Raw genomic sequence first — 57,671 nt, 5'->3', positions numbered from 1 at the left:
TAATGGAACTTATGCAAAGAGGAACATGTAATGTAACACAACTACAGGAAGTATTAGAAATTCCGCAATCAACGGTTTCACAACATTTAACGAAGTTAAAGCAAAATAAAGTAGTGCGCTTTGAAAGACGAGGATTAGAAGTGTATTATCAAATCCATAATGATAAAGTAAGTGCGGTAGTAAAAACATTATTTTCTTAAAATTTGAATATTATGGAAAAAGACGTATGGAATATACGTCTTTTTTTATTTGTCAGAAAGGTAGCGAGAGAGTAAATATTAGCATGTGAGGAAGAAATGACTATCAATCAACATGCTGCCTTACGGAATATATTCTAAAAGGAAAAGAAAAAATAGAAAGGAGTGTAGTAAGCAAAAGGAGGGACAGTAGTATGGATGTGAAACGTGTGAAACAAATTTTATCTTCTTTAAGTAGAATTGACGTTACATATGAGGGCGTACCAGTATGGATTGAGAGCTGTGATGAGCAGAAGGGGAGTGCTCAAGTGTATGATGTATCTAATCCTGGTGAGAGCGTTCATGTGGACGTGACAGCTTTAGAGGAGAAATAATAAAAAAGACGCTTCTCAATTGAGAAGCGTCTTTTTGTTATTCCATCATATGTGCAATTTTCTTAGAGAACATAAGAAGTACTAATCCCAGTACAATTACGATAATACCGATACTTGCGAATACTTCTAAATATCCTAAAGATTGAGTGAAAGCAGCTAATTGTCCTGCTAATAAGTTTGCGCAGCCAGTACCAGCTAACCATACACCCATTAATAATGATGCTAATTTAACAGGAGCGATTGCACTTACCATAGATAATCCGATAGGTGATAAGAATAACTCACCGATTGTATGGAACATGTAAGTGAATACAATGAATAGTAAGTTTGCCTTTATTGTAATATTACTTTCATCGCTACCAGTTTTTAATACAGCTAAAGTTAGAACTAGATATCCAATTCCTAGTAAAATCATACCTAATGCCATTTTTGTTGGGATTTTCAAATCACCATTTTTTGTTTTCGAAAGTTTAATCCATAATGCAGAAACTGGTAATGCTAATAAGATAATGAATAGTGGGTTTACAGATTGGAACCAAGGTGTTGGAATTGTAAATCCACCGATTGTACGATCTACGAACTTATCTGTGTAAAGTGTTAAAGAACTACCAGCTTGTTCAAATCCTGCCCAGAAGAATACTACGAAACAAGTTAAAATTAAAATTGCAGCAGTGCGTTTTTTCTCTTGTGTTGTTAAAGGTTTTTTCTCAATTACTTTTGCATTTTTTTCTTTAGATTTTTTCCCTACAACAGTTGTTCCGATAGATCCTAAGTAACGAGGTGCTAATAAGTTAAAGGCAATCTGACCAATGATCATACCGATACAAGCTGTTAAGAATCCATATTTATAATCTGCGAAATAACCGCAAATGAATGGAGCAACAAAAGCCCCTAAGTTAATTCCCATGTAGAAGATAGTGAAGGCACTATCACGACGAGAATCGTTTTCGCTATATAATTGACCTAATAAAGTCGAAATATTTGGTTTGAAGAATCCATTACCAATAACTAATAATCCTAATCCTAAAAATAGTCCGGTTTTTGTGTTCATTGAAAATAGTACAAAGTTACCAAGTGCCATGATGATACCACCAATAGTAATGGCATGTCGCTTCGTAATGAAATGGTCAGTTAACCAACCACCGATAATCGGTGTGAAGTATACTAACATTGTGAAAATACCGTAAATTTGAACTGCAACTGCTTTATCAAATCCTAAACCGCCGCTTACTAAGCTCGTTGTTAAATAAAGAACTAATAAGCCACGCATTCCGTAATAACTAAATCTTTCCCATGCTTCTGTAAAGAACAACAAGTATAACCCTGGTGGATGTTTTTTTGGTGATTGTTGCTCTCCAGCTTTGTCTAATTTTAAAGCTGCATCCATTTTGTTTCCCCCTAATCCTGTATAACGGATATTTATGTAATCATTTTAATTTACAAAATATTTAGAAGTCAATAGAATTATATGGAAATAGAAAGAAAATTTCTAAAAAAGTTCTATTTTTCTTCAACCGTTATTGTATTTTGCCCTGAAAACGAGATGATAAGCGTTTTCAAATGTAATAATTGAATTCTAAAAGAAAATAAAATAGTGATTAATCAGAAAATTTAGATTAAAATATTTATTCTGATATAGAGAAAATATATTCTATTTACTTTTATAATATAACATATTGGGAATAAAAATACAAAATGAAATAATGTGACACTTCAGTGAAATAGAAAATAGCCAGCACCATAGGAGGGTGCTGACTAGAGGTGTATTATTTAACAAAGCGCTTTTCGATGTCATCTAGTAATAGGTTAGCAGCAATTACACCGCCAGCTGTATTCCAAATAACATCGTCGACTTTGTATGCTTTACCATTCTTTACGGCATTTAAATTTTTAAATAGAGGATCGTTTATATATTCTTTTTCTAGTTCAGATCCTTTTTTCTCATTTCCTTTATCGAATGTGAAGTAGAATAATACGTCACCATCCATAGCAGAAATACGCTCTTTAGATACGTTACGCTCTGCAAAATCATCTTTGTTTTGATCTCCAGGACGTTTAAATCCAAGTTCTTTTAAAATAACACCAGAGAATGTATCGCCATGATAAATACGAACATCACCAGGCATGAAACGAACCATAGAGATTTCTTGATTTACTTTATCGCCAAGTTTGCCTTTTAAATCTTTCATACGTGATTCGTAATCAGCTACAACTTTTTGACCTTCTTTTTCTTTATTTAATGCTTTTGCATAAAATTTGAAGTTATCTTTCCATTCACCACGTAATGTTTCTGAGAACACAGTAGGTGCAATTGCTTTTAATTGTTCGTACACTTTTTCGTGGCGCATTTTGTTACCGATAATTAAGTCTGGTTTTAAAGAAGCGATTGTTTCAACGTTAACTTGTCCTTCATCACCAACAACTTTTACATCTTTCATTTTATCCTTAATATGTGGATACCATGGGTCACCAGTCCAAGACTTTACAGCACCAACTGGTTTCACACCTAATTCAAGTAAAGCTTCAGTTCCTTCATTTGTTAAGATAACTACACGTTTTGGATTAGCAGGAACTTCTGTTTTACCCATTGCATGTTCTACAGTAACCACTTCTTTTTTATTATCTTCTTTTGTAGATTCTTCTTTGTTATTTGATTTTCCACAAGCGCTTAAAAGCATTGAAAATGCTAGTAAAAATACAAATACTGTAAACGATTTCTTCCGCATGAAATTCATTATGTACCCCCTATATGTTGAGAATATTTTTCAATAGCAAGCATGATATTAAGCCTTTATCTTTTGATTGTCAATACATATGGGTGAAAATAATTCTCATTTCCGTTGACAATGAGAATTAAGTTGAAATACACTAACAACGTATCATTATACATTGAAGGGGAAACGCTGCATGTTATTAAAAACAAATCGAGCAAAATGGATTGGATTATTTGTTGGAATCATTGCAGTCGTTATTTGTATTTGGGGAAGTATTATTTTCGGATATACAAATACGAGTTGGAAACTAGCATTGGATGCTTTTTTCCATTTTAACGGTTCCAATGAACATATTATTATTCAAAATGTACGTCTGCCTAGGGCGTTAATTGCAGCTAGTGTTGGTGCTAGTTTAGCCATTGCTGGTTGTCTTATGCAAACTTTAACTAAGAATCCACTTGCTTCTCCAGATTTTATTGGATTAAATTCAGGTGCTGCGTTCTTTATAGTTGTAGCAATTGTAATCTTTTCAGTAACATCATTATCAGCTTTCACATGGATTGCCTTTTTAGGAGCGGCGGTTGCAGCTGTACTTGTATTTGCTTCTAGTTCTTTAGGAAAAGAAGGGACTACTCCTCTTAAGTTAACGTTAGCAGGGGTCGCAATTAGTGCATTATTTTCATCATTAACACAAGGATTACTTGTGTTAAATGAAAAAGCACTTGAAGAGGTATTATTTTGGCTTGCTGGATCTGTGCAAGGGAGAAAGTTAGAAATTTTACAATCTGTATTCCCATATTTATTAATAGGATGGATTGCATCTCTTATGATGGCAGGGAAAGTAAATACATTGATGATGGGAGAAGACGTCGCGAAAGGACTTGGACAACGAACAATTTTAATGAAATCATTCGTGTTACTTATTATTGTACTGTTGTCTGGTGGTTCAGTTGCGGTTGCTGGCCCAATTGGATTTATTGGAATTATTACTCCGCATTTTGCGAGATTTCTTGTTGGAGTTGACCACAGATGGAGAGTACCTTATAGCGGATTGTTAGGTGCAATACTACTAATATTGGCTGATATAGCAGCAAGATATGTCATTATGCCACAAGAAGTACCAGTAGGAGTTATGACAGCATTTATTGGAGCTCCATTCTTTATTTATATTGCACGTAAGAGAGGGCTTAGCAAATGAAGAAATATATTCCGTTTCGTATAGGAAAAGGTGAGCTCTCGTTTTTAATGTATAAACGAGCTTGTCTCGTCTTGTTAAGTTTACTAGTTGTTTTAGTAGGATTATTCTTTGCGAGCGCAGGTATGGGGGACATGAAAATTGCTCCTTATGACGTATGGCAAGCAATTACTGGAAATGGCGATGCGATGTCAAATATGGTTGTAAATAAGTTTCGTATGCCACGTATTTTAATTGCTATCCTCGTAGGAATTGCGCTTGCAGTAGCGGGCTGTATTTTACAAGGGCTCGTTCGAAATCCACTTGCTTCTCCTGATATCATCGGGATTACGGGCGGGGCAAGTGTTGCAGTTGTATTATTTTTAGCGCTATTTAGTGATAAAAATAATGCGCTAACTGTAAGCATTCATTATATGCCGTTAGCAGCTTTTGCAGGAGCAACGATTGTAGCGGTTTTTGTATACTTATTTGCATGGAAAAATGATGGATTATCACCAATTATTCTCGTTTTAATTGGTGTTGGATTTTGGGCATTAACGAAGGCGGCAACAACATTATTCATGTTGTTAGCACCAATTTATCAAGCGAGCCAAGCGAATGTATGGATTACGGGTACCGTTTATGGCTCTTCTTGGCAAAATGTTATGGTACTTGCACCGTGGGTTCTCATTTTAACGGTAATATCATTTATAGCTGCTAGACATTTAAATGCGCAAGAGCTAGGGGATGATATTGCGGTAGGACTTGGTGTTCCTTTAACGAAGTCACGCGTATTCATGTTATTACTTAGTACGGCTTTAATTGGGGGAGCAGTTGCCTTCGCCGGAGGGATTGGATTTGTCGGTTTAATGGCACCTCATATTTCACGAAGGCTAGTTGGTTCTTTATACGGTGCATTGCTCCCAGTTGCAGCTATTGTCGGTGCAATTCTAGTACTTGCTGCAGATTTAATAGGGCGTACAATTTTCACACCACTTGAAATTCCAGCAGGGGTATTTACATCAGCAATTGGTGCACCTTATTTTATTTATTTACTTTATAAAAGTCGGAATTCATAAAGGGAGATGAATATGCAAAAAGCATTGGAGACGAAACGCTTGACGTTGTCTTATGGTGAAACAATTATTATTGATGAGTTGAATTTAGAAATTCCAAAAGGTGAAATTACAATCTTTATCGGTTCCAACGGTTGCGGGAAATCAACTTTATTACGTTCACTAGCTAGATTATTAAAGCCAACAACTGGTGACATTTTGTTAGATAATCAAGCTATTCAAAGTATGCAAACGAAGCAAATTGCTCGTCAAATGGCAATTTTACCGCAAGGACCGCAAGCACCAGAAGGGCTTACAGTATTGCAACTTGTAAAACAAGGACGCTATCCATATCAAACATGGCTGAAACAGTGGTCAGAAAAAGATGAGGAAATGGTACAGAAGGCACTTGCAGCAACAGGTATGACAGAATTTGCTGAGCGTGATGTGCATGCTCTTTCAGGTGGGCAGCGTCAACGTGCTTGGATCGCAATGACACTTGCACAAGATACAGATATCATTTTACTGGATGAGCCAACTACATACTTAGATATGACTCACCAAATTGAAGTGCTAGATTTATTATTCGAATTAAATGAAACAGAACAAAGAACAATTGTTATGGTATTACATGATCTGAATTTAGCATGCCGCTATGCAGATAACATTGTAGCAATTCAAGATAAACAAATATATGCACAAGGTAAACCTGAAGAAGTGGTAGATGAGAAACTAGTACGTGATGTATTCCGAATGGAGTGTCAAATTAGTACGGATCCGTTGTTTGGAACACCGCTTTGTATCCCTCACGGAAGAGGAAGACGTGTAGTTAAAGAAGTTGCTCAGGCAATGAGATAAAAAAACGATGAGTGATTCATCGTTTTTTTTATTTGGTACAAGAAAATAAGAGGAAGAGAGGAATACGTAAGCGACGTTTATACTCTTCTTCATCTTGAAAATAGGTTGGATTTGGTGTAGCTTCTTTTAATGATGTAATGGTAAATCCGGCTTGCTGTAATAATGTGAAATACTCTTCCGTTGTACGATGATATTTAATAACTTCTTGGTCAATCCATGGTTCAACCCGTTTGCCTAGTTTAAAATAATCATCGACGAGCCAACTCGTTCTTTTACCACTTGTTTGTAAGCTTTCAAATGAAGAAGTAATAACGGGATGTTGAACGCTAAAGGTAAAGGTACCATTTGTTTTTAAAGTTTGAAACACATTTTGAAAAATGATATCAAGATGTTCAATATAATGTAAGGCGAGTCTAGAGGTTACTAAATCAAAAGTGGAAGAGGGATAGGTATAATCTTTGAGGCTTAAAAAATGAACAGATCCATTTTTATTTTCTAGTTGTTTTTTAGCTTTTCCATACATAAGCTCGGAGCCTTCAATGCCGGTGTAAGAGTAGCATCCCTTTTCTAATAATTCTGCACCAAACTTAGCATCACCACAGCCTAAATCGAGAATTTGTTTTCCTTGCACATGACCAATGAGCTGAAAGAATACTGGTTTTTCAATGGATTCATTTGGGCTATTTTCTCGGTATCTTCGTTTCATATATTGTTCGAAAAATGCTGTGTTATTGTATACATCAGATTCTGTAAATGCCATGTTTGAAACCTCCCGAAATATTTTTTTAATTCTATCAAATATGAAAAGTAAATGATAGATTTATTGTAATGAATCATATATAATCTAGAATTGTAAGCGGTTACTTTAAACTATTTTTCTATAATAAATTCTGAAAACGTGTTAAGCTAGTAGAGGGATTATTAGAACTATTAAGACAATAATCCGCTTACATGAACGATGGGAGGCTTCACGATGTCTAGTAAAACACTTGCGAAATTTTTAGAAGAAAATTTAGAGGATTTAAAATCAAAGGGGCTTTATAACGTAATTGATCCGCTTGAGAGTTCAAATGGACCGATCATTACAATTGGCGGAAAAGAATATATTAACTTATCTTCAAACAACTATCTGGGATTAGCAACAGATAGCCGTTTGCAAGAAGCAGCAATTGGTGCTATTCATAAGTACGGTGTTGGAGCAGGGGCTGTTCGTACAATTAACGGTACTTTAGATTTGCATATTAAGTTAGAAGAAACAATTGCAAAGTTTAAACATACAGAAGCAGCAATTGCTTATCAATCAGGATTTAACTGTAATATGGCAGCGATTTCAGCTGTTATGGATAAAAATGATGCGATTCTTTCAGACGAATTAAATCATGCATCTATTATTGACGGTAGTCGTCTATCAAAAGCAAAAATTATTGTTTATAAACATTCTGATATGGAAGATTTACGCCAAAAAGCAATCGCGGCGAAAGAATCAGGTCTTTACAATAAATTAATGGTAATTACAGACGGTGTTTTCTCAATGGATGGAGATGTTGCAAAACTACCAGAAATTGTTGAGATTGCAGAAGAGTTAGATTTAATGACATACGTAGATGATGCACACGGTTCAGGTGTACTTGGAAAAGGTGCAGGAACTGTAAAGCACTTCGGTCTTTCTGATAAAGTTGATTTCCAAATTGGTACATTATCAAAAGCAATTGGGGTAATTGGTGGATATGTAGCAGGGAAACAAAACTTAATTGACTGGTTAAAAGTTCGTTCACGTCCATTCTTATTCTCTACAGCATTAACACCAGCTGATGCGGCAGCTTGCATGAGATCAATTGAAATCTTAATGGAAAGCACAGAGTTACATGATCGTCTATGGGAAAACGGTCGCTATTTAAAACAAGGGTTAAAAGAACTTGGCTTTAACATTGGGGAAAGTGAAACGCCAATTACACCTTGTATTATTGGGGACGAAGTATTAACACAAGAATTTAGTAAACGTCTAAATGAAGAAGGCGTATACGCAAAATCTATCGTGTTCCCAACTGTAGCAAAAGGAACAGGTCGTGTTCGTAATATGCCTACAGCAGCTCATACGAAAGAAATGTTAGATGAAGCAATTCTTAAGTATGAAAAAGTAGGAAAAGAAATGGGCATCATTTAAGTAACGACATCTTTTGAATAGCTTGCAAATGAGGAGTGGGGAAAATGAAAAAAATTCTAGTAACCGGTTCTTTAGGGCAAATTGGTTCTGAACTAGTAATGAAACTTCGTGATGTATACGGCGCATCAAATGTTATTGCAACAGATATTCGTGAAACAGATAGTGAAGTAGTAACGTCTGGTCCATTTGAAACGTTAGATGTAACAGATGGACAAAAACTACATGATATCGCAAAGCGTAATGAAGTAGATACAATTATTCATTTAGCAGCTTTACTTTCAGCAACAGCAGAAAAAAATCCGTTATTTGCATGGAATTTAAATATGGGTGGACTTGTAAATGCTCTAGAAGCAGCTCGTGAATTAAACTGTAAGTTCTTCACGCCAAGTTCTATCGGTGCATTTGGTCCATCAACGCCAAAAGATAATACACCGCAAGATACAATTCAGCGTCCTACTACGATGTATGGGGTAAACAAAGTGGCAGGAGAATTACTGTGTGATTATTATTATCAAAAATTTGGCGTAGATACGCGCGGTGTCCGTTTCCCAGGTTTAATTTCTTACGTAGCGCCTCCAGGAGGCGGAACAACTGATTATGCAGTTGAAATTTATTATGAGGCGATTAAAAAAGGTGCATACACCTCATACATTGCTGAAGGAACATATATGGACATGATGTATATGCCTGATGCTTTACAAGCGATCATTTCATTAATGGAAGCTGATCCAAGTAAGCTAGTGCATAGAAATGCATTTAACATTACAGCAATGAGCTTCGAGCCAGAGCAAATTGCAGCGTCAATTCGTAAACACATTCCGACGTTTACAATGGATTATGCAGTAGATCCAGCTCGTCAAACAATCGCTGATAGCTGGCCAAACTCTATTGATGCAACAGCAGCAATGAAAGAGTGGGGCTTTAAAGCAGAATACGATTTAGACAAAATGACAACTGACATGCTGGCTAAGTTAAAAAAAAAGCTCACAGCTGAGTTAGTGATGAATTAATAGGAAGAGTCGATTCTTAGGAATCGGCTCTTCCTCATTTTTGGAAGGAGAGAAGTCTTATGCAAAGAGTTGATGTCGTATATGCACTAATACATGATGAAGAAACAGATAAAATATTAATGGTACATAATGTAGAACAAAACGTTTGGTCATTGCCAGGTGGGGCTGTGGAAAAAGGTGAAATATTAGAGGAAGCACTAATAAGAGAAGTGAAAGAAGAGACAGGTTTAACTGCTACGTTAGGTGGACTTGTTGCGATCAATGAAAAATTCTTTGAAGAATCAGGGAATCATGCGCTATTTTTTACATTCCGAGCGAATGTAGAAAAAGGTGAACTTATTGCGGAAGATGAAGGTGAAATTTCTGCAGTAGAGTGGGTGGATCGAACAATTGCGAATGAGCGCTTCCCATACTATGACGGAGGATTTGAATATTTGTTAGAAGTAGCCATTCCATACAAGTTTCAACCAGAAACAAAGTAATTGAACGAAAAAACAGGAGCCACAAGGCTCCTATTTTCTATTCAATCGTCTTCAGTAATAATTTTTTCAGTAATGGTTTAATCTTCAGTCGTAAATCTTCAGCGTGATTTGCAACTAAGAAGTGATGGTTATAAATGTTTTTCATCAATTGATAAGTTGCTTCTTTCGCTTCGCCTTCTTCGATGAAGATACCGATTACTTCCATACCACTTTTACGCGCGAGTTTAACAGCTTCATGCGTATCTAAAATTCCGTCTTGTTGATAGTCTAGCGCAGAAGGCTCACCGTCTGTGAAGACTAGTAAGAATTTATGTTTCTCAGGTCTTTTGGCAAGCTTTTCAGAAACGATACGAATAATATATCCGTCGCGGTTATCTTCTTCTTCACGAAGTTGCATAATTTCTGGACCAACGTTTGGTAACGTTGAGTTTTTATAATTTACAACTTCATGGATAACGTTCGGCTTATCTTCAGGTTTAGCGCTAGAGGCATCTTCCCAAAATCCGCTAATAGCGTGCGGGATTTTTAAAGATTTTAAAGCTTCATGGAATAGTACAACACTCTTCTTCGTTTCTTCCATTTTGTTATACATAGAACCAGAACAGTCAACTAACAGTTGGAATGCAACGTCGAGCTCTTGTGATTCTTGCCCTTTTTTATAAAACATGCGAGGCTGCTTTTCAGTATAAATACGAAGGAATTTCTTACGAAGTCTTCCGTAATATTTATCACTATTTGCATTCGTTTTATTTTCAATCGTTTTTTCGATAATTTTCTTTAATTCTTTTACATCTTTATTAACGACTGATTTGATAGCTTGGTAATCCTTTTTCTCATCAGGATTTGGTTTACGTGCTTCTTTAAATGTATGAGAAGCGCCAGTGTTATATTTACCATATGCACCATCATTTTGACTAGAAGCGTGTGAAGCCCTTGCTTCTTCTGTATCAGCGCCATCAAAGTTGGATTGTGTACTTTTTTGAGAAGTACCTTGTACAGAACCAAGTGCTTGGTCGCCATCTTCTGATTCACGAGCAGTATCGCCCATCATGTTTGTTTTTGTTCCGCTTTCTAATTCAAAGCGTAAAAAGTTCTCGTTTTCGTTATTTTTATTTTCACGATGCCATGTGGAGAAACTTTCATCCATTTTGTTTTTATTTTCATCGTCATCTATAAGCTGCGTATCATCATTTGCTAAATCTTCGACGCGACAGTTCTTTTCGTCTGCAAGAACAGATAAATAAAGCGGTGCATGTCCGAAATAGTTGTTAAGCATATCACTTTCAAGAAGCTCCTCTAAGCGGTAGCGAATTTTCTCAACGATATACATAATATCTTCCGTATTACGAGCTTGGAATGTTTCATGCAAAATAGCTTCAATTTGTTCGAAATATTCATTATTAAACATTTCATATTTATCGCTCGTTAATGAAAGATAGCATAGGCAAAATAGACGATCACCGTGATAGTTACGAACGCGATTGATTTCATTTTGTGAGCTAAAGTAATTGCGATACATTTCTTTTCTTCTTTTAAAAACATGCTTCGTGCCAGGACGTAAGTTCTTTACAATTTCCTCAACGCGTAAATCTTCTAATAGAACAAATAATTGTGTTAAAAACTTTTTTAGGGGCGATTCTTGCAATTCAATCGCATAAGAACGAATTAAAGTCATGTCCGAGTAATGTTTATTACCAAGTGCTTTTAAGAACACTTCGCTTTTTAATCCGATTACTGTATCTTCTTCTTTTCGATCATCCCAAAAGTGACTAATGACAACTTTCTTTTCAATTTCGTCGTAGTATGCTTTATAGCCATATTCAAGATAGGCATCGTCTTCTTTTAGAAGGGCATACATTAAGTTTTCCATTTGTAGAAACAGCGACGCATCAATTTTTTTGTCACTAAAAATTTGTCTCATAAATTATCCCTCAAAGAAATAACTTTCTGCTAATTCACGGACAGTCATTTGTTCTGTTTCATCATTAAGTTTTGCAATTATGCTTCGTTCAATCGCTCGCATAACAGGAATATATACACCTAAATCACATGCGTCGATAATGCCACGAATACTTGCCGCTTCTTCACTTACACGTCCATCGCGAGCTAAAGGCATAAGGTCGCTTGCAAAGGCAACGAACTTTTCAATTGTTGCAACATCTTTTAATTTTGATTCTGCTAATAATAATTCTTTTAATGTATCACCTTGAATGTAAGGAACTTCAATAATAACGAAACGGTTTTTTAACGCTTCGTTTAGTTCACTTGTTCCAACGTAACCTTCGTTAATCGCAGCAATTACACGGTATTCGTCATCACCGTATACAACCTCTTGTGTAAATGGGTTTGTGATCATTTTACGGTAATCTAATGCGCCGTGAAGAAGTGGTAACGTTTCAGGTTTTGCCATATTGATTTCGTCAATATATAGGAAGTGACCGTTCTTCATTGCTTTCATAAGAGGACCGTTAACGAATGAAACTTCAGATGCACCATCTTTCGTTTGTAGTGTGTTGTATCCTAAAATACCCTCTACATCTAAGTCGACAGAGCAGTTAATGCTATGCATTGGTTTTTGGAATAAAGAAGAAAGAGTTTCCGCTAGTACTGTTTTACCACTACCAGTCGGTCCTTTTAATAGAATGTTCTTGCCAAGAAGAAGTGCTGTAATCGCATCTTCAATAATGCTATTATCAGACGCTTTATATATTTTCGTTCCGATTAAATGTGCATTTTCACCAGCTTCTTGCTTATTCTTTTCATGAATCGTAGAAAGCTGTTGTTTTAAATCAGCATGTATATGAAATTGTTCTAACATGTATTTCCCACCTAACATTATTTTCATAAAGTAATACATCTTATGATAACTTGTTTTAATATGGTATGCAAAGAAAAGGAAGGGGGATAAAGGGAAAAGAAAAAGCAATCAAGATGAAGTTGATTGCCTACAGTAAAGGAGAAATAAGCCTCATGAAAGACTCCAATATGCGTTTTTTTATACTTCTTTTTTGGAAAGAGTTCCATTTAATTTCAGTTGAATGTTTAAAATCTTCTTCAAAATCACGTTTAATATCGTGAACTGTTTTTGATTCATAAAGTACACTAATAATTTCGTAATTCAATTCAAAGCTACGTACATCCATGTTCGCTGTTCCAATAGTTGCAATTGTATCATCAACGAGTACAATTTTTGCATGCATAAAACCATCTTTATAACTGTAAATAGAAGCACCAGCTTTTAAAAGCGGAGTGAAATAGGATTGAGATGCTTGATCACTAATGATGCTATCACTTTTACCTGGATATAAAATCCGTACATCTATTCCGGCAATTGCACTTAAGCGTAATAATGTTAAAGTTTCTTGATCTGGAATAAAGTAGGGTGTAGCGATCCAAATGGATTTTTTTGCAGAGCCCATAACAGCTAATAATGTATTACGAATACTTTTATCATCGGAGCTTGGTCCGCTTGCTACGATTTGAACAGCACCTTCTGCATTTGAAATCTCTTTACCTGGGAAGTATTGTCTATTCATGAATTGATCCCAGGAATAAGTATTTAAACCACTAGAGGCATAGAGCCAGTCTTCTAGAAAGATTGCTTGTAATTTATATAATGCTTTTCCTTCTATTTTTAAATGACTATCACGCCAAACAGGAAATTTCTTGGAACGGCCAAGATATTCATCACCGACATTGAGTCCTCCGGTAAAACCAATTTCGCCATCTACAATAACAATTTTTCGATGGTTACGATAATTGACAGTTTCAAGTAACCAAGCTGAAAAAATAGGATCAAATTCTACAATTTCAATCCCAGCTTCTTTCATAGGGTGCAAAAATCGTCGTCTTAACGTATTACTTCCAAGGCCATCATAAAGGAAGCGTACAATAACACCATCTTTTGCTTTTTGTATTAAAGCATCTCGAACTTTTGTACCAATTTCATCAGATTTATAAATGTAGTATTGAATATGTATATGATGTTTTGCTTGCTCTATAGCTCGCAAAATTTCTGAAAATGTTTGATCTCCGTTTGTTAAAAGTTTTGTAGTTGTTTTATCTGCGGCAGGACCGCCTCCAAATTTTTGTATGACTTCTGTTAAATGTATGGAACGTTCATTTAGTGGGACTGTGAGTAATAACTCTAGTCTTCTTCCTTCTAATATTTCACGGAATAATTTTCTTTGTTCTTCTGAACGATGGAGATGTTTTTTTCTTCTCCAGCGGCTGCGCCCGAAAATAGCGTATAATAGCACACCTATAATAGGAAGAAGTGCTAATACTAAAAACCATGCTAATGTACTTTGTGGAGATCTATTTTCTATAAAAATAACGAATGAAATTCCTACGATTGTGATGGACCATAGAGCACCGACAAATGTATATAACGAGATATACGATGTATTTAATAGGAACAGAACGATAGATACAATTGTAAATATTAATAGTAATTGAACGATAGGCTTCTTCATTTCTATATAATTCCCCTAATCTTTTTTCAATATAGACTTCTTAAATAGAAGATGTAATATGACATCTTTATTATAAGGTGTTTTGCTTTTTTTACAAAATATAGACATTTCACCTATACTTTCCGCATTTGTCCTACATACAGTGTACTATCCCATTTTTTATCCCACTCTTAACGCATATGAAAATGAAAAAATCGAAAAGGAGCGGAGAAACATGAATTATATAGAAAATAATGGATTGTATTATCGAAATCATCATGGAGGACACAATCATGGTGGGCACAATCATAACGGTGGACATCATCACCATGGAGGACACAATCACTATGATCACCATCATCATCACGGAGGCGGATGGGGCTGGGGTGGTGGTAGTTCATGGGGAGGCGGATTTTTCCCTGGAAGCTTTGCAGGAGGAGTGTTAGGCGGACTAACAGCTGGTGCATTAACAGGTGCAACAAGTGGAGGGTATTATCCGGCTCCATATCCAGTAGCTTATCCGTCGCCATACCCTGTAACGTATCCAATGCCATACCCAGGTTATCAGCAAATACCATATTCGTATTAAACTAAAAAAGAGGCTATCCTCTTTTTTAGTTTAATACGGTATTTATTTATAAAATACTTCCAAAATTAAGGTGAAAATATGTTAATATTTTATTATTGTAATTCAAAAACATATACATTGATGTAGAGTTTTATATTATTATTCGTGAATAGTTATGTAGTATGTTCTAATTTCTATTTCGTTATTAAAAACAAAGAGATCAGATGTGAGTGGTATTAGTTGGAAACAAGGCTTGCATAGAGCCACTTAAAGGGATTGCAGTATAATAAGGTACGAAATAATTAGGGAGATGAGAAGCTACTATTTATAATTAGAACGGTATAATATTGCTTTTTATTACAAATAATATTATGTTATTTTAATCGGTCTATTCAAAAAGATAATTTATGTAATGGGCTAGTATTAGAAAATGAAATATCTCTATTTCTATGAAGAGAAACAGGTTGTGTTTTAGTCAGATAGAAGCAAGGAGAGATGCGCATGCTAGAACAGAGAGGTCATGCATTATATGACTCTTCATTGCGAGATTTAAAGTTAGCATTAGATGAGTCTTCAATTGTTGCAATTACAGATCGAAAAGGTCTTATTACATATGTAAATGATAAATTTTGTGAAATCTCTAAATACAAAAGAGAAGAATTAATTGGAAAAGATCACCGTATTTTAAATTCAGGACATCATCCAAAAACCTTTTTTCAAGACTTATGGAAGCGTATTTTGAATGGGAAAGTATGGACAGGTGAGATTCGGAATCGAGCAAAAGATGGTACATATTATTGGGTCAAAACAACAATTGTTCCATTTTTAAATGAAAAAGGAGAGCCATACCAGTTTATCGCAATTCGAAATGATATTAGTAGTAGAAAAGAAGCGGAACATAGATTGCGGCTAAGTGAAAGTCGTTATAGGGAACTTGCCTATCATGATGCTTTAACGAGTTTGCCTAACCGTTTACAATTAATAACGACCGTTAACGAATTGATTGCAGATAAAAAAGAATTTGGTATGATTTACTTTGATTTGGACCGTTTTAAATTAGTAAATGATACATTAGGTCATATGATAGGGGATTTACTTTTAAGTGAAGTTGCTTCAAGGTTGCATTATGTACTAGGAGAGAAAGATGTTCTGGCTAGGCTAGGTGGCGACGAATTTGTGCTGTTAACAAAAAATCATAGACAAGATGATATGAGTCAGTTAGCGACATCTGTGTTGTCATGTTTTCAGGCACCATTTATGCTGGAAGGCCATGAAGTATACATTTCAGCTAGTCTAGGACTTTGTTCTTATCCACAAGACGGACAAGATGTGGAAACGTTATTGAAAAACTCTGACTTAGCTATGTATAGTGCAAAAGAACAGGGGAGAAACGCTGCGTGTTTCTTTACAGATGAGCTACGCGCGAAAATAAATCGTAGAATGAAAGTTGAGTTTGCTTTGCAAAAGGCAATTCGTGATGAAGAGTTAGATGTAGCATTGCAGCCTATTATTGATTTGAAAACGAAGAGATATTCTGGTATAGAAGCTCTAGTACGTTGTATGACAGAAGACGGACCTATTTCACCAAGCGAATTTATCCCTGTAGCTGAAGAGTCTGGACTAATTATAAAACTAGGAGACTGGGTATTAGAAAAATCATGTCGCTTGTTTAAAACATTGCCGAATTATCAAGAAGGACTAAAGTTATCTGTGAATTTATCTATACAACAATTAATGCAGAAACGTTTTATTTTATCAGTACGTAGCATTTTAAAGAGAACTGGTTTTCCTCCGAACCGTTTAATATTAGAAATAACGGAAAGTATTGCAGTCCGCCATTTTGATTATATTATTGCTACATTACAAGAATTAAGAAATATGGGTGTTTTAATTGCTTTGGATGATTTCGGAACTGGCTATTCTTCCTTATATTATTTAAAACAACTACCACTGGATATTGTAAAAATTGATCGTAATTTTATTCGTGAATTTCATTATGATCACGCACAACCAGAACGAACGATTGTAAAATCCGTTATTGAAATTGCTCATAGTTTAAATTTAGCAGTAGTTGCTGAAGGAGTAGAAACAGTAGAGCAAGAGAGTTTGTTACAATCAATGAGCTGTGATTATGTACAGGGATTTTATTATGCGAAACCTTTATCTGTAGGAGAGCTAAAAGAAAAGTTAATTACAGATTTTTAATAAAAAAGAGAAGCCAGCAGCTTCTCTTTATTTAATCCGTTTTTTGTGAGTCTTTCATTAGTACTGGATAAAGAAGAAGACCTAATACGAACAATCCAATTCCTAAGAAGAACGTTTTTAAATCAGCAGTTCCCGTTTTGATAACCCAAATGGAGTATACCAACGCCAATGTAGTAATGATTCCATCTTTTACTCGAGATCCTGGCAGTATATCATACGTTTCTCCTGTAATAACTAATTTTAATTGGTACAAGGTAGAAACAAGGTATGGAATTAAATAGGCTAATGTTGCTACGACGATAGCGAAACTATACGCTTCTGAAACAGTACCAGAAATCGTTGAAAATAAGAAAATTTGCGTCATTACATTTGTAATCAATAATGATTTTGCAGGACTACCTTTTTTATTTGTTTTCCCGAAAAACTTAGGGAAAAGTCCATTTTTTGCTGCCTGGTAAGGTACCTCTGAACTAACAACAATCCAGCCAACTGTAGATCCAAATAAAGATATAAGAGCGAGTAAAGCCATTATATATGCACCTTTATTTCCAATTGCTAAATTTAATGCGTCTACTAATGGTTTTTGAGACTCTTTTAAAGCATCTTGCGGAAGAGCTCCCATTGTAAGTAAAGTAATTGACATGTAAATAAGAAGAGCGATAATTAATCCGAAAATCGTAGCTTTTTTTACATCGCGCTGTGATTTTGCACGATTAGAAAGCATAACTGCTGATTCAATACCGATAAATGCCCAGAGTGTTGCAATAGCAGCTGAATTGATTTGTCCACCTAATGAGATTGATTGTCCTGCTTCATTCATAAAGGTTTGACCGTCTCCGAAATTAGAGGCGTTGAAAATGAATAATGTAATTACAATAAACATTGTAAATCCAATAATTTTTGCAATGGTAGCAAGTAGATTCATGTTTCCAGCTCGATCAATATTTTGAGAAAGAATATATTGAATTCCCCACAGCATAAGGCTACATACGAGGAAAGTTAATCCTTTTCCGAGTTCCAGTGAAAATCCATTTATTGAAAAAAGAATTTGCTTACTTTGTAAAACTGGAAAGAATGTTGATAAATATCCAGCAAAGGAAATAATAACAGATGCTGTTGCAGCCCAGTTAGCAGCCCAATATCCCCATGCCATACTATATCCTGCAACTTTACCAGCTTTTTTTGAAGGAAACATCGCTTGAGCATAGCTTTGTGGTCCAGCTTTTAATTCTGGTTTCCGAATCGCTAAATTTCCAAATACAAGTGCAATCATAAATACGCCAAGGCCTGTAATACTCCATGCGAGTGTAGAACCCATTGGCCCTGATACTTGTGCTAAATTTGCTGGAAGCATAAATACGCCACCGCCAACCATATTCCCGATAACAAATGCTGTTAAAACCCATAATCCCCATTTTTTCGTTTCCATTTTTGTTAACTCCTTTGTAGTAAGTTTTGCTTAAACATCATTTTTTACTAGCTTTTTGACAATAAAAAAAGAGCCATGTAGATAAAAAAATACCTACATGGCTCTTTCACCAAAGCGTAGGTACAACGGGAATAACCCTTGTACCTACGCGTAATTTTTCCGCTAGGTTTCAAGGGTTACGTATGATGATGATGTTTTTGTGCAAATGTAACTACAGTTGTTGTATAAGTAAGCATAGTTCTTTGCTCCCTTTCTCCTCTGATTTTGAAGTTAGTATACTACATGTTTTTTTGAATGAAAAGAAAAATATAAAAATTTTTATAAAAATACGTTTTAAAGATTAAATATTTACCTATATTTTTCTTGTACTGGAAAATAAGTGAGAGATTGGCAGAAGAGTGAAGCATGTTATAATACATATAGAATTAGAAGGTGACAAGGGGCTATTGTAGATGATGAGTAAGTATGAACAAATTTATACAGAAATCAGTAAATCTATTGATAATAAACAATTAAAAGAGGGATGCAAAATCCCATCAGAAACAGAATTAATGAAGCAGTATGAGGCAAGCCGAGGCACGGTAAGAAAAGCTGTAGATTTACTGCAAGAGCGTGGATATGTGCAAAAAATTCATGGAAAAGGTGTTTTTGTTTTAAAGCGAAAAAATATTGAATTTAATTTTGGCGGTATTGTAAGTTTCCAAGAAGAAAATGAACGTTTGGGACGTCATTGTATTACGGAAGTTGTGGAAATGGACAAAGAAAAAGCCACAAAAGAAATTGCGAAATTATTAAATGTAAAAGAAAAAACAGAGATTGACCATATTAAACGTGTACGAAATATTGATGGAGAAAAAGTAATTTTAGATATAAATCATTTTGTATCTGAGTTTATTCCAGGATTAACGAAAGAAATTGCAACTGCATCGATTTATAAATACATCGAGAAAGAGCTTGGGCTACATATTAGTTATTCACAGAGGGTAATAGAAGTACAGCCATGTACAGAGGATGACAGAAAGTATTTAGATTTAAATGGAACAGACTATGTTGTCGTTGTGAAAAACTTTACACATTTGTATGATGGAAGTCAGTTTGAATATACAGAATCACGCCACCGTTTAGATATTTTTCACTTTTCGGATGTGGCACGCAGGAAGTAAAGAGGTGGAACAAAATATTGTTTCATCTCTTTTTTTTATAAAAAAAACACAAACTCGTATATACGAGTGTTGACTAACTTATATATACGAGTTAATATGTAATTGTAAACGGTATCAAAAAAAGAAAAGAGGGACGGGAATATGGGGAAAGACTATCGTAAAACAGCAGAGGAAGTGTTGCAGTATATTGGTGGGAAAGACAATATTGAACAAGCTGCACATTGTGTGACGAGGCTCCGTATCGCTTTAAAAGATGAAAGTAAAATAGATAATGATAAATTACAGTCTGTTTCATTAGTGAAAGGAGCGTTTCATAACGCTGGTATATTTCAAATTGTAATTGGTCCAGGGGATGTAGATCGTGTTTACGCTGAATTGATAACGCTTGCAGGTATGAAAGAATCGACTGTAGCGGACGTAAAAGACTCTGGAAATCAGAAGTTAAATCCAGCTCAAAAGTTTGTGAAAATATTTTCGGATGTATTTATGCCGATATTACCAGCGATCGTAACAGCTGGTTTACTAATGGGTATTAACAATCTATTAGGCGCAAAGGACTTATTTTTTGATGGGAAAAATTTATTAGATGTTTATCCGAACTTAGGCGGGCTTTGGGATTTAATTAATATGATGGCCAATACAGCATTCGTATTCTTACCAGCACTTGTCGGTTGGTCAGCAACGAAGCGTTTTGGTGGTAGTCCAATACTAGGGATTGTTATGGGATTAATGCTTGTGCACCCGGCCTTATTAAACGCTTGGGACTATGGAAAAGCAGCGACTGGTTTAGAGGGTCAAAAGATTGAGTACTTCAATATTTTAGGACTATTCCAAATTGAGAAGGTAGGATATCAAGGACAAATTTTACCTGTTTTAGTAGCAGCATTTGTATTAAGTAAAGTGGAAATTTTCTTAAAGAAACATGTACCAAATGCAATTCAATTATTAGTTGTACCAATTACAACAATCGTTGTGACAGGTGTGTTAGCACTAGGAATTATCGGTCCGGTTACACGTCATATTGGAGATTTATTAACAGTAGGATTAGTAGGTGTATATGAAACAGTACCAGTAGTTGGAGCAGTATTATTTGGAGCGTTATATGCACCGCTTGTAATTACAGGTATGCATCATATGTTTATTGCAATTGATTTACAATTGATTGCACAACATGGCGGGACATTTATTTGGCCGATGATCGCTCTTTCTAACATTGCGCAAGGTAGTGCGGCACTTGCGATGTTCTGGATTTCTAAAAATCAAAATGATAAAAGTATGGCATCAACATCAGCCATTTCAGCATACTTCGGTATTACAGAACCAGCGATGTTTGGGGTGAATTTACGAAATAAGTTCCCGTTCTATGCAGCGATTATAGGATCTGCTGTGGCAGCGATATTCATTACATTAAATGGTGTATTAGCGCCTGCTATCGGAATTGGCGGATTGCCAGCATTTATTTCTATCATTCCGAAATCGATTCCAATGTTTATTGTAGGAATGATTATTGCAGTTGTAATCCCATTTACTTTAACATGGTTATTTGCAAAAAGAGTCAAACAGAAGTAGGAGGAAGTTAAACATGAAGGATTGGCATAAAAGTGTAGTCTATCAAATTTATCCGAAGAGCTTTAATAGTTATTACAATAGAGAAACCGGGGATATAAAAGGTGTTACAGAGAAACTAGATTATTTAAAAGAACTCGGAGTGGATTATATATGGTTAACACCGATATACCAATCACCACAAAATGATAATGGATATGATGTAAGTGATTACTACAGCATTGATCCATCTTACGGAACGATGGAAGAGTTTGAAGAACTTTTAGCAGAAGCGAAAGTACGTAACATTGAAATTATGCTTGATATTGTTGTAAATCATAGTTCGACTGAACATAAGTGGTTTAAAGAAGCGAAGGAAGATAAAAATAGTCCATATCGTAATTACTATATTTGGCGTGATGAAAAAAATAATTGGCAGTCTAAGTTTGGTGGATCTGCTTGGAAATATGATGAGAAGACGGAGCAATATTATTTACATTTATTTGATGAAACACAAGCTGATTTAAATTGGGAAAATGAAAAACTTCGTGAAGAAGTATATGATATGATGCGTTTTTGGCTGGATAAAGGAGTAACAGGATTCCGATTAGATGTCATTAACTTAATTTCAAAAGACCAATGTTTCTTAAACGATGAAGGTAGTACTGCGACAAGTGATGGACGCAAGTATTATACAGATGGTCCGCGTGTTCATGAATATTTACAAGAGATGAACCGAAATGTTTTTGCAGGAAAAGATGTAATTACAGTTGGAGAAATGTCATCTACGACAATTGATAATTGTATTAAATATTCAAACCCTGAGCGTAATGAATTAAGTATGACGTTTAGTTTCCATCATTTAAAAGTAGATTATCCGAATGGTGATAAGTGGACGAAGGCTGATTTTGATTTTATTAAATTAAAAGAGATTATGTCTAGCTGGCAAATTGAAATGCAAAAGGGCGGAGGATGGAATGCGTTATTTTGGTGTAATCATGACCAGCCTCGCATCGTGTCACGCTTTGGTGATGATGGAAAGTACCGAAACGAATCTGCAAAAATGTTAGCGACAGCCATGCACATGCTGCAAGGAACGCCTTATATTTATCAAGGGGAAGAAATCGGTATGACGGATCCTAAATTTGAGTCCATCGAGCAATATCGTGATGTGGAATCGTTAAATATATACGATATAAAGCTAAAAGAAGGGCTATCAAAAGAAGAGATTATCGGGATTTTAAAGCAAAAATCTCGTGACAACTCTCGCACTCCGATGCAGTGGAATGAAGAGATGAACAGTGGTTTTACAACAAGTACACCTTGGATTTCAGCGGCTGAAAACTTTAAAGAAATAAACGTAGAGAAGGCATTAGAAGATAAAGAGTCCGTATTTTATCATTATAAAAAGTTAATAGAACTTAGGAAAACGTATGATGTAATTACAGAAGGAGAATATGCTATTTTGGATAAAAATGATCCTAAGATTTGGGCATATACTCGTACTACAGAAAGTGAAGTGCTGCTTGTTATAAATAACTTCTATGGAGAAGAAATAACGTACTCTGTACCAGCGCACGTTCAATTAGATGGAATGAAACAAGAAATACTACTGTCGAATTATAAAGATGCTAGCAAGGATATTACAAAACTTAGCTTAAGACCATATGAATCAATTGTGTATCGATATACGAAATAAAAAGGTTGTATGCCCATGCGGCATACAACCTTTTATTTTAGGACACCACTGTACAAAATGTTTACCTCTACCTCAGGTTTGAATTTTACTTTTGCATAATCTTTATTCCAATTTTTCTTCTTCCATAAGTCAGGGTGGTAGGCGATAAGGTGTCTGCCGATACCGAAAGCATCACAGTTTGCTTTTTGTAACTTTTTCGTTATCTTTTTAGCTTCTTTCGTAAGTTGTTTAGACAATTCTTTATTTAGTTTTTTTCTTTCATCCATTTTGTAAAGATTATCTCTCGGAGCTTCAAGCGCTATAACTTTTAGTTGGAGCTTAATGTGAGCATAAACATTTCCTTTTTTATCTGTTGTTATTTTTAAGTCTCGTTTTAACTTTCGGTTGCTAATTTCCATTGTTAAATAATCAGATGTTTTCTCTGATTCATCGCTAGTAAGCTTCTGGGTTATACGGGCACTTGTTCCCATTTTTCCGGTTAATAATACGAATAAAACAGATTGTTTCAAAGGTAAATGCCCAGTTAATTTATCATTGTTAAATAAAGCTAGACCGTTTGTAATTACTTCTTTTCCTTTTATTTTTATAGAAGGGAGGGTAAAGTCTTTACCGGGATCTAACATTTTTGTAGCAGCTGTCTCTAAAGTTTCTTTTGGAAATACACTCATATCTTCTAAGCTTTTCACTTTTTTCTTTAGAAAATCTCCAATTAGTAAATTTCCTACTTTCTTTTTTTCTAGTATCTCGGATGTTTCACCATCTACTGCAATAAGTTTTACTAAAGCAGTTGGGTTTGTTGGGTCCCGAAAGCTGACATCTAAAAAAGGTAATATACCTTTTTTTAGGATTTTGGTTCCTAGTAATTGAACACCATATTTAAAATAACGAATATTCCCAGTAACATTTTTTTTTAGGGCATCGCTTGTATCCCTTATGTTATGCCCCGTTGCTGAATGTATTTCATTTTCGAATGAAGATTGCTCTCCGCTTGAACTTTTTACGAGCTCGATTGTTTGCTGGAGTTGATTCTCTTCCGTAATATCAGATCCAATACTATAAGCTAACCTTGCCTCCCTTAATGGTTCTTGATCCCAGCATCCAGAAAGGAGGGAACTAGTACATAATACAAAAAGTAATTTAACTCTTTTTTTGAACATACTGTTCTCCTTTCTTATTTCGTATCACAGAATAAAGTAGAAATAAAAGAGGAAGGACAACTATGAAAATATAGGTGAACTTATCAGTGAAAGTTGAGATTACTTTTAATTCTTCAGGTGTATCTATAAATAAGGCTACACTAAAAGCAATAATACCAATGATTGGAACAGCTTTTTTATGATTAGCAAGATTGAATATATGTCCTATTCCGATTGAAGCAGCGCAATAATAACTAGCGATAGAAGCTGCAACAGTTATCATCCAAATTGGTATAAATAGTAAATCAGTTCGGTCTATAATTCCGATATGTAAGGAGCGTAATAAGTAAGCAACTGGTTCTGGAATAAGCTCAATTTGTTTTGGACTAAATACGATAAAGCAAATCCAAACAGTAAAAGTATAAAAAAGTGTTACAAATCCATTAGCGATAGAAATGGCCTTCAGTTTTGCGACAGAACTGCCATTTACTTTTGGAAAAGCGATAAGAATGATTTCAAAACCATACATGGCTGTAATTGTTTCCTTGGATGCTTGAATTATATTCCACCAGCCGGCTTCTGTAATGGGAAAAATATAAGAGAAATCAGCTCGGGAAAGCCCTAGGGCAATTAAAAGGGCCATTGGAATAATGAGGATAGAGGCCATGACATAAAATCGTACGATGACTTTAAATGTATTATAGGCTATATAGCAGCAAGCTATCGTAAATAGCATGAGAATGGCAGACCAAGGAGTAGCTTGTAATATCCATACTTTAATGACATTACAAGCATTCAACATAACCGTCATACCAATAAGCGTAAAATAAAAAACATAAGCAAAACCTAATAGTTTTCCAAACTTATTACCAAATAGCATACAAACGCTTTCATACATATCTGCATCAGGAAATCGCTTTAAGAAAAGCCACATAAGTAAAATAATAAGTTGAATTGCAAGCCCAGCGACGAGAGCGGAAATCCATCCACCTCCTTTTGCTATTGGGTGAAGACGGTTAGGTAGAGAAAGGATACCAACTCCGATTTGGCATTGAATAACGAAAAAGGTAAATTGAACGAGCGAAATTTTACTTTGCGTGTTTGTCACCGTCCTCATCCTCTCTCGTTACATGTTGTCGTTGCATTTTTTTCGGTTTTGGATCATGTGGTCGTTCCCAAAACGACCAAATTGGAAGTCTTACGAAAGAATCTTTCATATCTTTTATCCGCATCGGGGCAACAGGAGAAAGATATGGCGTATGAAATGAATGTAATTGACATAAATGAACGAAAGTTATAATTAGACCGAATGATATTCCGACGTATCCGAATATAGCAGCAAGAATCATTAATGGAAAACGAAGAATTCGAACTGCTGAACTCATATCGTTTGATGGAACGAGAAAAGATGAGATGGCAGTTAAAGCTACAACAATAATCATCGTATAAGAAACAAGTCCAGCTTTTACAATTGCATCACCAATTACTAAACCACCTACAATACCGATTGTTTGTCCAACTCGGCTTGGTAAGCGAATACCAGCTTCCCGTAATAATTCAAAGATTAATTCCATTAAGAGAGCTTCAAAAATAGGAGGAAGTGGTACTTTCTCTAATGAAGCTTTAATTGTATACACAAGTTCGAGCGGCAATACATCAGGATGAAAGGCTACGGTTGCGATATATATAGCTGGTAAGAGAAAAGCAATCAAGAAACTCACTAAGCGAATCATTCGGACGAAAGAACCGACAATCCAGCGGTTATTATAATCGTCTGGTGATTGATAGAAAGCAAATAACGTAACAGGAACGATAAGCGCTGTGGGATCTCCATCAGATAAAATAGCAACTCGTCCTTCCATTAAATTTGCAGCGGTCCTATCTGGACGCTCTGTATTTAATTGCTGCGGAAATGGTGAGAAAGACGTATCCTCTATAAATTCTTGTATATATCCTGGAGGCATAAGTGCATCTGTCTTAATCGTTTCTAACCTTCTTTTTACTTCTGTAACTAAATCGTCATTCGCTATGTTTTGCATATAAGCAATTGCCACTTTCGTATGCATTTCTTCACCAAGTGTGAAATATTTAACGACGATATTTGGACTTTTTATGAGCTTACGAATCGAAGCTAAATTAGTTGCTAGATCCTCTACAAAACCAGTATGTGGACCGCGCACAATCCCTTCATTATCAGGCTCTGCTATATCTCGCTTTAAAGATAAAGCTGTTTCGAAAATAAAAAAACTGTCGACGTGTTCATGAAAATATAAGGATTTACCTTGTAATAAAAGCTGCACACCATAATTTAAATTCGTTTCTTTTTTCATATTTAATGTGGCAAAAGCTTTATCTAAAGCCAAATCCGACCGAGTTAATAAAGGCTCAAGAGCTAATTGGTGAATCAAATTTGGGTCTGCTAAAGATTCGATATATAAGATTGTTCCTTTTCCGTTTTGAAATGGGACATCTAATTTTTTTATATCATCTGAGTGACATAGCTTATTTTCAATGTAATTAATATTTTCCGGAAGTGATGGAAACATATGCTTTGGGCCCGTACTCTCTTGTTGTTCTTTTTTCTCTGTCATAATTTCCACCTCTTTTAGATAAAGTTACTTCTGTTAATTTTTGCTTTTTGTGAGAAATTTATGCTTGGATTATTTTTGACAAAGTAGCTTGAAAGTTACGTTACGTCATCTTTTATACTATAGAAAATAGGGTATAGGGGATGATATAAATGACTTTGAGGGATATGTGGGGATGGAAAGAAATTTTATATTTATTTATGTTTGTATTTGTTATTGTTCCAGTAACTGTTGAATCTCTTTTTTATAAATATATTTTAGAAATAATAGGTAACTCACTATATGCTGGAGTATTAATGGGCTTTATAATGGCAGTGATATTTACTACTGTAGTTTATCTTTTTTGTATCAAAAGATATAAACTCTCGTGGAAAGATATTGGAATTCGGAAGCTTTCATGGAAAGATCTTTTATGGACAGTTGGAGCGGTTATTTTCTTAATTGTAGCTAGTATTGCTGTATTAGTGATAATGGAGAGAATGGGTATTTCCTTTGAGAATAGTAAGACGGAGACGGTCCAAAATGATAAATCAATCTATTCATTCTGTATCGCGGTAATTGGAGCAGCAATTATATCACCAATCTATGAAGAGATTTTATATCGAGGTGTTTTTTATACATTTTTTCGTGATAGATATGGCATGTGGGGCGGTATGTTTATTAGTTCCATAATATTTACCGTTGTCCATATCCCTACATATAACACATTACTGGTGAATTTTTTGAGTGGGGTAGTATTTGCATGGTTATATGAGAAAACAAATTCTATTTTATCAGCTATGATTGCCCACGCATTATTCAATTTCATAGCAGTACTTCTAACATTTGTGTCGAATTAAGAAGATATATAGGAGGGATATATATGGAAATAGCTGTAGAACGTGTTTTTACGAAAGAGATTTTAAAAAGAGCAGCGAATTTGTTTCATGTAACAGTAGAAGAAAAGCCACTTGGAGATTTTGAGAATTATATTTTTAAGGCGAAGGGTGATAATGATGAAGATTATGTATTACGTTTAACACATTCTTCTCATCGTTCTAAACAAGAGGTAGAGGCTGAACTAGATTTTTTACGATATGTTGCGGAGAATGGGGCAAAGGTAGCAGGACCTCTTTATTCAACGTCTCGAAATCTCGTAGAAGAAATCGTAGCAGAGGATGGGACTTTCTTTTTCGCTTCTTTATTTATATATGCAAAAGGTGAGCAAGTAAAAGGAGCAGAATCGCCTTATTGGGGAGATGCTTATTTTGAAGCGTGGGGAAAAGCGATTGGGCAACTGCATCGCCTTACAATGGATTATCCTAAAACAGACTACCGTGATACGTGGGAAGAAGACGAAAGTGGAATTGTTAATGAATTAGAAGATGGTCAAGTGAAAGAGATTGCAGCGGTATTAATGGATGAAATTAAGGCTCTTCCAGTTGAAAGAGAAACGTTCGGTCTTATGCACGGTGATATTCATCAAGGCAATTTTCATTATGATGGTAAAGAGCTAACAATCTTTGATTTTGATGATGCTGCTTATAATTACTTTATACATGATTTAGCGATGGTTTTATACTACTCTGTTCTATTTACACCGTGGACAGCAGAAGAGAAGACAGATTTTGCTCGTAAACAGTTACAAGTGTTACGAAAAGGATATGAGTATGAGCACAGGCTGGCGGATAGTTGGTATGAATCGTTACCACTATTTTTACGTTTACGTGATATAGGTTTATATGGAACGCTTCAAAAGAAGTTTAAAGGGAAAGATATGCCTGATAACTTCTTGAAATTATCAGAAGAGCTATACGAAAGAATTATTAAAAGAGAAGCAATTGTGAATATATAATACATTTAGTTCAAAACAAAGTATATAAAACAAATATATACTTTGTTTTTTTATACAAAAATATGTTTACTTTATTAAAATAATATTGTCCTAGATTCGGTATACACTTATAATTTTATATATATTCTGAATATTCTTTATAAAAAAGGAGGGGGAATGTTGGAAGCTTTCGTAAATTGGTTAAATAATATTGTTTGGAGTCCAGCACTTGTTTATTTATGTTTAGGAGTAGGTTTATATTTTTCTATTCGAACGAAGTTTTTACAAGTAAGACATGTAGGAGAAATGGTGAAGCTGACATTTCAAGGGGAAAAATCAGAAGCTGGTGTTTCTTCATTCCAAGCGTTAGCACTTTCGTTATCAGGACGTGTTGGAACAGGGAATATCGCTGGGGTAGCAACAGCGGTTGCATTCGGTGGACCAGGAGCTGTATTTTGGATGTGGGCAGTAGCCTTTTTAGGAGCAGGATCAGCTTATGTAGAATCAACACTCGCGCAAATATATAAGACGAAACATCAAGGGCAGTTTCGTGGTGGACCTGCTTATTACATTGAAAAAGGTTTAGGTGTGAAATGGTATGCTTTAGTATTCGTTGCAGCGACAATTCTTGCAACGGGGCTTTTACTACCAGGTGTACAAGCAAATAGTATTGCTGTAAGTTTAGAAACTGCTTTTGGTATTAATACTACCGTATCAGGGGCTATATTAGTTGTCGTATTAGCTCTTATCATTTTCGGTGGAGTAAAGCGAATTGTTAACGTAGCGCAAGTTGTCGTACCGTTTATGGCAATAGGCTATATTTTAGTAGCTTGCGTCATTGTTGCTATGAATATTGAAAAATTGCCAGAAGCATTTATGTTAATTATAAGAAGTGCATTTGCATTAGAAGCTGCTTTCGGTGGTATTATCGGTTTAGCAATCTCTTGGGGGGTAAAACGTGGTATTTATTCCAATGAAGCAGGACAAGGGACTGGACCACACGCAGCAGCTGCAGCCGAAGTATCACATCCAGCTAAGCAAGGTTTAGTACAAGCATTTTCCGTTTACATTGATACATTATTTGTTTGTTCAGCAACAGCATTTATGATGATTATTACAGGCATGTATAACGTATTTGATGCAAGCGGAAAAAACTTTATCGTTAATAAACTAAACGGCGCTCAGCCAGGACCAGGATATACACAGGCGGCGGTAGAATTTGTTTTCCCTGGATTTGGAAATGGTTTCGTTGCAATCTCGTTATTATTCTTCGCGTTTACAACAATTATGGCGTATTACTACATTGCAGAAACGAATATCGCGTACTTAAATCGTGATAAAGATCGCCCTTGGATGTCCATGGTACTAAAGTTTGTATTTTTAGGAGCTGTATTCTACGGCTGTATAAAAACAGCAGCAACGGCTTGGGCTTTAGGCGACATTGGGGTAGGAATTATGGCATGGGTAAATATCATTGCGATTTTATTGTTACAAAAACCTGCATTAGTCGCATTAAAGGATTATGAAAAACAGAAAAAAGAAGGAAAAGATCCAGTATTCGATCCAGGGCCATTAGGAATTAAAAATGCTGATTTTTGGGAGCATGAATACGGGAAAGATAAGAAAGAAGAAGTATCTTAATCGAATAAAAATGAAGAAGCAAAGGGGAAACCCTTTGCTTTTTTTATGGACAAATTGAAGCTAAAAGTTATTTTTGGGACTATTTTTGAATATAAAAAGAATGTACATGCATTGTTAGGGGAAGGGGGAGTATGTTGATAGAATTTCGTAATGTAAATAAATATTATGGTAACTTTCAAGTTTTGAAAAATATTAATGTGCAAGTGAAAAAAGGCGAAGTGGTAGTAGTTGTCGGGCCTTCAGGATCAGGAAAAAGTACATTGCTTCGATGTATAAATCAATTAGAGGCAATTACAGATGGAGAATTAATTGTACAAAATACAGAGGTACACAATAAAAAAACGGACATGAATGAATTGCGGCGAAATATTGGGATGGTCTTTCAACATTTTTATTTATATCCACATAAAACGGTTCTTCAAAATATTACATTAGCACCGATTAAAGTAAATAAAGTTTCCAAAGAAGAAGCAGAGAAAACAGCAATGTTTTATTTAGAGAAAGTAGGAATCCCTGAGAAGGCTAACGTATATCCACATCAATTATCCGGAGGACAACAGCAACGGGTGGCAATTGCTAGAGGACTTGCAATGCAGCCGGAAATTATGCTATTCGATGAGCCTACGTCTGCTCTTGATCCAGAGATGATTGGAGAGGTACTTGATGTTATGAAAGCACTGGCTAAAGAAGGGATGACAATGGTCGTTGTCACGCATGAAATGGGATTTGCTAGAGAGGTAGCAGATAGGATCTTATTTATGGATGATGGCCAAATTATTGAAGATACAACACCGGCGAACTTTTTTGCAAACCCTGAACAAGAAAGAGCCCGTTTATTTTTAAGTCGGGTGCTAAATCATTAGAGGAGGAATTTCATGCTTAAAATGAAAAAGTTATTTACTTTAATCGTATTTTCATGTTTATTCGTGCTTGTTGTTGCTGGATGCGGAAGTAAGAAAGATGAGGCAAAGGAAACAAATACGAAGCAAGGCGGGGCTGTTGAGCAAATTAAGAAACGAGGGAAATTAGTAGTTGGGGTGAAGAATGATACGAATTTATTTGGATTAAAAAATCCTTCAACAGGGCAGGTAGAAGGATTCGATGTTGATGTCGCCAAGGCACTGGCGAAAAAGATTCTTGGAGATGAAAAGAAGCTAGAGCTGAAAGAAGTAACGTCTAAAACACGCATTCCAATGCTGAAAAATGGTGATATTGATGCAATTATTGCAACAATGACAATTACGGAAGAACGCAAAAAAGAAGTGGATTTTTCAGATGTATATTTTAAAGCAGGACAATCGTTACTTGTGAAAAAAGGAAGCAATATTAAGAGCGTCGATGATATAAAACAAGGCGTTAAAGTATTAGCTGTAAAAGGATCAACATCTACAAATAACATTCGTCAAAAGTCACCAGAAGCGACTGTATTAGAGTTTGAAAATTATAGTGAGGCATTTACAGCGTTAAAGGCAGGTAAAGGTGATGTGTTAACGACAGATAATGCGATCCTTTACGGAATGGCAAAACAAGATTCTAATTATGAAGTAGTAGGAAAAATTTTCACAGATGAACCGTATGGAATTGCAGTGCAAAAAGGGGCAGATTATTTAACGAAAGAGATTAATACTTTAATTAAAGACATGAAAGCAAGCGGGGAGTATGACAAATTATATGAGAAGTGGATTGGACAAAAACCAGAAAAGTAGATAGTAAAAGTGAGAGGATGAGAGTACTCATCCTCTTCTTGTAAAGAAAGAGGGGAGAATATGTGCCTGATTTTTCTATATTAACGAATAACATTGATATGTATTTAGAAGGGTTTAAATATACAGTTATGTCTAGTGTAATTGCATTGATAGGTAGTTTTATTTTAGGAGTAATTTTGGCAGTAATGCGTATTGCACCTATTCGCATTTTAAATTGGATAGGATCAGCTTTTGTGGAGTTTGTAAGAAATATTCCACTTGTATTAATTGCATTTATATTCTATTTTGCTTTACCTGTAATAGGAATTACTTTAAATGGTTTTGTAGCAGGAACAGTTACGCTTACGGTATATACGGCAGCTTTTATTGCAGAAGTAATTCGCGCTGGTATTTTATCAGTTGCGAAAGGGCAGATGGAAGCTGCTCGCTCTTCAGGGCTAACGTATGTGCAGGCGATGTATTATGTTGTCTTACCCCAAGCAGTGAAAATTGTAATTCCCCCTTTAGGAAACCAGTTTCTCAATTTAGTTAAAAACTCTTCAATACTTGGAATTATTGCTGGTGCTGATTTAATGTATCAAGGAGATTTAATTTCAACGAAGACGTTTGTTACGTTTGATGTTTATATATTTGTCGGGATGTTTTATTTAATATTAACAATTCCGCTCAGTATGCTAGTGCGTTATTTAGAAAAACGCTTAGCAAAGGAGGCGGTGTAAATGGATTTCAAGGGAGCAATTACAGGAGATCATATTCTATTTTTATTAAAAGGATTACTTATAACATTAGAGGTAGCGCTCATAGCAATTGTACTTAGTTTTATTATTGGAAGTGTAATCGGTATATTGCGCTACACGAAAATACCTGTCGTCTCACAAGTATTAGGAGTTATAGTTGAAGTGATTCGAAACTTACCACTACTGTTAATTATATTTTTCACGTATTTTGCACTTCCAGAAGCAGGCTTGAAATTAGAAATTATAACAGCTGCAATTGTTGCTTTAACAATATTTGAGGCAGCAATGATATCTGAAATTGTTAGAAGTGGTCTATTGTCTATTGAAAAAGGGCAGGTTGAAGCTGCAAGATCTTCGGGATTAACGTATGTTCAAGCGCTTTGGCATATTATTTTGCCACAAGCATTAAGGAGAATGGTTCCGCCGCTTGTCAGTCAATTTATTTCATTGCTGAAGGATACGTCGCTAGCGGTTGTTATATCACTCCCTGAGCTTATGCATAATGCTCAAATTATTAGCGGGCAAAATGTGAATTACATGATTCCGACGTTTATAGTAGTAGCTTGTATGTACTTTATCGTAAATTATAGTTTATCAATTTTATCGAGAAGATTAGAACTCCGTTGACTCTTACAATATATGTAAGGGTTTTTTCCTTGTTTCTCCTTATTTTCCTCTAAATAGAATCTAAATCTTGCAATAATTCGATTTTTATATTGTTTTATCAGAAAAGTTTTAATTTTATATAGAAAATGTAATCGCTTTCGTGTATATTTTTATTATCAGAAAATTTTAACAGGATATAGGGGTATGGTAGGGGGAGGATTTAGATGCAGCAACCAACGAATGAGAAATTACATCGTACGATGAAGAGTAGACATTTATTTATGATCGCACTTGGTGGTGTAATCGGAACTGGTTTCTTCTTAGGTTCAGGTTACACCATTAATCAGGCTGGACCAGGGGGAGCCATCCTTTCATATTTAGTAGGCGGATTTATTATGTATTTAACAATGCTTTGTCTTGGAGAGTTAACGGTAGCGATGCCGGTTTCAGGATCTTTCCAAAAGTATGCGACGAAGTTTATTGGACCAGGAACGGGCTTTATGATTGGCTGGTTATACTGGCTCGGCTGGGCAGTAACAGTGGGTCTAGAATTAACGTCAATCGGTTTAATGATGAAAAGATGGTTTCCAAATGTTGATGTTTGGGTATGGTGCCTTGTATTCGGTGTTATTTTATATGCTTCAAACGCAATTTCGGCGAAAAGTTATGCCGAATTAGAATTTTGGTTCTCTAGTATTAAAGTAATTACAATTCTTGCATTTGTTGTGCTTGGTGGTAGTGCATTATTAGGATTTATATCATATGACGGAAAAGAAGCAGCACCTCTTTTCTCTAACTTTGTAAGCGATGGTGGACTTTTCCCGAATGGACTAGCTGCCGTATTACTTACAATGATTACAGTTAACTTCTCGTTCCAAGGAACAGAGTTAATCGGAATTGCAGCGGGAGAAAGTGAAAATCCAGAAAAAACAATTCCACGTGCAATCCGTAATACAGTATGGCGCATTATGTTATTCTTCATTTTAACAATGACGATTTTAGTAGGATTAATTTCTTGGAAAGAAGCAGGCGTAATTGAAAGTCCATTCGTAGTCGTATTTGATAAAATTGGTATTCCATACGCAGCTGATATTATGAACTTCGTTATTATTACTGCGTTATTATCTGTAGCGAACTCTGGATTATATGCAGCGACGCGTATACTATGGTCACTTGCAAATGAGGGAATGGCACCAACTTCCTTCCAGAAAGTAAATAAGCGTGGTATTCCAATTACAGCGCTAGTCGTAACGATTGCGGTAGCTGGATTATCTCTATTCACAAGTTTCCTTGCAGAAGATACAGTATACATGTATTTATTATCGATAGCTGGTTTATCGGCTGTTTCAAGTTGGATCATTATTGCTCTATCGCAACTTCGCTTTAGAAGTCAGTATATAAAAGGTGGAGGAAAGTTAGAGGACTTAAAGTATAGAACACCACTATACCCAATTGTCCCGATTTTAGCCTTAATTACAAATAGCATTGTTGTTATTAGTTTAGCGTTTATTCCTGAACAAAGAATGGCGTTATACTGTGGTATTCCATTTATCATTTTCTGCTATATATATTATTATATTAGTAAGAAACGGCAGAAACCGATGAAAGTGGAGATGGAAAAAACAAATGAAACTAACAATCAAACACGATGATATAGAAGCAGATTTATCGTATGGTCAATTAGCGATTGGAAAAGAAAACGGGTATTCACCGTTACAATTACTCATTTCTTCTATCGCAGGATGTAGTGCAATTGTCTTTCGAACAATTTTAGAAAAGAAACGTATTACATATGATACGTTTACAATCGAAACTGAAATTGGTAGAAGTGAAGCTTTATCGAAGCCAGTTGAAAGTGTTCATTTGCACTATAAAATTAAAGCAGAAAACATTACAGAAGAGCAGCTGGACAAGGCGCTGCAACTTGCAGTGAAAAATTGTACGATTGTTCAATCTGTAAAAGATAGTATAAAGGTTACGGAAACAATTGAACTAATAAAATGAAACATAAAAACGTGAGAATACGGCTCTCACGTTTTTATGTTTTTAATAAAGGGAGAAAGTATGATGGAATGTTTAGGTTGTAAATTAGCAAATGAAGAGGAAAAAATATATAGAGTATACGAAGATGAGTATGTAACATGTTTTTTAGATCATGAACCTTTCTATCCAGGTCATACTTTAATTGTGCCGAAGCAGCATGTTGTAGAAGTAGATGAATTAAATGATGTTGTAGCAAAATCCGTTATGGATGCTTCTAAGCTTATTGCAAAAGCGATTAAGGCATTATACAAACCAGATGGAGTTACAGTTTGTCAAAATGGTGGAGTATTTAACGAGTTAACACATTACCATATGCATGTCGTACCAAGATATAAAGAGCGCCCGTTTGCTGAGTTTTATATGGTACAATCGGGAGAAAAACAGAATCATAACTTTGAAGAGACAAAGCATTTGTTAAAAGAAGCGATAGAGCAAATAATACATATTGAAAAGGTGTAAAAGAATTTTTCTTAGAGATACAGTCAGGAAAATTCTAATATTAAAAAGCCCAATTTCTCAGTTAAAATAGAGAAATTGGGCTTTTGTTTATTCTATTATTAAATTTTATCTATAAAAAGATTTTGCAGTGTCACAAAGTTACAGTGCTCATTCGTTATATAGAGTGAGAGGAGGAATTATATGAAAGTTACAAACAAAGATTATGAAAAGATGGAAGAGCTATATGAGTTGTATGAACAAAAAATTTATTATGTAGCTTATTCTATTTTAAATAATATTCAACAGGCTGAAGATACGGTTCAAGAGACGTTTATTACTCTTTATAAGAACTTGGAAAAGCTCCATAGCTTGAGCACTGAAGAGCTTAAACGCTATATTTTGAGGATCGCGAAAAACAAGGCGATTGATAGTTACCGGAAAAATAAACGACATGAAACATTTTTAGAAGAATATGAAAGAGAATCAATAGAAGCAGTAGATGAAAATATTGAAGAGTGGGAAAAACGTAAAATGTCTGAGGTTCAAATTGATACATTGCTAAAAGAGTTAAATGAATCTAACAGACAGGTGTTTAAGTATAAAGTCTTCTATAACTTAACGTATCAAGAAATTTCAAGTGTAATGGGGATTACGGAGGCTAATGTCCGCAAGCAGTTTGAACGCGCTCGAAAACGAGTCCAAAATATGATAGGAGGTATACAACATGACGAATTCAAAGAACTCCAAAGAAATATATGAACTTGCTGAAAAAATTGCTTTAGATGATTTTGATAAATCCGAAGAACAACATGAATTTTCACATACATATACGCGCAAAAAGAAACTGTTTATGGAGGAAATGAAGCTGAAGGGCGAGCGACCACAGAAAAAGAGTAAAAGACATCGTATGTTAATCGCTGCTGCCTGCTTATTGATTGGTATGCCGACAACCGTTTTTGGTGCAGTAAAAGTCTATAATATGATTGTTCAAAAACAAAATTATGAAGTAAATGTTTCCTTAACAAATAAGGATTCGAAAAAGAGTGATCAGTGGTATAAGTTGAAGGTTGGTAAATTGCCAGAAAATATGGAAGCAATTGATGACTCTGCTATGAAATATTCATTTAAAGATAACTATGCAAATGGAGGCTTTTCATTCGTTCTTTGGAGAGTAGGGGGAAATTCAGATTTTCCAACTCTGTACTCGAAAAGTTATGAAGAAAAAGAGATAAATGGTAAGAAGGCAGTAATTGTCCATAGAGAAACTGGTAACAAAGATTTAATGATGGACAGGGTAGTTTTTCTATTCTTTGAGGAAGAAGGGATCATGTTACAAAGTTATATTGGAAACGATATAAATGAAGAACAAATGGTGGATGTGTTAGGGAGTATTTCACTTGAGCCTACGTCAAAAGAAAAGGCATCACATATAACAGATTATGATAAAAAGTATTTTAGCGACGAAAGTAAGCCTAAAAAAACTAAGGTGATTCCTTTGAAAAAAGATAGTAAACGACTATTTCATATAGGACAAAAAGTTCCAGTAACGATTATCATGGATAACAGCAAAATTGAATATGTGATAGAAAAGGTTGAAGTTTTTGATTCAATCAAAGATTTTAAACAAGAAAACTTTAATGAACTGGGCTTAGGAATACTAAGTAGGAATCAGGCTTTGGATCAAGCTGGACAATTGATACCATATAGACGGGATGAATATAAAGTTGGAAATGGTAAAGATTCAATTGATCAATTAGTAGAATCAAAATTAATTCATCCTAAATTTGTCTACCTGACAACAACAGTGAAAAATATAGGTAAACAGGCGACAGAAGAAATCTATATGCATCCATCCATACAAGTGCTTAAAAGTAAGGGGAATGTATGGAATTACGCTGAAAGAGATGGAATTACAGAAAAAAATATTATGACGGGCGAAGTTGATTATTTAGAACCTCACGGAGAAGGGAAAAGCTTTTACAATATTGGCAGTATCACACCAGGACAAACGGTGAAGGTTAACTTAGGTTATTTTGTAGATGAGGATAAGCTAGATTCAATCTTCCTTGATGCTTTCCGTTACAGTGGGTTTAGTGGCAATGAGAATATGAATGAGAAAAATCGTTGGTGGTTCGATATTCGTCAACAATCAAAATAATAGAAACAAATCGACGAAAAAGCTGCTTATATTTAGCAGCTTTTTTCGTCTCCATACATATGTAAAATTTCTTTCGCACGTATACGTAAACCATCTATCAATTCTGTCGGTTCTAAAACTTTTGCATTTTTTCCGAGTCTATAAAATAAAGGGGTAATAAAATTGATTTCTCCTTTATCAATTGTTGAATTTATATATCCTGTCCCATCCTCGTTTATTATAACGAATTCCTCAAGATAAGGGACGCTTTTACATTGGCGTACGCCTTCTGTTGTCAGTAAAACATGTAACTGAGTAGGGATGTGTACTACGTTAGAGTTAGAGGCAAACCACTCTTCTAAATTCATGAATGTATCCTCATTTTCTTCCGTTGATAATATGGAAAGAATACGATCGATGCGATACAGTAATACTTTTTTCCTGCCATAGTCATAGGACGGTAAGTACCATAGCCCGTCATGAGCATATACACCGATAGGATGAACATGTTTTGTTTTTAACCCCGATTTAGATTCGTATTGAAAGTGTAAATTTTTATTTTCAATAGCCGCGGTTAACACTTCGTTTAAAAGAGGTGTATCAATTGTGCGCTTCGGATTCCAAAAAGCGATGTAAGAACGTATTTTATCAACTTTCACTTTCGCATCATGTTGTAGGGAGCTATACAGTTTATGTGTAACGGAATTGATTTCTGTGTTAAAAGGTAAGTCGCGATAGTAACTTAAAGATTGAAAAGCAAAAAAGATAGAGACTGCTTCTTCTTCCGTAAATAAAATAGGCGGAATTACTCTATTCGTTAATACTTTATAGCCGCCGTTACGACCTTGTTCTGCGTAAATGGGCAACCCCATATCACTTAAATCTAAAATGTATCTATGAACCGTACGAACGGAAATATTAAATTCATCAGCTATTTCTTGAGCTGTAAATGTTTTTTTCGCAGAAGCAAATATAAGAATATCTAATAAGCGTTTAGCTTTTGACAAATGTATCACCTTTTCTTTTTAACGTGACATAAATTGTCATGTTTTATTGTTAGTATATTGTTTACATCATATGTTATCAAGATGAGATACAAGGAGGAAAAGATATGTCACGTGAAATAGTTTTATTTATAGCGGCGAGTTTAGATGGATATATTGCGAAAGAAAATGATGATTTAGAGTGGTTAATGGAAACGGAAGGAGAGGGAGATAATGGTTATACAGAAATGTACGAAACGATTGATACAATAATTATGGGAAAGAAAACGTACGATTATGTAGTAGAGCATACGGAAACATTCCCGTACTTAGATAAAGCATGTTATGTTTTTTCTCGTTCAGAAAAAGGTTCAGACGGAAACGTGGAATTTGTAAATGAAGATGTAGTGGAGTTTACAAAAAGGTTAAAAGCACAAGAAGGGTCTAAAATATGGATGGTTGGTGGAGGAGAGCTACTGAGAGAATTCTTTAAAAATAATCTAATTGATGAATATATTGTTACGATTACACCGCATATATTAGGCTCAGGTGTCCCATTATTTAAAGAAAAGAATCCAGAAATTAATTTAACTTTAACGGATACGAAACGTTTTGGGCAATTTGTAAATTTATATTATAAAGTAAAATGATAAAGTGAAACTTTAATCAGTGGGGGTTTTGTTCATCTCCCACTGATTATTAGTTGAACCAATCGGGCTTTTACGGGCAGTTGATCCCCCACCTAACTTCTTTGCTTCCGCTGAATTTTGATGTAGGGGGTCTTACTGCCCGTTAATGCGGGATAAAGAAACACGACTACTGATGGTAGTCGTGTTTCTTTACAGATGGTAATGAAATGATAAAACAAGATCCATGATCAACTTCACTCGTGACAGTAATCGTCCCGCCGTGTAGCTCTACAATTTCTTTCACGATAGATAGTCCTAAACCAGTTCCACCTGTAGCTCGTGATCTTGCTTTATCAACTCGATAAAAGCGTTCGAAAATGTGAGGGAGGTCTTCAAGCGGAATACCTTCGCCTTCATCTTCAATTGCAATGGAAATATGTTTATGTTCTTCTGTAACAGAAATGTTTATATGAGAATGCTCTTTTGAATGTCTATAAGCGTTATTTAAAATATTCACAACAACTTGTTCGAATCGTTGTTCATCTAAGTTTACTAGCAGTGTAGGAGGACAAGAGAAAGAAACTTTAATGTACCTTTCTTTATACATGGCGTTTACTTTTTCACATATACGCGTAAGGAAGGTGTGTAAATGCACTTCCTTTACTTGAATAGAAAAGTTATGTTGTTCCATTTGTGCAAGTGAAAATAAATCTTGAACTAAGTTTGTAATGTAATCAGACTCATCTTTTATAATTGATAAATATCGCAAACGTTGTTCAGAAGGGGTGTTTTCTTTTAAAGCAATGTCAGCATAACCTCTTACGTATGTTAACGGTGTTCGTAATTCGTGAGCAACACTTGCTAGAAATTCACTTCGCTCTGTTTTCATATAATGTAGATCATTTGCGAGCGTCTGAATAGATGATGCTAGTTCACCAATTTCATCATTTCGAGTAGTTGTTAATGAAACAGATAAATCACCTTTACTCATTTTTTCAGTGGCATGTTTCATGTGTAACAATGGTTTTGTTAATAATCGAGATAATAGGAAAATTGTGATGACTGTGAGTAGAAACGTGATGGCACCAGCAATAATGAATTGTTTCGTTAATCCATTAACTAACTTTTCAATTGATTCTGTTCCAAGAAACATGTACACATAGCCTTCATGTTTTCCATCTACTACAATGGGGCTAACTGTACATATATAATTAGATGTTTTCCAATGATTTTCTATAATCGCTCCATTATGGTCTGTTCGAGTTTGCATTTTACTAATATGATCGTTTATAGTCGTGTTTATTTCGTTAGATTTAGCTAGTATTTCTTTATTTGCATTTGTAATAACGACAGTTGTTTCAGCTTCAGATTCCATTAATGCTACGTGAGAGATGGTTTGCTCATCGTAATATTTTTCAAGTACATCTCGATGACTATTTCCTCGCTTTAATAAAGCTGTCATTTCTTCATTTACTCTAGTGTTTACAAGACTATAATAGAGCAAAATAAAGAGAACACTTTCAATTAAAAGTGTAACAATTAAAAAATAAAATCCGAATTGAATTGAAATTCGTTTCATCGTTTTGCCCCTTACTGTTCAGTATTAATCCATCGATAACCTACTCCATACACGGTTTTTAAATGATGATCAATAGGGAAATTTGCTTTTCGCAATTTATCACGTAAATTACGAATATGTGAATCGACTGTGCGATCTTCTGTATTTGTGTTTAACCCCCAAATTCGTTCGATGAGCTGATCACGGTTTAATACGTAGTTCACATGGCGTAAAAATAATCCGAGTAAAGAAAATTCAATTGGTGTGAGAAGGAGTTCTTCATTATGGACAGAAACGAAGTGTTTTGTTTCATCCCATACAATACCGTGATATTGGATTTGTTTATGTTCATTTGTACGTCTTAAAACGGCTTCAATTCTTGCGAAAAGTTCTTCTTCATGGAAAGGTTTCGTTACGTAATCATCGGCTCCAATTTTTAATCCTTGAACGACATCTACTGTTTGATCACGAGCTGTAACCATAATAATAGGAATGTTACTAAAAGATCGGATTTTTTTGCACGTTTCCCATCCGTCCATCTTTGGCATCATAATATCGAGTAAAACAAATTTAAAGTTTCGATTTTCTATATGTAAAATAGCTTCTTCTCCTGAAGTCGCACATACGCAGTTATATCCAATTGGTGTAAGATAAAGCGTTAATAATTCAAGCATTCTCGGTTCATCGTCTACGAGCAGTATATCAATCATAGAGAGCCCTCCATATTTATAATCGTTACTTAAAGTGTAATGCAAAATCATGAAGAAATGGTGCAGATTATGATGTGTCTGCATAATTTCTTCAGAATTGCTTGTTATTGTGGAGTTGAAATTACATTTTAGGTAATCATATTGGCTCAAAAATGATTAATACGGAGGCGGTATAGTGAAAAAAATGACCCGAATTTTTGGGATAACAATAATTACAGCAGTTGGTCTTGCTGCATGCGGACAAACGAATACAGACCATAAAAACCATGAATCTACAAAAGAGAAGAAAACAGAGCAAAAGGAAATGAAAATGAATCAGGAGGTAACGGCGCCAAAAGAAATGAACCAAGGTGCATCTAATGATTTATTAACGACAAGTTTAAAAAATGTAACGAGATTAAACACAAACGACCCTTTGCAAATGGCAGTATTAACTTCACAAACGATATGGCCAGCAACTCATAAGGAGAACCAGCCAGGTGCTGTTATTTTAGTACCAGCAAGCGAGTGGCAATTAGGTATTGCGAGTGCAGACCTTATTCATCATCCGAATAACGGGCCGATTTTATTTATAGAAAAAGAAAAGATACCGGAAATGACGTTAAAAGAAATAAAACGATTAAATCCAATCGGAACGAAAGATGGAACACAAATTATGGTGATGGGGGATGTAGGTACTAGCGCGCTTGAGCAATTAAAAGGTTATAAAGTAAAACAAATAAAAGAAACAGATCCAGCTATATTTGCGAAGGATGTTGATAAGGAGTATGCCGATATAACAGGAAGCTACCCAAATAGTGTTATTATTGGTTCGTCTGAAGAAGAAGGACGTTTATATACAACACCAGCTGTAAACTGGATTTCTCATATGCCAGAACCGCTTTTATATACAGAAAAAGATAAGGTGCCAGAAGCGACAATAGAGGCATTAAAAATGAGAAAAGATAAAGCAAATATATATGTATTAGGGCCAGAAAAAATTGTTTCAAAAGAAGTAGAAAAAGAGCTAAGCAAATACGGGAAAGTAACGCGTATTAGTGGAGAGACCCCTACAGAAAACTCGATTGCGTTCGCTAAGTTTAAAGATGAAAAAACAAAATTTGGCTGGGGATTCACAAAACCTGGTCACGGTTTATCATTTGTTTCAAGCAAAACACCAGATTTAGCAGTTGCTGGGGCACCTTTTTCACATATGGGTAAACACGCACCTGTTGTATTATTAGAAGAAGGTAAAGCTTCACAACCAGTGTATGACTTCCTTGCAAGCATTCAGCCGAAGTTTAAAGATGATCCAACACTTGGACCATATAATCACGGTTTCTTATTAGGAAGTACGAGTGATATTTCATTTGAAACACAAGGAATACTAGATGAGAGGTTAGAAATTGTTCAGGAAAGTGGTCAAGGACACGGTGGACATTAATGAAATGAGAAAAGATGCTACTGATATAGCGTCTTTTTTTATTTTCCTCGACAAAATATGACAAAAAAGTTGTAACTGTTTCTGTTATGATAGTTTCGAAAATCTTACATTTTACATAATCGGAGGAAAAAGAATGTATAAAAAATTGGGTACTATTGCTTTAACAGGTGCACTTGCTTTTAGTTTATCTGCTTGTGGTGAAACTGAAGTTAAAGAAGTGAGTAAAAACGATGCTCCTAAACAGGCTGAAAAGAAAGATAAAAAGGAAAAAGCTGAAAGCAAGATTTATAAAATTGGAGATACTGTAGAAGTTAATGGTCTACAACTTACTTTCAGTTCAGCTAAATTCGTTGAGCCTAACGAATACGTAAAAGCTGAAAAAGGGAAAGTACTAGAAATCGGTTTTAACGCTAAAAATAATGGCAAAAAAGATATATATTTTGGAACTTCTGAATTAAAAATTGCTGATACTAACGGCAACCAATTCAAAGAGTACTTTGGTGGGGAAAATACGTTTATAAATGAAAATATTGCGCCAGGTAACCAAATTACAAACAAAATGTTATTTGATGTACCAGAAGGCGATAAGTTTGTTGGTACATTTAAACCTACATTTACATTTGACGAGAAATCAGTGAAATTTGAATTTGAAGTTGCTAAATAAGGAGAGATTGAAATGAAAAGAACAGCTGAATTTGTATTAGGTCTTATTGGAGGTATTTTTGGTATTATTTGTGCATTTGTTGCTTTATTGATCGGCGGTATGGGAGCTGCTTTTGAAGCTGATGGAGCAAATACTGTTATTGGTTTAGGTTGGGGAGCTGTGGCTCTATCAATCTTAGGAATTGTTGGATCTGTTATGGTAAGAAGTAAAGCGAAGGTTGGCGGTATTATGATGACTGTGGCTGCTATCGGTGGATTTATTTGTATTTCTATAATTTACTTATTACCAGGCGTATTACTATTAATCGGTGGGTTAATGGGTATATTCCGTAAGGATAAAGCAACTGTATCTGCATAAAATGAGCACTCGAAAGAGTGCTCTTACTATTTTCATTAAATTAGTATAAACTCCTCTAACCCTAAACTATCCAAACTAAACCTCATATATGAAGTGGAAATATCTATAGAACTTTAAATGAACTAAATTACATGTGCATTTTTCATCCATCCAAACAAAGTTTTCTTCATTTGACATACTGTAGAATCCGAAATCATTGTACGTTAAATCAACAATAGGTGATAGTATATTTAAAGTTTCCTAAAAAAGAAGCTACGAAGGTAACATCATTTTTAGGAAACTTTTACATAGCAAAAAATCTTCTACTCGTTATATAATAGCTTTCGTGCAGTCGGCTAGATTTTCTTATGGAGAAAATCAAATTATAAAGGAGTAGAGGAGTGATATTTTGTTTCAAACGATAAAAAATGACTGGTTTTCTAATGTGAAAGGGGACGTGTTATCAGGAATTGTCGTTGCTTTAGCGTTAATCCCTGAAGCGATAGCCTTCTCTGTTATTGCAGGCGTGGATCCGACAGTTGGACTATACGCAGCCTTTTGTATTGCAGTTACCATTTCATTTGTTGGCGGAAGAACTGGAATGATTTCAGCTGCAACAGGTGCAATGGCATTATTAATGGTAACGCTTGTTAAAGATCATGGTTTGCAATATTTATTTGCTACAACAATATTAACAGGTATTGTCCAGATTATTTTTGGCGTGTTCAAACTGAGCTCATTTATGAAGTTTGTTCCGAAATCTGTTATGAGTGGTTTTTTAAATTCACTTGGAATTTTAGTTTTTACAGCGCAATTGCCACATTTTAAAAATGCAACTTGGCAAATGTATGCACTCGTTGTATTAGGACTTGCAATTATATATTTATTTCCACGTATTACAACGGCTGTACCTTCTACGCTTATTTCAATTATTATTGTGACGAGTATTGCACTTATGAGCGGATTACAGTTGAAAACAGTAGGAGATATGGGAAGCCTGCCGAAAGAATTACCGTTCTTTAGTATTCCTGACGTGCCTTTTACACTTGAGACATTAGGGATTATTTTACCTTATGCAGTTATGCTTGCAATTATCGGTTTACTAGAATCATTATTAACAGCTTCAGTTTTAGATGATATGACGCATACGGAAAGTAATAAGCATAAAGAGGCACGTGGACAAGGGATCGCAAACATTGTTGCTGGTTTCTTCGGAGGAATGGCAGGTTGTGCAATGATCGGTCAATCTGTTATTAATATTAAATCAGGTGGACGAGGTCGCCTATCAACATTTGTAGCGGGCGGATTTTTAATCGTATTACTATTCGTTTTAGGAGATTATGTCGTTCATATTCCGATGGCAGCTTTAGTTGCAGTTATGATTATGGTTTCAATCGGAACGTTTGATTGGAACTCTGTAGCAACGATTCATAAAGTGCCAAAAGGGAACGCATTCGTCATGATCGTAACAGTCGTGGTCGTTCTTATCACTCATAATTTGGGATTAGGTGTAATTATCGGAACAGTAATTAGTGCGGTTTTATTTGCATTCAATATGGCAAAGATTCACGTGAAACATTTATATATTGAAAATAAGAAAATATACGAAATTCACGGTCAACTCTTCTTTGCATCTACAGCAGATTTTATAAATGCTTTTTCATTGGATGAAGATATAAAAGAAATCGAAATGAACTTTACTCATGCGCACGTATGGGATGATTCGGCAGTGGCATCAATTGATAAAGTTATTATGAAATATGAACAAAGTGGCGTGAAAGTAAGTATAACAGGATTAAATGAACGTAGCTCAAAACTTGTTGCAAATTTAGCTACTTATAATAAAAGAATTGCTAGTTAAAAGCCTCCTTTTTAGGGGGCTTTATTATATAATACGAGTAGGATAACGAAAAGGGGATTCAGCATATGTACAAACAAATTATATTAGCATGTGACGGTTCTGAACATGCACTTCGAGCAGCGGAACATGCAACATATATTGCAAAATGTAGCGAAGAAACAAATGTTGAAGTTGTGTACGTAGTAGATAATAGAACGGCAAAATCAGATATTATACAAGGTCAAACAGATTTAGAAACAATATCAGCTAGTCGAAAAGATAAATTAAAAGAGATTGAAGGTTTATTAAAGAAAGAGAACATTTCTTATACAATTACGATATTACATGGTGATCCTGGAGATACAATTGTTCAATATGTGAATACAGGAGATATAGATCTTGTCATTGCTGGAAGTAGAGGGCTCAATACACTGCAAGAAATGGTGCTGGGAAGTGTAAGTCATAAAATAGCAAAGCGTGTGAAATGTCCAGTGATGATTGTAAAATGAAATAGAATGTAACGAAGACCTTAGTATAACTGAGGTCTTTTTTTATGTATAAATGACTCTTATTTGTGGAAATACTAGATATATAAGTTGAAAAGATGTTAACTTACAAATTTGTAAGTTAGTTGTTAGAGAAATCGATGTTATGAAATTTTTCCCATTGGTAAAATAAAAGTATCAAAGGGGAGATAGGGAGGATGGAAGTAATGAAATCATTTCAAAATTTGTCATATAGCCAAGGTGTCAGTCTTATTTGTTTAGGGGGATTTGCTGCATCTGTTACGTTAGCCGTTTTAATAAAGGTGTTTCATCAAATCTTTTAATCTTATAGTAGGGAAGGAATGGGTTGTTATCATTAGTAGGAACAGCAATGAAAATAAAAAATAGCTCTTAGCATGTATGTAAATGCTAAGAGCTATTTTTATGCTTGTTATATATTATTTAAGCTTGTTTTGATTTTACTGACCCTGTATTTAAAGTAAGAGCAAGGAAGAACATTGCAAGTACGCAAGATGCAAGTAATAAGATGAATCCGCCATCCCATCCGAATGCATCTACGATAAAGCCCATAGCTGCACTAGCGAAAGCTGCTCCGCCTAAGTAACCGAAGAATCCAGTTAAGCCTGCTGCAGTTCCAGCAGCTTTCTTTGGTGCTAAATCTAGAGCGTGTAGACCAATTAACATAACCGGTCCGTAAATTAAAAATCCAATTGCGACAAGTGCGATACTATCAACCATTGGATTACCAGGAGGGTTTAACCAGTAAACAAGAACTGCGATAAATACACCAACCATAAATAGAATACCAGCAGGTGCACGACGTCCTTTAAATAGTTTATCACTCATCCATCCGCAAAGAAGTGTACCTGGAATACCAGCCCATTCATATAGAGCGTAAGCAGTACGTGAGCTACTATGAGTAAAGCTTTTTTCTTCTACTAAATAAGTAGGAGCCCAGTCTACAACGCCGTAACGTACGAAATATACGAAAACGTTCGCAATAGCGATGTACCATAAAAACTTATTGTTTAATACGTATTTAAATAAAATTTCCTTTACTGAAAGTTCGCGTTCGCGATCTTTTACTTTTTCATCTGGTGGATATTCCCCAGTATGTTCTTCAATAGAAGGTAGTCCACAAGATTGAGGTGTATCTTTCATCGTAATTAATACATAAATACCAACTAAAATTGAAAGAATACCTGGGAAGTAAAAAATACTTTTCCAGTCATCTGCGAAGAAGTATAAGCCTAATGTTACAAGGGAAGGCATAAGCGCTCCGCCAACATTATGAGCGACGTTCCAAATAGACATTTTTGTACCACGTTCGCTAATAGAGAACCAGTGCACCATCGTACGACCACAAGGAGGCCATCCCATACCTTGTACCCATCCATTTAAAAACTGAAGTACAAACATAAGTATAATGCTCGTTGTAATGAAAGAAAATGAGCCGAAAATAATATTAATGATACCTGATAAAAATAGCCCAGCTGCTAAAAAGTAGCGAGGATTACAACGATCGGATACGATACCCATAAGAAATTTACTTAATCCGTAAGCAATAGAAACTGCTGAAAGGATAACCCCAAGTTCCCCTTTACTAAAGCCTTGCTCGATTAAGTATGGCATTGCTAGTGAAAAGTTTTTTCGAACAAAGTAGTAGCCTGCATAACCGATGAAGATACCTAAGAATACTTGTAAACGTAATTTACGGTATTCGCTATCAACGCGATCAGCTGGTAAGCGTTCCGCGTGGGGCGCAGGTTTAAATAATTGTGTGAAAAACATAAAATGAAAATCCTCCCCTAATTAATTCGAAGCGTTTTAAGACAGAGAATATAAAAAGGCCATGAAATATAAAAAAGTTTCCTTTTTTATGATTCATAGCCGTGTACTCCGTTTCTCCGTGACTGTCAATATTAACTTCGTCGAAAATTATACAACTTTGTGACAAAAATGTAAACGTTTTTATGAATAAAAGTATTGACGGATTTTGTTCGCGGGATTAATATTTAAATACGTTAAATATTTTATTGTTTAAATAAGAGGTGGATAACATGCCAAATGATATGACGCATATCGATAAAATTCAAGCTCTTGCCTTTTCGATTGGAAAGAAAATGCAGACGGAGTTATTAGAACAAATGCAAGCAACAGGACTTACACCACCGCAGTTTTATATTTTAAAGATTTTAGATCATTATGGGGCTTCAAGAGCGACAACATTAGCAAAAAAGATGTATGTGAAGCCTAGCGCGATTACAGTGATGATTGATCGTCTAATCGATCAAGAACTTGTAGAACGCTATCACGACAAAGATGACCGTCGTGTTGTCATCATCGAGTTAACGAAAAAGGGGAAAGCTAGAGTAGAAGAGGCAATGACAGCTCGCAACGAGCATATTGCAAAATACTTTTCACATTTAGAGTTGCAAGAAAGAGAAGATTTATTACGTCTCTTTGAGAAGTTAGAAACCATTATTTGCGGGACACAAGAGAAAAAAGAGAATAACTAAGAGGAATTGAGGAGATTACATGGAGCAACAAGAAAATCAAAATAGAAAGTTGTTGTTAATCGGTTTAGTAATCGCGATGCTATTTGCTGCATTAGATGGAACAATTGTTGGTACAGCAATGCCACGTATCGTCGGTGACCTAGGCGGATTAAGTTTAATGACATGGTTAACGACAGCTTATATGTTAACATCAACGACAGTTGTACCAATTGCAGGTAAATTAGCGGATTTACTTGGTCGTCGTAACGTATATATAACAGGGCTAGTTATTTTCATGATTGGTTCGGCGTTATGTGGTATGGCGAATGGTATGACAGAATTAATTATTTTCCGTGGTATTCAAGGTCTTGGTGGCGGTATTATGATGCCAATGGCTATGATTATTATTGGAGATATGTTCACGGGAAAAGAACGTGCGAAATGGCAAGGTATTTTTGGTGCGTTATACGGTCTTGCTTCTGTAATTGGACCGCAAGTTGGTGGTTGGATTGTAGATGCAGTGAACTGGAGATGGGTATTCTACATTAACTTACCGGTTGGTATTTTAGCAACAATCTTTATTGCAATGGGATTAAAATCACATAAACAAACAGGACCAATTAAAATTGATATCGCTGGAATCTTTACGATGATTCTAGGTGTTGTAAGTTTATTACTTGCGCTAACGTTTGGCGGAAAAGATTATGCATGGGATTCTTGGCAAATTATCGGTTTATTCGCACTAGCTGTAATTGGTATCGTTAGCTTTGTTATTGTTGAAACGAAAGCTGAAGAGCCGATTTTACCAATGCATTTCTTTAAAAATCGCACATTTACAATACTGAATGCGATTGGATTCTTTATGAGTATTGGAATGTTCGGCGCGATTATGTTCGTACCATTCTTCATGCAAGGTATTGTAGGAGTAAGTGCTGCTGAATCAGGAACAATTATGACTCCAATGATGATTACAATGATTGTAATGAGTATTATCGGTGGGCAACTTGTATTAAAAGTTGGTGTAAAACCACAAATTATCGCAGGTATGCTTATTATGGCCGGTGGTTTTTGGTTATTAACAACGATGGATATGCACACAACGAAGCTTACAGCTACTTCTTATATGATGGTTATCGGTTTAGGAATGGGTCTTGTAATGCCGACATTAACATTAGCGTTACAAGAAAGCTTCCCGAAAAAAGACCTTGGTGTCGTAACGTCATCAAGTCAGTTCTTCCGTCAAATTGGTGGAACATTTGGTATTACAATTTTAGGATCAATTATGAATAACACTTCAGGTACAACGTTAACAAATAAATTAGTACCTGTATTAGATACATTCCCGAAAGAAGCGGGACAAATGGTAACGAAATTTAAAGATATGATTCACACAGATCCACAAGGTTTATATTCGATGCTATTTAGCCCAGAGGCATTAAAACAAATGCCAGAAGCGTTTGCTAACAGCATTGTACCTATTTTGAAAAACTCTTTAGTAGACTCGCTTCATACTGTATTCTTAACAGGATTAGTATTTATCGTAGTAGGTGCCATCTTTACGATTTTCTTACAAAAAATTAAACTATCAGATCGTAAAAAAGATGCTGAAGAGCCTGCTGTTGAAGAAAAAGAAAAAACTGTATCATACTCGTAATGAAGAAGCATCGCCTTATGGCGGTGCTTTTTTGAGTATAACCTTAAAAGCTTTTTAGTGAGAAATGATTGACGTATTTTTAGAAATACGTTATATTATTTTCTGTAAACGGTTACATGAAATGAGGAGAAAAGAGAATGAGTACGATTAAAGACGTTGCGAAATTAGCGGGAGTATCTGTTGCGACCGTTTCCAGAGTTCTAAATAAAAATGGATATGTTCATGAAGATACATTAAAAAAGGTAGAGCGTGCAATAGAGATGTTAGATTATAAGCCTAGTACAGTAGCGCGTTCACTGTATAATAAAAAGTCTCGTTTAATTGGCTTAGTTGTTCCGAATATCGTGAATCCGTTCTTTCCAGAAGTTGCACGTGCCGTAGAAGATGTAGCACATAAACAAGGTTACACAGTTGTTCTTTGTAACTCTGATGAAAGTTTAGAAAAAGAGAAACAATACATTGATGTACTTAGACAAAATAATGTAGATGGATTTATTGTAGCAACGAATCCACAAAATAGTGTTAATTACATGAATTTATCTGTTCCGGTTGTTGCGATTGACCGTATGTTTAATGAGCGTATTCCTACTGTATATGCAGATAACTATGCAGGAAGTCAGGCTGCGACAAAGTTGTTACTAGATAAAGGATGTAAACATATTGCACATATTCGCGGACCACGTGATGTGAGTACTGCAAATGAACGTTTTGAAGGTTTTGTAGACGTTATTACGCAAAATAATCTTTCGTATATGATTGCGGAGAGTACGTTTGAGCCAGCAAATAGTGAGCGTGTAGCGATGGAATTATTAGAAGAATACCCGCATATTGATGGTATTGTTGCTGGGAATGATTTAATTGCGATTGGTATTGTAAAGGCTGCACTTCAAAAGGGGATTGCCATTCCAGATGATTTACAAATTATCGGATTTGATGGCATTTCTTTAACGGAAATGATGTATCCATCTATTACAACAGTTGCACAACCGATATATGAAATGGGGAAAATTGCAACAGAGTTGTTGTTAGAGCAAATGGAAGGAAATACATTAGAAGAGAAACACTATCGTTTGCCAATTGAAATTATAGAACGAAATACAACGAAGTAAGGAGATGAAACAGATGCCAAATATTGCAGTAGTAGGAAGCATTTCAATGGACTTAGTGGCTGTTTCAAAAAAACGGCCGAAAGCAGGAGAAACAGTAATTGGTGAAGCGTTTCATACAATCCCAGGAGGGAAAGGGGCAAACCAAGCAGTTGCTGCAGCTAGGTTAGGAGCAAATGTAGCAATGGTTGGAGCGGTAGGAAATGATGATTATGGAACAGTAGTTAGAAAAAATTTAGAGAACGAACGCATTTTTATCGATTATGTGGTACCGGTTACAGATAGAACGACAGGAATTGCTCATATCGTTTTAGCAGAAGAAGATAACAGTATTGTTGTCGTACAAGGGGCAAATGCTCTTGTAAATAAGTCAGTTGTAGATCGCTCCAAAGACCTTCTTGTAAAAGCGGATATGGTTGTTCTTCAACTAGAAATTCCACTTGAAACAGTAAAATATGTATTGGCTATTTGTGAGGAACATAATATTCCTGTTATGTTGAATCCAGCGCCAGCACAAGTTTTATCAGAAGAAATTTTAGAAAAAGCAACTTATATTACGCCAAATGAACATGAGTGCCGCATCGTATTAGATGATTTTACATCACCAATTGAAGATTTATTGGCGAAGTATCCAAATAAATTATTGATGACAGAAGGTTCTAACGGTGTTCGTTTCCATAATGGAACAGAGATTGTACATGTTCCTAGCATTGCTGTTGATGTAGTGGATACAACTGGAGCTGGTGATACATTTAATGGTGCGTTAGCAGTTGCACTTTCTGAAGGAGAGACACTTCAAAAAGCAATTCGTTTCGCGAATATTGCCGGTGGTCTTTCTGTAACGAAACTTGGGGCACAGGGCGGTATGCCAACGAGAGATCGAGTACGTGAAGTGCAGGTGATTGTTGGATGAAAAAGCATGGTGTATTAAACAGTGAAATCGCGGCAGTCCTTGCTTCACTTGGGCATACAGATACGGTTGTAATTGCTGATTGCGGTTTACCAATTCCTGACGGAGTAAAACGAATTGATTTAGCTGTTGAGATTGGAAAACCGAGTTTTTTAGAGGTGTTACAAGTTGTAGCTGATGATATGGCAATCGAAAAAGTGACGTTAGCAGAAGAAGTCATTATAAATAATGCGGAAGTAAATAAAGAGATCGAACAGAAATTAATAGAGCCAGCATTTGAGTATGTATCTCATGAACAATTTAAAGAGCATACAAAGAAAGCGAAGGCAATTATTCGTACAGGCGAGGCTACGCCTTATGCAAATGTAATTTTACATGCAGGCGTGATTTTTTAATAAAGGGAAGTGATGGGAATGCATATTGAAATGAAAAACATTTCAAAGGCGTTCAATGGCAATCCTGTTTTGAAGAATGCACAGTTTATGATTGAAACAGGAGAAGTCCATGCATTGATGGGGGAAAATGGAGCGGGTAAATCAACGCTCATGAAGATTTTAACAGGTGTATACAAAAAAGATGGTGGGACAATCAAGATTGATGGGCAAGAGCGCACCTTTAAAAATGCGAAAGAAGCTGAAGAGTACGGCATCGCATTTATACATCAAGAACTAAACATATTGCCGAATTTAACAGTAGCTGAAAATATGTTTCTCGGTAAAGAGTTAATGTATGGGAAAACAGGTATTTTACGCACTCGACAAATGAACGCGATTGCGCAGCAGCAACTAGCAGAGCTAGGGCTGCATGTAAGAGGCGCTATGTTAGCAGAGGAATTATCGGTTGGACAACAGCAAATTATCGAAATTGCGAAAGCATTAATGACAAACGCGAGCGTTATTATTATGGATGAACCTACTGCGGCACTGACGGATCGTGAAATCGAAACGCTCTTTACAGTAATCAATAAGTTACGTAAAAAAGGTGTTTCATTCGTGTACATTTCGCATCGTATGGAAGAGATTTTCTCAATATGTGATGCTATTACGATTTTGCGTGATGGAGAATACGTGGGAAAGAGATTAATTCCAGAAACATCATTTGATGAAGTAGTGAGTATGATGGTGGGGCGCAGCATTGGTGAACGTTACCCAGAGCGAAATAGTCAAATTGGTGATGTCATTTTTGAAATGCGTAATGGAACGAAGAAAGGGAAATTTGAAAATATTTCGTTTCAAGTGAGGAAAGGTGAAATCCTTGGTGTAGCTGGTTTGATGGGGGCTGGTCGCACTGATATTATGAAAGCGATATTTGGTTATGAACCTTTAGACTCTGGACAAATTTTTATAAATGGACAAGAAGTAAAGATTGATAGTCCAATAGATGCAATTAGACAAAGAATTGCTTTCATTACAGAAGATAGAAAGTCTGAAGGATTAGTGTTAGATTTTTCAATTCGAGAAAATTTAGCTTTACCGAATTTAGAAAATCTTTCAAAGGGAAGTGTTCTAAGCAATGAGCTAGAACAACAGTTTACAGAGGATATGATGAAGCTTCTTAATGTGAAAGCATCTAGCGGAGAGCAGGCAGTGAAATCTCTTTCTGGTGGAAATCAGCAAAAGATTGTAATCGCAAAATGGCTAGGCATTCATCCGCAATTACTCATTTTAGATGAGCCAACAAGAGGTGTCGATGTTGGAGCGAAAAAAGAAATTTACTCTATTATGAATAAGCTTACAGAGCAAGGCGATGCCGTTATTATGGTATCATCTGAGCTTCCGGAAGTTTTAGGGATGAGTGATCGAGTTCTTGTTATTCATGAAGGAAAAGTCGGCGGAATTTTAGGGAAAGATGAGGCATCACAAGAGTCTATTATGGCACTAGCTACAGGGGGAGAGTAAGGATGGCTAAGAAGGGGAATGTATTACAACAACTCGGTTCTTTAATCGGTTTAGTATTAATTATCGTCGTAATTACAGCTTTAAATCCAGCGTTCATTGAAATTCCAAATTTATTTAATATACTGCGTCAAGTATCGATTAATGCGCTTATTGCATTTGGAATGACCTTCGTAATTTTAACAGGGGGTATTGACTTATCGGTAGGTTCTATCTTAGCATTATCAAGTGCACTTGTTGCTGGAATGATGGCAAGTGGCATGGATCCGTTCCTTGCAATGGTAGTTGGACTATTAGCAGGTCTTGTAATGGGAATTGTAAACGGTATCATCATTGCGAAAGGAAAAGTAGCTCCATTTATTGCAACTTTAGCAACAATGACTATTTTTCGTGGGTTGACGCTTGTTTATATGGACGGACGTCCGATCACTGGTCTTGGTGATCATTTAATGTTCCAAATGTTTGGCCGCGGTTATTTTCTTGGTATTCCGGTACCCGCTGTTACAATGATGATCGCTTTCGCAGTACTGTACTTCATTTTGAAGAAAACGACATTTGGTCGCCGTACATTTGCAATTGGTGGAAATGAAGAAGCAGCAGCACTATCAGGTATTAATGTTACGAGAATTAAAGTAATGATTTACGGTCTTTCCGGAATTTTGGCAGCGCTTGCAGGTATTGTCTTAACATCACGATTAGATTCTGCACAGCCGACTGCAGGTACTTCTTATGAATTAGATGCAATTGCAGCAGTTGTATTAGGTGGAACAAGTCTTTCTGGGGGAAGAGGATGGATTGTTGGTACATTCATCGGTGTACTTATTATCGGTGTACTAAATAACGGTTTAAATTTATTAGGTGTATCTTCTTTCTTCCAACAAGTTGTAAAAGGACTTGTAATCTTATTAGCTGTATTAATTGATCGTAGAAAAGAAGCGTAATGGAGGGACAGTTCATGAAGAAATGGTTACTTATACTCGTTGCATGTATTATGGTCATTACTGCTGGTTGTTCAATGGAACCGCCAGAATGGGCAAAGGATTCTAGCGATAAAGGTCGAAATAAAACTATTAAAGTTGGATTCTCTGTTTCAACTTTAAATAATCCCTTCTTTGTAACTTTGAAAAAGGGGGCAGAAAAGAAAGCGAAAGATAGTGGCATCGAATTGATTGCTGTTGATGCGCAAAATGATGCAGCAAAGCAAACGAACGATGTTGAAGATTTAATTCAAAAGGGTGTCGATGTAGTTGTTATTAATCCGACCGATTCAGATGCTGTTGCTTCAGCAGTAAGTGCAGCAAACGCAGCAAATGTTCCTGTTATTACAGTAGACCGCGTTGCGAATTCAGGTAAGGTTGTTTCTCACATTGCATCTAATAATATCGAAGGTGGTCAAATGGCTAGTGATTACATTCGTGAATTAGTCGGCGAAGGAGCAAACGTTGCTGAGTTAGAAGGAATCCCTGGATCGTCTGCTGCTCGTGAACGTGGGAAAGGATTCCATAACGTAGCCGATAAGTCTTTAAAAGTAGTTGCCAAACAAGCGGCTGATTTTGATAGAGCGAAAGGATTATCTGTTATGGAAAACATTTTGCAAGCAAATAGCGATATTAAAGCCGTGTTTGCTCATAACGACGAGATGGCATTAGGTGCACTTGAAGCATTGAAGTCTGCTGGAAAAACAGATGTAGTAGTTGTTGGATTTGATGCAACAGAAGATGCTGTGAAAGCGGTTAACGATGGGCGTATGGCTGCAACAGTCGCTCAAAAACCAGAATTAATCGGAGAGAAGGCGATGCAAACAGCAAAAGAGATAACACAAGGTAAAAAAGTGGACAAATCTATTCCGATTGAATTAGAGCTTATTAAGAAAAATAAATAAATATAAAATGAAAATTAGGAAGGAAGAACAACAAATGAAATTCTTTATTGATACAGCAAACATTAACGAAATTAAAGAGGCAAATGAATTAGGCGTATTAGCTGGAGTAACGACAAATCCATCACTTGTAGCAAAAGAAGGCGTAGATTTCCACGAGCGCATTCGTGAAATTTGCAACGTTGTAGAAGGACCTGTAAGTGCAGAAGTAATTAGCTTAGAAGCTGATAAAATGATTGAAGAAGGAAAAGAATTAGCGAAGATTGCTCCAAACGTTGTTGTAAAAGTTCCAATGACAACAGAAGGTTTAAAAGCAGTAAAAGCGTTCTCTGATTTAGGAATTCGTACAAACGTTACATTAGTATTCTCAGCAGTTCAAGCATTACTTGCTGCTCGTGCTGGTGCAACGTACGTTTCACCATTCTTAGGTCGTTTAGATGATATCGGTCATAACGGTATGGATTTAATTCGTCAAATCGCAGAAATCTTTGCAATTCATGGTATCGAAACAGAAATCATCGCAGCATCTGTACGTCACAGCGTTCACGTAACTGACGCAGCATTAAACGGTGCACATATTGCAACAATCCCAGCAAACGTAATTGCTTCATTAGTGAAGCACCCATTAACAGATCAAGGAATTGAGAAATTCTTAGCTGATTGGGAAAAAACACAAGAGAAATAATAGAAAAGCAAGAATCCTAGTTTAATTGACTAGGATTCTTTTTTTATTTAAAAGAATTTTCATGCAATTTTGCATATTGTCTTTTAAATTTGTTATATAAGATATTTAATATATATCACATAACTCTTTATTTTTAATATTTCGACATAAAGTGAAACTTTAATCAGTGGGGGCTTTGTTCATCCCCCCACTGATTATTAATTGAACCAAGGGATAAAAAGATAGAGGGTCTGACCAGAAAACTGGAGGGCATGATTCTATAACAAAAAGCTTAATGTTTATAGAATTATGTCTTTTTATATAGGGAGGGTAGTAAACAGAGATTTGGACAAAAATGCACCGATTTATCTGAATTTTAAGTTTTATAAAGGGGAGAAATGGAATGAGAAGAAAAGCACCATTTAAAGTGTTGTCATCATTAGCAATTGCGGCAATTATCGGATGTACATCTGTAATGAG

At 35.6% G+C, this 57,671-nt stretch carries 56 protein-coding genes (2 of these 56 cut by a window edge); 42 read left to right on the top strand and 14 right to left on the bottom strand.

Going from position 1 to position 57,671, the window contains the following annotated elements:
• Positions 1 to 200, top strand: partial view of an ArsR/SmtB family transcription factor gene (locus ACTFN4_RS25420; protein ID WP_000081428.1) — the 3' portion only. It extends 88 nt beyond the left edge of the window; only the last 200 of its 288 coding nucleotides appear in the window; its start codon lies off the left edge, out of view; the stop codon is at positions 198 to 200.
• 191 nt (positions 201 to 391) lie between these two features.
• Entirely contained in the window at positions 392 to 571 is a 180-nt protein-coding gene (locus tag ACTFN4_RS25415; protein ID WP_439962953.1) for an acid-soluble spore protein H, read from the top strand.
• Between the two features lie 37 nt (positions 572 to 608).
• Here ACTFN4_RS25415 and ACTFN4_RS25410 read toward each other — a convergent pair whose 3' ends face one another.
• Both ACTFN4_RS25410 and ACTFN4_RS25405 read right to left on the bottom strand, forming a co-directional pair.
• Positions 609 to 1,958 (bottom strand): peptide MFS transporter, encoded by a 1,350-nt coding sequence (locus tag ACTFN4_RS25410; protein WP_000338317.1) that lies wholly within the window; start codon positions 1,956 to 1,958, stop codon positions 609 to 611.
• 379 nt (positions 1,959 to 2,337) lie between these two features.
• Positions 2,338 to 3,306: an ABC transporter substrate-binding protein gene (locus tag ACTFN4_RS25405; RefSeq protein WP_001010276.1), complete on the bottom strand. Its 969-nt coding sequence runs from the start codon at positions 3,304 to 3,306 to the stop codon at positions 2,338 to 2,340.
• A 172-nt stretch (positions 3,307 to 3,478) separates the two neighbouring features.
• Here ACTFN4_RS25405 and ACTFN4_RS25400 point away from each other — a divergent pair, with 172 nt between their 5' ends.
• From ACTFN4_RS25400 to ACTFN4_RS25390, 3 genes are read left to right on the top strand one after another with little or no spacing between them, the layout of a single operon-like run.
• A complete protein-coding gene (locus ACTFN4_RS25400) occupies positions 3,479 to 4,483 on the top strand; it encodes a FecCD family ABC transporter permease (protein ID WP_000925232.1) in 1,005 nt (334 codons plus the stop codon).
• Complete coding sequence (locus ACTFN4_RS25395; RefSeq protein WP_000760060.1) at positions 4,480 to 5,538, top strand: FecCD family ABC transporter permease; 1,059 nt, start codon at positions 4,480 to 4,482, stop codon at positions 5,536 to 5,538. Before ACTFN4_RS25400 ends, ACTFN4_RS25395 begins: the two co-directional genes overlap by 4 nt.
• 12 nt (positions 5,539 to 5,550) lie before the next feature.
• Positions 5,551 to 6,372, top strand: coding sequence for an ABC transporter ATP-binding protein (locus tag ACTFN4_RS25390; RefSeq protein WP_001167962.1), 822 nt, complete (start codon positions 5,551 to 5,553; stop codon positions 6,370 to 6,372).
• A gap of 28 nt (positions 6,373 to 6,400) precedes the next feature.
• Here the strand turns inward: ACTFN4_RS25390 and ACTFN4_RS25385 are convergent, their stop codons facing one another.
• Positions 6,401 to 7,132, bottom strand: coding sequence for a class I SAM-dependent DNA methyltransferase (locus ACTFN4_RS25385; RefSeq protein ID WP_439962952.1), 732 nt, complete (start codon positions 7,130 to 7,132; stop codon positions 6,401 to 6,403).
• A gap of 213 nt (positions 7,133 to 7,345) precedes the next feature.
• Here ACTFN4_RS25385 and ACTFN4_RS25380 point away from each other — a divergent pair, with 213 nt between their 5' ends.
• From ACTFN4_RS25380 to ACTFN4_RS25370, 3 genes are read left to right on the top strand one after another with little or no spacing between them, the layout of a single operon-like run.
• Positions 7,346 to 8,536: a glycine C-acetyltransferase gene (locus ACTFN4_RS25380; protein ID WP_000095905.1), complete on the top strand. Its 1,191-nt coding sequence runs from the start codon at positions 7,346 to 7,348 to the stop codon at positions 8,534 to 8,536.
• Between the two features lie 44 nt (positions 8,537 to 8,580).
• Positions 8,581 to 9,546, top strand: coding sequence for an L-threonine 3-dehydrogenase (locus ACTFN4_RS25375; protein WP_000723149.1), 966 nt, complete (start codon positions 8,581 to 8,583; stop codon positions 9,544 to 9,546).
• 59 nt (positions 9,547 to 9,605) lie between these two features.
• A complete protein-coding gene (locus ACTFN4_RS25370; protein ID WP_001189941.1) occupies positions 9,606 to 10,028 on the top strand; it encodes an NUDIX hydrolase in 423 nt (140 codons plus the stop codon).
• Between the two features lie 37 nt (positions 10,029 to 10,065).
• On the opposite strand, the gene ACTFN4_RS25365 is transcribed toward ACTFN4_RS25370, so the two are convergent.
• From ACTFN4_RS25365 to ACTFN4_RS25355, 3 genes are all read right to left on the bottom strand, one after another.
• Positions 10,066 to 11,949 (bottom strand): vWA domain-containing protein, encoded by a 1,884-nt coding sequence (locus tag ACTFN4_RS25365; RefSeq protein WP_001248875.1) that lies wholly within the window; start codon positions 11,947 to 11,949, stop codon positions 10,066 to 10,068.
• Positions 11,950 to 11,952: 3 nt separating this feature from the next.
• Positions 11,953 to 12,846 (bottom strand): ATP-binding protein, encoded by an 894-nt coding sequence (locus ACTFN4_RS25360; RefSeq protein ID WP_000892971.1) that lies wholly within the window; start codon positions 12,844 to 12,846, stop codon positions 11,953 to 11,955.
• A gap of 127 nt (positions 12,847 to 12,973) precedes the next feature.
• Positions 12,974 to 14,503: a cardiolipin synthase gene (locus ACTFN4_RS25355; RefSeq protein WP_000743025.1), complete on the bottom strand. Its 1,530-nt coding sequence runs from the start codon at positions 14,501 to 14,503 to the stop codon at positions 12,974 to 12,976.
• 214 nt (positions 14,504 to 14,717) lie between these two features.
• Here ACTFN4_RS25355 and ACTFN4_RS25350 point away from each other — a divergent pair, with 214 nt between their 5' ends.
• Together ACTFN4_RS25350 and ACTFN4_RS25345 are read left to right on the top strand one after the other, a co-directional pair.
• Complete coding sequence (locus ACTFN4_RS25350) at positions 14,718 to 15,071, top strand: hypothetical protein (RefSeq protein ID WP_001106379.1); 354 nt, start codon at positions 14,718 to 14,720, stop codon at positions 15,069 to 15,071.
• A 480-nt stretch (positions 15,072 to 15,551) separates the two neighbouring features.
• On the top strand, positions 15,552 to 17,255 hold the full coding sequence (locus tag ACTFN4_RS25345; RefSeq protein ID WP_000893345.1) for a putative bifunctional diguanylate cyclase/phosphodiesterase: 1,704 nt from the start codon (positions 15,552 to 15,554) through the stop codon (positions 17,253 to 17,255).
• 31 nt (positions 17,256 to 17,286) lie between these two features.
• On the opposite strand, the gene ACTFN4_RS25340 is transcribed toward ACTFN4_RS25345, so the two are convergent.
• A complete protein-coding gene (locus ACTFN4_RS25340) occupies positions 17,287 to 18,684 on the bottom strand; it encodes an amino acid permease (RefSeq protein ID WP_142408270.1) in 1,398 nt (465 codons plus the stop codon).
• A gap of 452 nt (positions 18,685 to 19,136) precedes the next feature.
• Here ACTFN4_RS25340 and treR point away from each other — a divergent pair, with 452 nt between their 5' ends.
• The 3 genes from treR to treC all read left to right on the top strand — a co-directional run bounded on the left by treR (position 19,137) and on the right by treC (position 23,091).
• Positions 19,137 to 19,847 carry a trehalose operon repressor gene (gene treR / locus ACTFN4_RS25335; protein ID WP_000987242.1) on the top strand — a complete coding sequence of 237 codons (711 nt, stop codon included), beginning with the start codon at positions 19,137 to 19,139 and terminating at the stop codon, positions 19,845 to 19,847.
• A 141-nt stretch (positions 19,848 to 19,988) separates the two neighbouring features.
• On the top strand, positions 19,989 to 21,416 hold the full coding sequence (treP, locus tag ACTFN4_RS25330; RefSeq protein ID WP_000513935.1) for a PTS system trehalose-specific EIIBC component: 1,428 nt from the start codon (positions 19,989 to 19,991) through the stop codon (positions 21,414 to 21,416).
• Between the two features lie 13 nt (positions 21,417 to 21,429).
• Positions 21,430 to 23,091 carry an alpha,alpha-phosphotrehalase gene (gene treC / locus ACTFN4_RS25325; RefSeq protein WP_000656140.1) on the top strand — a complete coding sequence of 554 codons (1,662 nt, stop codon included), beginning with the start codon at positions 21,430 to 21,432 and terminating at the stop codon, positions 23,089 to 23,091.
• 32 nt (positions 23,092 to 23,123) lie between these two features.
• Here treC and gerKC read toward each other — a convergent pair whose 3' ends face one another.
• Genes gerKC through gerKA form a run of 3 tightly spaced genes read right to left on the bottom strand, consistent with a single transcriptional unit; the run spans position 23,124 to position 26,818 of the window.
• Positions 23,124 to 24,248: a spore germination protein GerKC gene (gene gerKC / locus ACTFN4_RS25320; protein ID WP_000474042.1), complete on the bottom strand. Its 1,125-nt coding sequence runs from the start codon at positions 24,246 to 24,248 to the stop codon at positions 23,124 to 23,126.
• Positions 24,229 to 25,335, bottom strand: a complete 1,107-nt coding sequence (locus ACTFN4_RS25315) for a GerAB/ArcD/ProY family transporter (RefSeq protein WP_000185798.1) — start codon at positions 25,333 to 25,335, stop codon at positions 24,229 to 24,231. Before ACTFN4_RS25315 ends, gerKC begins: the two co-directional genes overlap by 20 nt.
• Entirely contained in the window at positions 25,316 to 26,818 is a 1,503-nt protein-coding gene (gene gerKA, locus ACTFN4_RS25310; protein ID WP_439962951.1) for a spore germination protein GerKA, read from the bottom strand. The genes ACTFN4_RS25315 and gerKA overlap by 20 nt, the downstream gene beginning before the upstream one ends.
• Positions 26,819 to 26,967: 149 nt before the next feature.
• On the opposite strand from gerKA, the gene ACTFN4_RS25305 reads away from it, so the two are divergent.
• The 12 genes from ACTFN4_RS25305 to ACTFN4_RS25250 all read left to right on the top strand — a co-directional run bounded on the left by ACTFN4_RS25305 (position 26,968) and on the right by ACTFN4_RS25250 (position 37,957).
• On the top strand, positions 26,968 to 27,654 hold the full coding sequence (locus ACTFN4_RS25305) for a CPBP family intramembrane glutamic endopeptidase (protein WP_088351570.1): 687 nt from the start codon (positions 26,968 to 26,970) through the stop codon (positions 27,652 to 27,654).
• Positions 27,655 to 27,677: 23 nt separating this feature from the next.
• Positions 27,678 to 28,649 carry a phosphotransferase enzyme family protein gene (locus tag ACTFN4_RS25300; protein WP_000401644.1) on the top strand — a complete coding sequence of 324 codons (972 nt, stop codon included), beginning with the start codon at positions 27,678 to 27,680 and terminating at the stop codon, positions 28,647 to 28,649.
• Between the two features lie 159 nt (positions 28,650 to 28,808).
• On the top strand, positions 28,809 to 30,269 hold the full coding sequence (locus tag ACTFN4_RS25295) for an alanine/glycine:cation symporter family protein (RefSeq protein WP_000387157.1): 1,461 nt from the start codon (positions 28,809 to 28,811) through the stop codon (positions 30,267 to 30,269).
• 131 nt (positions 30,270 to 30,400) lie between these two features.
• Positions 30,401 to 31,132: an amino acid ABC transporter ATP-binding protein gene (locus ACTFN4_RS25290; RefSeq protein ID WP_006917993.1), complete on the top strand. Its 732-nt coding sequence runs from the start codon at positions 30,401 to 30,403 to the stop codon at positions 31,130 to 31,132.
• A gap of 12 nt (positions 31,133 to 31,144) precedes the next feature.
• Positions 31,145 to 31,975 (top strand): glutamine ABC transporter substrate-binding protein GlnH, encoded by an 831-nt coding sequence (gene glnH, locus ACTFN4_RS25285; protein WP_439962950.1) that lies wholly within the window; start codon positions 31,145 to 31,147, stop codon positions 31,973 to 31,975.
• A gap of 62 nt (positions 31,976 to 32,037) precedes the next feature.
• Positions 32,038 to 32,694: an amino acid ABC transporter permease gene (locus ACTFN4_RS25280; RefSeq protein ID WP_001112667.1), complete on the top strand. Its 657-nt coding sequence runs from the start codon at positions 32,038 to 32,040 to the stop codon at positions 32,692 to 32,694.
• Positions 32,695 to 33,339, top strand: coding sequence for an amino acid ABC transporter permease (locus ACTFN4_RS25275; RefSeq protein WP_000345960.1), 645 nt, complete (start codon positions 32,695 to 32,697; stop codon positions 33,337 to 33,339). It abuts the gene before it with no gap.
• Between the two features lie 203 nt (positions 33,340 to 33,542).
• Complete coding sequence (locus ACTFN4_RS25270; RefSeq protein ID WP_001187097.1) at positions 33,543 to 34,970, top strand: amino acid permease; 1,428 nt, start codon at positions 33,543 to 33,545, stop codon at positions 34,968 to 34,970.
• Positions 34,945 to 35,322: an OsmC family protein gene (locus tag ACTFN4_RS25265; RefSeq protein WP_000778831.1), complete on the top strand. Its 378-nt coding sequence runs from the start codon at positions 34,945 to 34,947 to the stop codon at positions 35,320 to 35,322. Before ACTFN4_RS25270 ends, ACTFN4_RS25265 begins: the two co-directional genes overlap by 26 nt.
• A gap of 60 nt (positions 35,323 to 35,382) precedes the next feature.
• Positions 35,383 to 35,820 (top strand): HIT family protein, encoded by a 438-nt coding sequence (locus tag ACTFN4_RS25260; protein ID WP_225989760.1) that lies wholly within the window; start codon positions 35,383 to 35,385, stop codon positions 35,818 to 35,820.
• A gap of 180 nt (positions 35,821 to 36,000) precedes the next feature.
• On the top strand, positions 36,001 to 36,558 hold the full coding sequence (locus ACTFN4_RS25255; RefSeq protein WP_000869258.1) for an RNA polymerase sigma factor: 558 nt from the start codon (positions 36,001 to 36,003) through the stop codon (positions 36,556 to 36,558).
• On the top strand, positions 36,524 to 37,957 hold the full coding sequence (locus ACTFN4_RS25250; RefSeq protein ID WP_000185128.1) for an ECF-type sigma factor negative effector: 1,434 nt from the start codon (positions 36,524 to 36,526) through the stop codon (positions 37,955 to 37,957). The genes ACTFN4_RS25255 and ACTFN4_RS25250 overlap by 35 nt, the downstream gene beginning before the upstream one ends.
• A gap of 32 nt (positions 37,958 to 37,989) precedes the next feature.
• Here the strand turns inward: ACTFN4_RS25250 and ACTFN4_RS25245 are convergent, their stop codons facing one another.
• A complete protein-coding gene (locus tag ACTFN4_RS25245) occupies positions 37,990 to 38,943 on the bottom strand; it encodes a helix-turn-helix transcriptional regulator (protein ID WP_000030256.1) in 954 nt (317 codons plus the stop codon).
• A gap of 104 nt (positions 38,944 to 39,047) precedes the next feature.
• On the opposite strand from ACTFN4_RS25245, the gene ACTFN4_RS25240 reads away from it, so the two are divergent.
• Positions 39,048 to 39,569: a dihydrofolate reductase family protein gene (locus ACTFN4_RS25240; RefSeq protein WP_000085779.1), complete on the top strand. Its 522-nt coding sequence runs from the start codon at positions 39,048 to 39,050 to the stop codon at positions 39,567 to 39,569.
• A 166-nt stretch (positions 39,570 to 39,735) separates the two neighbouring features.
• Here ACTFN4_RS25240 and ACTFN4_RS25235 read toward each other — a convergent pair whose 3' ends face one another.
• Positions 39,736 to 41,127 carry an ATP-binding protein gene (locus ACTFN4_RS25235; protein ID WP_439962949.1) on the bottom strand — a complete coding sequence of 464 codons (1,392 nt, stop codon included), beginning with the start codon at positions 41,125 to 41,127 and terminating at the stop codon, positions 39,736 to 39,738.
• Between the two features lie 11 nt (positions 41,128 to 41,138).
• A complete protein-coding gene (locus ACTFN4_RS25230) occupies positions 41,139 to 41,816 on the bottom strand; it encodes a response regulator transcription factor (protein ID WP_000565476.1) in 678 nt (225 codons plus the stop codon).
• A gap of 175 nt (positions 41,817 to 41,991) precedes the next feature.
• Between ACTFN4_RS25230 and ACTFN4_RS25225 the strand changes: the two genes are divergently transcribed.
• The 6 genes from ACTFN4_RS25225 to ACTFN4_RS25200 all read left to right on the top strand — a co-directional run bounded on the left by ACTFN4_RS25225 (position 41,992) and on the right by ACTFN4_RS25200 (position 46,908).
• On the top strand, positions 41,992 to 43,239 hold the full coding sequence (locus ACTFN4_RS25225) for a cell wall-binding repeat-containing protein (protein ID WP_000738875.1): 1,248 nt from the start codon (positions 41,992 to 41,994) through the stop codon (positions 43,237 to 43,239).
• Between the two features lie 133 nt (positions 43,240 to 43,372).
• Positions 43,373 to 43,903: a DUF4352 domain-containing protein gene (locus tag ACTFN4_RS25220; RefSeq protein ID WP_000277063.1), complete on the top strand. Its 531-nt coding sequence runs from the start codon at positions 43,373 to 43,375 to the stop codon at positions 43,901 to 43,903.
• Positions 43,904 to 43,915: 12 nt separating this feature from the next.
• Positions 43,916 to 44,260, top strand: coding sequence for a DUF4064 domain-containing protein (locus ACTFN4_RS25215; RefSeq protein WP_000831286.1), 345 nt, complete (start codon positions 43,916 to 43,918; stop codon positions 44,258 to 44,260).
• 388 nt (positions 44,261 to 44,648) lie between these two features.
• Positions 44,649 to 46,100 (top strand): SulP family inorganic anion transporter, encoded by a 1,452-nt coding sequence (locus tag ACTFN4_RS25210; protein ID WP_000487893.1) that lies wholly within the window; start codon positions 44,649 to 44,651, stop codon positions 46,098 to 46,100.
• Between the two features lie 65 nt (positions 46,101 to 46,165).
• On the top strand, positions 46,166 to 46,588 hold the full coding sequence (locus ACTFN4_RS25205; protein WP_000277999.1) for a universal stress protein: 423 nt from the start codon (positions 46,166 to 46,168) through the stop codon (positions 46,586 to 46,588).
• A 203-nt stretch (positions 46,589 to 46,791) separates the two neighbouring features.
• Entirely contained in the window at positions 46,792 to 46,908 is a 117-nt protein-coding gene (locus tag ACTFN4_RS25200) for a DUF4027 family protein (RefSeq protein ID WP_000834733.1), read from the top strand.
• Positions 46,909 to 47,026: 118 nt separating this feature from the next.
• Here ACTFN4_RS25200 and glpT read toward each other — a convergent pair whose 3' ends face one another.
• A complete protein-coding gene (gene glpT, locus ACTFN4_RS25195) occupies positions 47,027 to 48,376 on the bottom strand; it encodes a glycerol-3-phosphate transporter (RefSeq protein WP_000466385.1) in 1,350 nt (449 codons plus the stop codon).
• 269 nt (positions 48,377 to 48,645) lie between these two features.
• Between glpT and ACTFN4_RS25190 the strand changes: the two genes are divergently transcribed.
• The 10 genes from ACTFN4_RS25190 to inhA2 form a co-directional block, all read left to right on the top strand.
• On the top strand, positions 48,646 to 49,104 hold the full coding sequence (locus tag ACTFN4_RS25190; RefSeq protein ID WP_001132365.1) for a MarR family winged helix-turn-helix transcriptional regulator: 459 nt from the start codon (positions 48,646 to 48,648) through the stop codon (positions 49,102 to 49,104).
• A gap of 19 nt (positions 49,105 to 49,123) precedes the next feature.
• Complete coding sequence (locus ACTFN4_RS25185; protein WP_000437647.1) at positions 49,124 to 50,737, top strand: MDR family MFS transporter; 1,614 nt, start codon at positions 49,124 to 49,126, stop codon at positions 50,735 to 50,737.
• 137 nt (positions 50,738 to 50,874) lie between these two features.
• Complete coding sequence (gene rbsR / locus ACTFN4_RS25180) at positions 50,875 to 51,846, top strand: ribose operon transcriptional repressor RbsR (protein ID WP_000104051.1); 972 nt, start codon at positions 50,875 to 50,877, stop codon at positions 51,844 to 51,846.
• 13 nt (positions 51,847 to 51,859) lie between these two features.
• The gene (gene rbsK / locus ACTFN4_RS25175) at positions 51,860 to 52,756 is read left to right on the top strand and encodes a ribokinase (protein WP_001132865.1); all 897 of its coding nucleotides are present in this window, start codon (positions 51,860 to 51,862) and stop codon (positions 52,754 to 52,756) included.
• Positions 52,753 to 53,148, top strand: a complete 396-nt coding sequence (gene rbsD / locus ACTFN4_RS25170) for a D-ribose pyranase (RefSeq protein WP_000716151.1) — start codon at positions 52,753 to 52,755, stop codon at positions 53,146 to 53,148. Before rbsK ends, rbsD begins: the two co-directional genes overlap by 4 nt.
• A gap of 18 nt (positions 53,149 to 53,166) precedes the next feature.
• Positions 53,167 to 54,651 (top strand): ribose ABC transporter ATP-binding protein RbsA, encoded by a 1,485-nt coding sequence (gene rbsA / locus ACTFN4_RS25165; protein WP_000546779.1) that lies wholly within the window; start codon positions 53,167 to 53,169, stop codon positions 54,649 to 54,651.
• A 2-nt stretch (positions 54,652 to 54,653) separates the two neighbouring features.
• On the top strand, positions 54,654 to 55,589 hold the full coding sequence (locus ACTFN4_RS25160) for an ABC transporter permease subunit (protein ID WP_001074646.1): 936 nt from the start codon (positions 54,654 to 54,656) through the stop codon (positions 55,587 to 55,589).
• 14 nt (positions 55,590 to 55,603) lie between these two features.
• On the top strand, positions 55,604 to 56,530 hold the full coding sequence (gene rbsB / locus ACTFN4_RS25155) for a ribose ABC transporter substrate-binding protein RbsB (protein ID WP_000758976.1): 927 nt from the start codon (positions 55,604 to 55,606) through the stop codon (positions 56,528 to 56,530).
• A gap of 34 nt (positions 56,531 to 56,564) precedes the next feature.
• A complete protein-coding gene (fsa, locus tag ACTFN4_RS25150; protein ID WP_000667670.1) occupies positions 56,565 to 57,212 on the top strand; it encodes a fructose-6-phosphate aldolase in 648 nt (215 codons plus the stop codon).
• Positions 57,213 to 57,594: 382 nt separating this feature from the next.
• Positions 57,595 to 57,671, top strand: partial view of a M6 family metalloprotease immune inhibitor InhA2 gene (gene inhA2, locus ACTFN4_RS25145; RefSeq protein ID WP_001252987.1) — the start only. The gene runs 2,323 nt beyond the window's last position; 77 of the gene's 2,400 nt are visible here — the first part of the coding sequence; it begins with the start codon at positions 57,595 to 57,597; the stop codon falls past the right edge of the window.

Origin of the sequence: Bacillus cereus group sp. MYBK95-2 (assembly GCF_051915225.1) — a bacterium.
GTDB classification, from domain to species: Bacteria; Bacillota; Bacilli; order Bacillales; family Bacillaceae_G; genus Bacillus_A; species Bacillus_A cereus.
The sequence above is the reverse complement of the archived record's forward strand: the minus strand, read 5'-3'. Positions and strand labels throughout refer to the sequence as shown.

Coding starts and splice junctions, on each gene's coding strand:
- ACTFN4_RS25215 (WP_000831286.1), top strand. CDS start 43,916: ATGAAAAGAACAGCTGAATTTGTATTAGGTCTTATTGGAGGTATTTTT.
- treC (WP_000656140.1), top strand. CDS start 21,430: ATGAAGGATTGGCATAAAAGTGTAGTCTATCAAATTTATCCGAAGAGC.
- rbsA (WP_000546779.1), top strand. CDS start 53,167: ATGCATATTGAAATGAAAAACATTTCAAAGGCGTTCAATGGCAATCCT.
- ACTFN4_RS25385 (WP_439962952.1), bottom strand. CDS start 7,132: ATGGCATTTACAGAATCTGATGTATACAATAACACAGCATTTTTCGAA.
- ACTFN4_RS25255 (WP_000869258.1), top strand. CDS start 36,001: ATGAAAGTTACAAACAAAGATTATGAAAAGATGGAAGAGCTATATGAG.
- ACTFN4_RS25400 (WP_000925232.1), top strand. CDS start 3,479: ATGTTATTAAAAACAAATCGAGCAAAATGGATTGGATTATTTGTTGGA.
- gerKC (WP_000474042.1), bottom strand. CDS start 24,248: ATGTTCAAAAAAAGAGTTAAATTACTTTTTGTATTATGTACTAGTTCC.
- ACTFN4_RS25355 (WP_000743025.1), bottom strand. CDS start 14,503: ATGAAGAAGCCTATCGTTCAATTACTATTAATATTTACAATTGTATCT.
- ACTFN4_RS25160 (WP_001074646.1), top strand. CDS start 54,654: ATGGCTAAGAAGGGGAATGTATTACAACAACTCGGTTCTTTAATCGGT.
- ACTFN4_RS25360 (WP_000892971.1), bottom strand. CDS start 12,846: ATGTTAGAACAATTTCATATACATGCTGATTTAAAACAACAGCTTTCT.
- ACTFN4_RS25370 (WP_001189941.1), top strand. CDS start 9,606: ATGCAAAGAGTTGATGTCGTATATGCACTAATACATGATGAAGAAACA.
- ACTFN4_RS25270 (WP_001187097.1), top strand. CDS start 33,543: ATGCAGCAACCAACGAATGAGAAATTACATCGTACGATGAAGAGTAGA.
- fsa (WP_000667670.1), top strand. CDS start 56,565: ATGAAATTCTTTATTGATACAGCAAACATTAACGAAATTAAAGAGGCA.
- ACTFN4_RS25220 (WP_000277063.1), top strand. CDS start 43,373: ATGTATAAAAAATTGGGTACTATTGCTTTAACAGGTGCACTTGCTTTT.
- ACTFN4_RS25305 (WP_088351570.1), top strand. CDS start 26,968: ATGACTTTGAGGGATATGTGGGGATGGAAAGAAATTTTATATTTATTT.
- ACTFN4_RS25410 (WP_000338317.1), bottom strand. CDS start 1,958: ATGGATGCAGCTTTAAAATTAGACAAAGCTGGAGAGCAACAATCACCA.
- ACTFN4_RS25365 (WP_001248875.1), bottom strand. CDS start 11,949: ATGAGACAAATTTTTAGTGACAAAAAAATTGATGCGTCGCTGTTTCTA.
- ACTFN4_RS25345 (WP_000893345.1), top strand. CDS start 15,552: ATGCTAGAACAGAGAGGTCATGCATTATATGACTCTTCATTGCGAGAT.
- rbsD (WP_000716151.1), top strand. CDS start 52,753: ATGAAAAAGCATGGTGTATTAAACAGTGAAATCGCGGCAGTCCTTGCT.
- ACTFN4_RS25230 (WP_000565476.1), bottom strand. CDS start 41,816: ATGATTGATATACTGCTCGTAGACGATGAACCGAGAATGCTTGAATTA.
- ACTFN4_RS25380 (WP_000095905.1), top strand. CDS start 7,346: ATGTCTAGTAAAACACTTGCGAAATTTTTAGAAGAAAATTTAGAGGAT.
- ACTFN4_RS25415 (WP_439962953.1), top strand. CDS start 392: ATGGATGTGAAACGTGTGAAACAAATTTTATCTTCTTTAAGTAGAATT.
- ACTFN4_RS25265 (WP_000778831.1), top strand. CDS start 34,945: ATGAAACTAACAATCAAACACGATGATATAGAAGCAGATTTATCGTAT.
- treP (WP_000513935.1), top strand. CDS start 19,989: ATGGGGAAAGACTATCGTAAAACAGCAGAGGAAGTGTTGCAGTATATT.
- ACTFN4_RS25340 (WP_142408270.1), bottom strand. CDS start 18,684: ATGGAAACGAAAAAATGGGGATTATGGGTTTTAACAGCATTTGTTATC.
- ACTFN4_RS25300 (WP_000401644.1), top strand. CDS start 27,678: ATGGAAATAGCTGTAGAACGTGTTTTTACGAAAGAGATTTTAAAAAGA.
- ACTFN4_RS25395 (WP_000760060.1), top strand. CDS start 4,480: ATGAAGAAATATATTCCGTTTCGTATAGGAAAAGGTGAGCTCTCGTTT.
- ACTFN4_RS25405 (WP_001010276.1), bottom strand. CDS start 3,306: ATGAATTTCATGCGGAAGAAATCGTTTACAGTATTTGTATTTTTACTA.
- rbsR (WP_000104051.1), top strand. CDS start 50,875: ATGAGTACGATTAAAGACGTTGCGAAATTAGCGGGAGTATCTGTTGCG.
- ACTFN4_RS25240 (WP_000085779.1), top strand. CDS start 39,048: ATGTCACGTGAAATAGTTTTATTTATAGCGGCGAGTTTAGATGGATAT.
- rbsK (WP_001132865.1), top strand. CDS start 51,860: ATGCCAAATATTGCAGTAGTAGGAAGCATTTCAATGGACTTAGTGGCT.
- gerKA (WP_439962951.1), bottom strand. CDS start 26,818: ATGACAGAGAAAAAAGAACAACAAGAGAGTACGGGCCCAAAGCATATG.
- ACTFN4_RS25185 (WP_000437647.1), top strand. CDS start 49,124: ATGGAGCAACAAGAAAATCAAAATAGAAAGTTGTTGTTAATCGGTTTA.
- ACTFN4_RS25290 (WP_006917993.1), top strand. CDS start 30,401: ATGTTGATAGAATTTCGTAATGTAAATAAATATTATGGTAACTTTCAA.
- ACTFN4_RS25350 (WP_001106379.1), top strand. CDS start 14,718: ATGAATTATATAGAAAATAATGGATTGTATTATCGAAATCATCATGGA.
- ACTFN4_RS25235 (WP_439962949.1), bottom strand. CDS start 41,127: ATGAAACGAATTTCAATTCAATTCGGATTTTATTTTTTAATTGTTACA.
- treR (WP_000987242.1), top strand. CDS start 19,137: ATGATGAGTAAGTATGAACAAATTTATACAGAAATCAGTAAATCTATT.
- ACTFN4_RS25190 (WP_001132365.1), top strand. CDS start 48,646: ATGCCAAATGATATGACGCATATCGATAAAATTCAAGCTCTTGCCTTT.
- ACTFN4_RS25250 (WP_000185128.1), top strand. CDS start 36,524: ATGACGAATTCAAAGAACTCCAAAGAAATATATGAACTTGCTGAAAAA.
- glpT (WP_000466385.1), bottom strand. CDS start 48,376: ATGTTTTTCACACAATTATTTAAACCTGCGCCCCACGCGGAACGCTTA.
- ACTFN4_RS25275 (WP_000345960.1), top strand. CDS start 32,695: ATGGATTTCAAGGGAGCAATTACAGGAGATCATATTCTATTTTTATTA.
- ACTFN4_RS25390 (WP_001167962.1), top strand. CDS start 5,551: ATGCAAAAAGCATTGGAGACGAAACGCTTGACGTTGTCTTATGGTGAA.
- ACTFN4_RS25260 (WP_225989760.1), top strand. CDS start 35,383: ATGATGGAATGTTTAGGTTGTAAATTAGCAAATGAAGAGGAAAAAATA.
- ACTFN4_RS25205 (WP_000277999.1), top strand. CDS start 46,166: ATGTACAAACAAATTATATTAGCATGTGACGGTTCTGAACATGCACTT.
- glnH (WP_439962950.1), top strand. CDS start 31,145: ATGCTTAAAATGAAAAAGTTATTTACTTTAATCGTATTTTCATGTTTA.
- ACTFN4_RS25200 (WP_000834733.1), top strand. CDS start 46,792: ATGAAATCATTTCAAAATTTGTCATATAGCCAAGGTGTCAGTCTTATT.
- rbsB (WP_000758976.1), top strand. CDS start 55,604: ATGAAGAAATGGTTACTTATACTCGTTGCATGTATTATGGTCATTACT.
- ACTFN4_RS25375 (WP_000723149.1), top strand. CDS start 8,581: ATGAAAAAAATTCTAGTAACCGGTTCTTTAGGGCAAATTGGTTCTGAA.